General features: G+C 72.4%; 48 protein-coding genes and 1 tRNA gene (2 of these 49 cut by a window edge). 20 read left to right on the top strand and 29 right to left on the bottom strand.

Annotation, left to right across the window (positions count from 1 at the left end; all coding sequences use genetic code 11):
• The 3 genes in view from ASE15_RS15220 to ASE15_RS15230 are tightly spaced (at most 59 nt apart) and all read right to left on the bottom strand, a layout consistent with a single transcriptional unit that may run on beyond the window.
• A protein-coding gene (locus tag ASE15_RS15220) for a cystathionine beta-synthase (protein ID WP_056645807.1) crosses the window boundary here: on the bottom strand, positions 1 to 1104 show its 5' portion. The gene continues 303 nt to the left of window position 1, outside the view; the window shows 1104 of its 1407 coding nt (coding positions 1–1104); it begins with the start codon at positions 1102 to 1104; its stop codon lies off the left edge, out of view.
• 7 nt (positions 1105 to 1111) lie between these two features.
• On the bottom strand, positions 1112 to 1603 hold the full coding sequence (locus tag ASE15_RS15225; protein ID WP_157257357.1) for a hypothetical protein: 492 nt from the start codon (positions 1601 to 1603) through the stop codon (positions 1112 to 1114).
• Positions 1604 to 1662: 59 nt separating this feature from the next.
• Entirely contained in the window at positions 1663 to 2532 is an 870-nt protein-coding gene (locus ASE15_RS15230; protein WP_056645800.1) for a Bax inhibitor-1/YccA family protein, read from the bottom strand.
• Positions 2533 to 2818: 286 nt separating this feature from the next.
• Between ASE15_RS15230 and ASE15_RS15235 the strand changes: the two genes are divergently transcribed.
• The 5 genes from ASE15_RS15235 to ASE15_RS15255 all read left to right on the top strand — a co-directional run bounded on the left by ASE15_RS15235 (position 2819) and on the right by ASE15_RS15255 (position 8314).
• Positions 2819 to 3793 (top strand): ABC transporter ATP-binding protein, encoded by a 975-nt coding sequence (locus ASE15_RS15235; RefSeq protein ID WP_056645797.1) that lies wholly within the window; start codon positions 2819 to 2821, stop codon positions 3791 to 3793.
• On the top strand, positions 3790 to 4674 hold the full coding sequence (locus ASE15_RS15240; RefSeq protein WP_056645794.1) for an ABC transporter permease subunit: 885 nt from the start codon (positions 3790 to 3792) through the stop codon (positions 4672 to 4674). Before ASE15_RS15235 ends, ASE15_RS15240 begins: the two co-directional genes overlap by 4 nt.
• A 65-nt stretch (positions 4675 to 4739) precedes the next feature.
• Positions 4740 to 6182 (top strand): sensor histidine kinase, encoded by a 1443-nt coding sequence (locus ASE15_RS15245; protein WP_056764137.1) that lies wholly within the window; start codon positions 4740 to 4742, stop codon positions 6180 to 6182.
• A gap of 104 nt (positions 6183 to 6286) precedes the next feature.
• Entirely contained in the window at positions 6287 to 6931 is a 645-nt protein-coding gene (locus ASE15_RS15250; RefSeq protein ID WP_200960563.1) for a response regulator transcription factor, read from the top strand.
• Between the two features lie 105 nt (positions 6932 to 7036).
• Positions 7037 to 8314, top strand: a complete 1278-nt coding sequence (locus ASE15_RS15255) for a S9 family peptidase (RefSeq protein ID WP_056645788.1) — start codon at positions 7037 to 7039, stop codon at positions 8312 to 8314.
• A 94-nt stretch (positions 8315 to 8408) separates the two neighbouring features.
• Here the strand turns inward: ASE15_RS15255 and ASE15_RS15260 are convergent, their stop codons facing one another.
• Positions 8409 to 11612, bottom strand: coding sequence for an efflux RND transporter permease subunit (locus tag ASE15_RS15260; protein ID WP_056645785.1), 3204 nt, complete (start codon positions 11610 to 11612; stop codon positions 8409 to 8411).
• A 166-nt stretch (positions 11613 to 11778) separates the two neighbouring features.
• Here ASE15_RS15260 and ASE15_RS20925 point away from each other — a divergent pair, with 166 nt between their 5' ends.
• A complete protein-coding gene (locus tag ASE15_RS20925) occupies positions 11779 to 12279 on the top strand; it encodes a MarR family winged helix-turn-helix transcriptional regulator (protein ID WP_056645783.1) in 501 nt (166 codons plus the stop codon).
• A gap of 76 nt (positions 12280 to 12355) precedes the next feature.
• On the opposite strand, the gene ASE15_RS15270 is transcribed toward ASE15_RS20925, so the two are convergent.
• Complete coding sequence (locus tag ASE15_RS15270; protein WP_056645780.1) at positions 12356 to 13591, bottom strand: MFS transporter; 1236 nt, start codon at positions 13589 to 13591, stop codon at positions 12356 to 12358.
• A gap of 97 nt (positions 13592 to 13688) precedes the next feature.
• Here ASE15_RS15270 and ASE15_RS15275 point away from each other — a divergent pair, with 97 nt between their 5' ends.
• From ASE15_RS15275 to ASE15_RS15295, 5 genes are all read left to right on the top strand, one after another.
• On the top strand, positions 13689 to 14243 hold the full coding sequence (locus ASE15_RS15275) for a MarR family winged helix-turn-helix transcriptional regulator (protein WP_082608449.1): 555 nt from the start codon (positions 13689 to 13691) through the stop codon (positions 14241 to 14243).
• A gap of 136 nt (positions 14244 to 14379) precedes the next feature.
• On the top strand, positions 14380 to 15018 hold the full coding sequence (locus tag ASE15_RS15280; protein ID WP_056645772.1) for a transcriptional regulator: 639 nt from the start codon (positions 14380 to 14382) through the stop codon (positions 15016 to 15018).
• Positions 15015 to 15242 (top strand): hypothetical protein, encoded by a 228-nt coding sequence (locus ASE15_RS15285; protein ID WP_056645769.1) that lies wholly within the window; start codon positions 15015 to 15017, stop codon positions 15240 to 15242. Before ASE15_RS15280 ends, ASE15_RS15285 begins: the two co-directional genes overlap by 4 nt.
• 108 nt (positions 15243 to 15350) lie before the next feature.
• On the top strand, positions 15351 to 15986 hold the full coding sequence (locus ASE15_RS15290) for a ClpP family protease (RefSeq protein WP_056645766.1): 636 nt from the start codon (positions 15351 to 15353) through the stop codon (positions 15984 to 15986).
• Positions 15986 to 16591 carry an ATP-dependent Clp protease proteolytic subunit gene (locus ASE15_RS15295; protein WP_056645763.1) on the top strand — a complete coding sequence of 202 codons (606 nt, stop codon included), beginning with the start codon at positions 15986 to 15988 and terminating at the stop codon, positions 16589 to 16591. Before ASE15_RS15290 ends, ASE15_RS15295 begins: the two co-directional genes overlap by 1 nt.
• Before the next feature lie 102 nt (positions 16592 to 16693).
• Here ASE15_RS15295 and ASE15_RS15300 read toward each other — a convergent pair whose 3' ends face one another.
• The gene (locus ASE15_RS15300) at positions 16694 to 17458 is read right to left on the bottom strand and encodes a DUF6882 domain-containing protein (RefSeq protein ID WP_056645762.1); all 765 of its coding nucleotides are present in this window, start codon (positions 17456 to 17458) and stop codon (positions 16694 to 16696) included.
• A 178-nt stretch (positions 17459 to 17636) separates the two neighbouring features.
• A complete protein-coding gene (locus ASE15_RS21745; RefSeq protein ID WP_082608448.1) occupies positions 17637 to 18062 on the bottom strand; it encodes a helix-turn-helix domain-containing protein in 426 nt (141 codons plus the stop codon).
• Positions 18063 to 18218: 156 nt separating this feature from the next.
• Here ASE15_RS21745 and ASE15_RS15310 point away from each other — a divergent pair, with 156 nt between their 5' ends.
• Complete coding sequence (locus ASE15_RS15310) at positions 18219 to 18614, top strand: glyoxalase/bleomycin resistance/extradiol dioxygenase family protein (RefSeq protein WP_056645757.1); 396 nt, start codon at positions 18219 to 18221, stop codon at positions 18612 to 18614.
• Positions 18615 to 19115: 501 nt separating this feature from the next.
• Here the strand turns inward: ASE15_RS15310 and ASE15_RS15320 are convergent.
• The 16 genes from ASE15_RS15320 to ASE15_RS15395 all read right to left on the bottom strand — a co-directional run bounded on the left by ASE15_RS15320 (position 19116) and on the right by ASE15_RS15395 (position 36763).
• Positions 19116 to 19189, bottom strand: a tRNA-Leu gene (locus ASE15_RS15320).
• A 63-nt stretch (positions 19190 to 19252) separates the two neighbouring features.
• The gene (locus ASE15_RS15325) at positions 19253 to 20107 is read right to left on the bottom strand and encodes an oxygenase MpaB family protein (RefSeq protein ID WP_056764142.1); all 855 of its coding nucleotides are present in this window, start codon (positions 20105 to 20107) and stop codon (positions 19253 to 19255) included.
• Between the two features lie 173 nt (positions 20108 to 20280).
• Positions 20281 to 21825 (bottom strand): NAD(P)/FAD-dependent oxidoreductase, encoded by a 1545-nt coding sequence (locus tag ASE15_RS15330; RefSeq protein ID WP_082608447.1) that lies wholly within the window; start codon positions 21823 to 21825, stop codon positions 20281 to 20283.
• A 202-nt stretch (positions 21826 to 22027) separates the two neighbouring features.
• On the bottom strand, positions 22028 to 23434 hold the full coding sequence (locus ASE15_RS15335) for a hypothetical protein (RefSeq protein ID WP_056645749.1): 1407 nt from the start codon (positions 23432 to 23434) through the stop codon (positions 22028 to 22030).
• The gene (locus ASE15_RS15340) at positions 23434 to 23766 is read right to left on the bottom strand and encodes a PadR family transcriptional regulator (protein WP_056645746.1); all 333 of its coding nucleotides are present in this window, start codon (positions 23764 to 23766) and stop codon (positions 23434 to 23436) included. Before ASE15_RS15340 ends, ASE15_RS15335 begins: the two co-directional genes overlap by 1 nt.
• A 181-nt stretch (positions 23767 to 23947) precedes the next feature.
• A complete protein-coding gene (locus tag ASE15_RS15345) occupies positions 23948 to 24901 on the bottom strand; it encodes a Ppx/GppA phosphatase family protein (RefSeq protein ID WP_056645743.1) in 954 nt (317 codons plus the stop codon).
• 68 nt (positions 24902 to 24969) lie between these two features.
• Positions 24970 to 25488 carry a DUF501 domain-containing protein gene (locus ASE15_RS15350; RefSeq protein WP_056646653.1) on the bottom strand — a complete coding sequence of 173 codons (519 nt, stop codon included), beginning with the start codon at positions 25486 to 25488 and terminating at the stop codon, positions 24970 to 24972.
• 198 nt (positions 25489 to 25686) lie between these two features.
• Positions 25687 to 26625, bottom strand: coding sequence for a septum formation initiator family protein (locus ASE15_RS20930; RefSeq protein WP_157277240.1), 939 nt, complete (start codon positions 26623 to 26625; stop codon positions 25687 to 25689).
• Between the two features lie 234 nt (positions 26626 to 26859).
• Positions 26860 to 28140 (bottom strand): phosphopyruvate hydratase, encoded by a 1281-nt coding sequence (eno, locus tag ASE15_RS15360; RefSeq protein ID WP_056645740.1) that lies wholly within the window; start codon positions 28138 to 28140, stop codon positions 26860 to 26862.
• Positions 28141 to 28322: 182 nt separating this feature from the next.
• Positions 28323 to 29138, bottom strand: coding sequence for a MazG family protein (locus tag ASE15_RS15365; protein ID WP_056645736.1), 816 nt, complete (start codon positions 29136 to 29138; stop codon positions 28323 to 28325).
• A gap of 66 nt (positions 29139 to 29204) precedes the next feature.
• On the bottom strand, positions 29205 to 31310 hold the full coding sequence (locus ASE15_RS15370) for a carbohydrate-binding module family 20 domain-containing protein (protein ID WP_369800623.1): 2106 nt from the start codon (positions 31308 to 31310) through the stop codon (positions 29205 to 29207).
• A 370-nt stretch (positions 31311 to 31680) separates the two neighbouring features.
• On the bottom strand, positions 31681 to 32508 hold the full coding sequence (locus ASE15_RS15375) for an ABC transporter ATP-binding protein (protein WP_082618491.1): 828 nt from the start codon (positions 32506 to 32508) through the stop codon (positions 31681 to 31683).
• Positions 32505 to 33353, bottom strand: a complete 849-nt coding sequence (locus tag ASE15_RS15380) for an ABC transporter ATP-binding protein (RefSeq protein WP_056764145.1) — start codon at positions 33351 to 33353, stop codon at positions 32505 to 32507. Before ASE15_RS15380 ends, ASE15_RS15375 begins: the two co-directional genes overlap by 4 nt.
• Positions 33350 to 34285, bottom strand: a complete 936-nt coding sequence (locus ASE15_RS15385) for an ABC transporter permease (protein ID WP_082618492.1) — start codon at positions 34283 to 34285, stop codon at positions 33350 to 33352. The genes ASE15_RS15380 and ASE15_RS15385 overlap by 4 nt, the downstream gene beginning before the upstream one ends.
• Entirely contained in the window at positions 34282 to 35250 is a 969-nt protein-coding gene (locus ASE15_RS15390) for an ABC transporter permease (protein ID WP_056764147.1), read from the bottom strand. The genes ASE15_RS15385 and ASE15_RS15390 overlap by 4 nt, the downstream gene beginning before the upstream one ends.
• A 10-nt stretch (positions 35251 to 35260) precedes the next feature.
• Positions 35261 to 36763 (bottom strand): ABC transporter substrate-binding protein, encoded by a 1503-nt coding sequence (locus ASE15_RS15395; RefSeq protein WP_056764149.1) that lies wholly within the window; start codon positions 36761 to 36763, stop codon positions 35261 to 35263.
• A 516-nt stretch (positions 36764 to 37279) separates the two neighbouring features.
• Here ASE15_RS15395 and ASE15_RS15400 point away from each other — a divergent pair.
• Both ASE15_RS15400 and ASE15_RS15405 read left to right on the top strand, forming a co-directional pair.
• A complete protein-coding gene (locus tag ASE15_RS15400) occupies positions 37280 to 38011 on the top strand; it encodes a hypothetical protein (protein ID WP_056764151.1) in 732 nt (243 codons plus the stop codon).
• Between the two features lie 74 nt (positions 38012 to 38085).
• The gene (locus ASE15_RS15405; protein WP_082618493.1) at positions 38086 to 39288 is read left to right on the top strand and encodes an acyltransferase; all 1203 of its coding nucleotides are present in this window, start codon (positions 38086 to 38088) and stop codon (positions 39286 to 39288) included.
• Here ASE15_RS15405 and mfd read toward each other — a convergent pair.
• The 4 genes from mfd to ASE15_RS15425 form a co-directional block, all read right to left on the bottom strand.
• On the bottom strand, positions 39239 to 42937 hold the full coding sequence (mfd, locus tag ASE15_RS15410) for a transcription-repair coupling factor (protein ID WP_056764156.1): 3699 nt from the start codon (positions 42935 to 42937) through the stop codon (positions 39239 to 39241). The genes ASE15_RS15405 and mfd overlap by 50 nt on opposite strands.
• A 463-nt stretch (positions 42938 to 43400) precedes the next feature.
• Positions 43401 to 43943 (bottom strand): hypothetical protein, encoded by a 543-nt coding sequence (locus ASE15_RS15415; protein ID WP_056764158.1) that lies wholly within the window; start codon positions 43941 to 43943, stop codon positions 43401 to 43403.
• Between the two features lie 140 nt (positions 43944 to 44083).
• Entirely contained in the window at positions 44084 to 45241 is a 1158-nt protein-coding gene (locus tag ASE15_RS15420) for a GNAT family N-acetyltransferase (RefSeq protein WP_056764161.1), read from the bottom strand.
• A gap of 17 nt (positions 45242 to 45258) precedes the next feature.
• Positions 45259 to 46401: a GNAT family N-acetyltransferase gene (locus tag ASE15_RS15425; RefSeq protein WP_157277241.1), complete on the bottom strand. Its 1143-nt coding sequence runs from the start codon at positions 46399 to 46401 to the stop codon at positions 45259 to 45261.
• A gap of 216 nt (positions 46402 to 46617) precedes the next feature.
• Between ASE15_RS15425 and ASE15_RS15430 the strand changes: the two genes are divergently transcribed.
• Complete coding sequence (locus ASE15_RS15430) at positions 46618 to 47283, top strand: phosphatase PAP2 family protein (RefSeq protein WP_056764165.1); 666 nt, start codon at positions 46618 to 46620, stop codon at positions 47281 to 47283.
• A 32-nt stretch (positions 47284 to 47315) separates the two neighbouring features.
• Here the strand turns inward: ASE15_RS15430 and ASE15_RS15435 are convergent, their stop codons facing one another.
• Positions 47316 to 48536 (bottom strand): glycosyltransferase family 4 protein, encoded by a 1221-nt coding sequence (locus tag ASE15_RS15435; RefSeq protein ID WP_056764168.1) that lies wholly within the window; start codon positions 48534 to 48536, stop codon positions 47316 to 47318.
• 84 nt (positions 48537 to 48620) lie between these two features.
• Between ASE15_RS15435 and ASE15_RS15440 the strand changes: the two genes are divergently transcribed.
• The gene (locus ASE15_RS15440) at positions 48621 to 49724 is read left to right on the top strand and encodes a glycosyltransferase family 1 protein (protein ID WP_056764169.1); all 1104 of its coding nucleotides are present in this window, start codon (positions 48621 to 48623) and stop codon (positions 49722 to 49724) included.
• A gap of 6 nt (positions 49725 to 49730) precedes the next feature.
• On the opposite strand, the gene ASE15_RS15445 is transcribed toward ASE15_RS15440, so the two are convergent.
• Complete coding sequence (locus ASE15_RS15445; protein ID WP_162259140.1) at positions 49731 to 53108, bottom strand: hypothetical protein; 3378 nt, start codon at positions 53106 to 53108, stop codon at positions 49731 to 49733.
• Positions 53109 to 53214: 106 nt separating this feature from the next.
• Here ASE15_RS15445 and ASE15_RS15450 point away from each other — a divergent pair, with 106 nt between their 5' ends.
• The 4 genes from ASE15_RS15450 to ASE15_RS15465 form a co-directional block, all read left to right on the top strand.
• Entirely contained in the window at positions 53215 to 54345 is a 1131-nt protein-coding gene (locus ASE15_RS15450; protein ID WP_162259141.1) for a glycosyltransferase family 4 protein, read from the top strand.
• 119 nt (positions 54346 to 54464) lie between these two features.
• Positions 54465 to 55673: a polysaccharide ABC transporter ATP-binding protein gene (locus ASE15_RS15455; RefSeq protein ID WP_082618494.1), complete on the top strand. Its 1209-nt coding sequence runs from the start codon at positions 54465 to 54467 to the stop codon at positions 55671 to 55673.
• 2 nt (positions 55674 to 55675) lie between these two features.
• Positions 55676 to 56494, top strand: coding sequence for an ABC transporter permease (locus tag ASE15_RS15460; protein ID WP_056764177.1), 819 nt, complete (start codon positions 55676 to 55678; stop codon positions 56492 to 56494).
• Positions 56495 to 56514: 20 nt separating this feature from the next.
• Positions 56515 to 57525, top strand: the 5' portion of a protein-coding gene (locus tag ASE15_RS15465; RefSeq protein WP_056764179.1) for a glycosyltransferase family 4 protein. Its footprint extends 177 nt past the window's final position; only the first 1011 of its 1188 coding nucleotides appear in the window; the start codon lies at positions 56515 to 56517; the stop codon falls past the right edge of the window.

The following is a 57525-nucleotide window of genomic DNA, read 5'->3' on the forward strand; positions in this document are numbered from 1 at the left end:
GATCTCGATCGCGTCGCGCACGGTCTCACCCGGGTGGGTGTGGACCAGGTCCGGCAGCTGCCCGCTCTTGGAGCGCAGCATGTCGCCCGCGGTCACGCCCTCCTCGGCGTCGAGGAACCCGTAGGACCGCATCCAGGAGTCGTTGAAGATCTTGGACAGGTAGCCGCGCCCGCCGTCGGGCAGGATCACGACGACCACGGCGCGTGCCGCCGCCTCGGGGTCCTCGTCCTCGAGCCGCTGCGCCAGCCGCAGCGCCGCGACCACGGCCATGCCGCACGAGCCGCCCACGAGCAGGCCCTCCTCGCGCGCGAGCCGGCGCGTCATCTCGAACGAGTCGGCGTCGCTCACGGCGATGATCTCGTCGGGCACGGTCGGGTCGTACGCGGCGGGCCAGAAGTCCTCGCCCACGCCCTCGACCAGGTAGGGACGACCGTCGCCGCCCGAGTAGACGGACCCGGCGGGGTCGGCCCCGACGACGTGCACCCGGCCACCGGCCTCGGCCTCCCGCGGGGCCGACACGTCCTTGAGGTACCGACCGGTCCCCGTGATGGTCCCGCCCGTCCCGACGCCCGCCACGAGGTGCGTGACGCGGCCGTCGGTGTCGGCCCAGATCTCCGGGCCCGTGCTCTCGTAGTGGGACGCGGGGCCGTTGGGGTTGGCGTACTGGTTGGGCTTCCAGGCCCCGGGGATCTCGGCGACGAGCCTGTCCGAGACCGAGTAGTAGGAGTCGGGGTGGTCGGGAGCCACGGCCGTGGGGGTCACGACGACGCGCGCCCCGTAGGCGGCCAGCACGTCACGCTTGTCCTGGCTCACCTTGTCGGGGCAGACGAACACGCAGTCGTACCCCTTGCGCTGCGCCACGAGCGCGAGCCCGACCCCGGTGTTCCCCGAGGTCGGCTCGACGATCGTGCCGCCGGGAGCGAGCTCGCCGGAGGCCTCGGCCGCCTCGATCATCTTGAGCGCGATGCGGTCCTTCACTGAGCCGCCGGGATTGAGGTACTCGACCTTGGCGAGGATCGTCGCAGAGAGGCCGTCGGTCACCGATCCGAGCCGGACCAGGGGTGTCCCGCCGACGAGGTCGGAGATGTGGTGTGCGAACTTCATGCACCGATCATGCGCTGCCGAGGGCCATCCCGCCCAGCACGGCACACAGGGCGACCGCGACCCCGAGGACCACGACGAGCAGAGGACGGTCCGCAGCGTCACGTGCGAAGTACCGCCCGACGGCGCCGCTCAGCCCTCCCGCCACCGCCAGGTACAGCACCGAGGCCAGGGCGACGCCGCTCGTCGCGGTGCCCGGGTTCCCGGTCGCGGCGCTCAGCAGCGAGCCGAGCACCATGAAGCTCCAGATCCCGACCCCGACGAAACCGAGCACGAAGAAGAGCGTGGTCGCCTTGCGGTCGTCCCACTCGCGCGAGATGCGGTGCCCGAGCCAGGCGACGACCGCACCGGCCGTGAGCATCACGAGCAGGATGACGACCGCGGCGACCGTGATCCACGCGACGGCGTTGGGGAGGCTGCGACCCACGAGGAGCCCGTAGGGCACCTGGAGGGCGAGCAGCGTGAAGGCTGCCAGCACGAGGCCGGCGGCAAAGACCGGCACCCGCGTCGGAACGGGTTCCGAAGCGGGTGCCGGGGACTTCTTCCGGGCGTCGGCCAAGGTCAGTCGTTGCCCTGCAGGATCGCGAACAGGCGCAGGAACTCGAGGTACAGCCAGATGAGCGTGACCATGAGGCCGAACGCTGCCGACCAGGCGAACTTGGCGGGGACGCCGGCCTCGACGCCGCGCTTGATCGAGTCGAAGTCGACGATGAGCGAGGCGGCCGCGAGGCCGACCGCGACGAGACCGACGATGATGCCGAGGCCGCCCGAGCGCATGCCCCAGCCGTCGAGGACGCCCGTCATCGTCAGCAGGAGGTTGACGAGCGAGAAGGCCAGGTAGCCGACCATCGCGATGATGAGCCAGCGCGTGAACTTGGGCGTGACGCGCACCTTGCCGGACTTGAAGAGGAAGAGGGCTGCGGCGAACGTCGTGACGGTCGCGAGGACCGCCTGGACCACGACGCCGTTCCACTGCGTGTTGTAGAACGCGCTGATCCCACCGAGGAACGCGCCCTGCGCGATCGTGTACGCCACGATGAGCGCGGGGCTCGGGCTCTTCTTGAACGCGTTGACCAGACCCAGGACCAGGCCGACGATCGCGCCGCCGATCCACAGGAACGGCATGGTGTCGACGAGCTGCCAGCTCGCGGCGCCCACGACGACGAGCAGAGCGAGCAGCCCACCGGTCTTGATGATGACGTCGTCGTACGTCAGGCGCTTGGTGTCCGCGGTCGTCGCGGTCGGCGCGTTGTACATGGCGTCGAGCGTCGCGGCGTCGGCGGTCTGGGCGCCGTAGCTGCCGTACTGGGCCTGCTGCGGGGGCGTGCCGTACGCGGGGTTCTGCTGGACGGTGCCCGCAGCCCCCTGGTTGGTGCGCGCGCGCTTGGGCTCGCCGAAGATGGCGCTGTTGTTGAAGACGGGGTTGCTCATGCTTCCTCCTGGTCGCGGCGTCCAGTGCCCTCTGGCGAGGCGGGTGTCGCTGGCCGTGTTTCCATCCTATGCAACGAGCGGGTTCGCGCCGGTGTTCCCGGGGGCTTCGTCCGACTTTTCCACCCGCTCGGGGCGCAGGATCGCTCCCCTGGTCGACGACGTCATCCTTGCGGCGTACGCGACCCGGTCGTGAAGATCGACCGTGCGGGGGCATCCCTGCCGACCTCCCGGTCCCTAGGCTGGAGGACGTACGAGCCACCACACGCAACCCACCCGAGGGGCGAGCATGATCGAAGCACGAGGCCTGACCAAGCGGTACGGGCCCAAGACAGCCGTCGACGGGATCTCCTTCACCGTCCAGCCCGGCCAGGTCACGGGCTTCCTGGGCCCGAACGGCGCCGGCAAGTCGACCACGATGCGCATGATCATGGGGCTCGACCGCCCGACGGCCGGTTCCGTGACCGTCAACGGTCAGCCCTACGCCGCGCACCGTTCGCCCCTGACCGAGGTCGGGGCCCTCCTCGACGCGAAGGCCGTGCACACGGGCCGCAGCGCCTACAACCACCTCCTCGCGATGGCGGCCACGCACAACATCCCGAAGACCCGCGTGCAGGAGGTCATCGAGATGACCGGCCTGCAGTCGGTCGCGAAGAAGCGCGTCGGCGGCTTCTCGCTCGGCATGGGCCAGCGCCTGGGCATCGCGTCCGCGCTGCTGGGCGACCCCAAGACGCTCATCCTCGACGAGCCGGTCAACGGCCTCGACCCCGAGGGCGTCCTGTGGGTCCGCAACCTGGCCCGCTACCTCGCGTCCGAGGGACGGACGGTCTTCCTGTCCAGCCACCTCATGAGCGAGGTCGCGCTGACCGCGGACCACATCATCGTGATCGGCAAGGGGCGCATCATCGCGAACGCGCCCGTCAAGGACATCGTCGACGGCGGCGCCCAGCACACGGTCCGCGTCCGCACCCCGCAGGCCACGCAGCTCGCCGAGCTGCTGACCCGCGACGGCGCGACGGTCACGTCGGACGAGCCCAGCCTGCTCCAGATCACGGGCGTCGAGGCGCCCGGCATCGGCGAGCTCGCCGCGGCGTCCGGCATCGTCCTGCACGAGCTCACGCCCGTGACCTCGACCCTCGAGGAGGCGTACATGCTCCTCACGGCCGACTCGGTCGAGTACCAGACCGAGTCCGCGACCCAGCACGTGGGCCACGGCGTCGACTCTCCTGCCGACGCCCCGATCTCCGAAGGAGCCAAGCGATGACCGCCGCCACCGTCTCCGCAGCACGCCCGACGGCGCAGCGCGCCTCGTCCGCCCGCCTCACCTTCGGCGGTGTCCTCAAGTCCGAGTGGATCAAGCTCTGGACCCTGCGCTCGACCGTGTGGACGCTCGCGATCACGGTCGTGGTCATGGTCGGGATCGCACTGATGTTCGCCGCGATCATCAACATCCCCGACGTCGAGACGAGCGGGGCCGACGGCGCGTCGATGTCCGACTTCTTCCCCTCGGCGACGATCGTGACGATCGGCTACTCGGTCGGACAGCTCGCCATCGCGGTGCTCGGAGTGCTCGCGATCACCGGCGAGTACTCCACGGGCATGATCCGCTCGACGTTCTCCGCCGTCCCGCGCCGCCTGCCGGCGTTCTTCGCCAAGCTGGCCGTGCTCTTCGTGACGAGCTTCGTCGTCACGCTCCTCGGCGTCGGCCTCTCGGCTCTCGTCACGGCCCCGCTGCTGTCGAACCAGGGCATGGCCCTGGACCTCGGGTCGAGCGACAACGTGCGCATCCTCGTCGGCGCGGCGCTCTACGTGGCGACCATCTCGGCTCTCTCGCTCGGCATCGGCGCGCTGCTCCGGAGCACGGCCGGGGCGATCTTCACGGTCGTCGGCCTGCTCATGGTGGTCCCGCAGATCCTGTCGATCGTCGCGATGGCCACGGGCAACAAGGTCGTGGAGAACATCTACAAGTTCCTCCCCGGGGTGGCCGGTGAGCGACTGCTCGCTACGGGCGGGTCGATCGACCCCATGACCGGAGCCTCCGCCTCGGGCGCGCTCGAGCCGTGGGTCGGCTACGGCGTCCTCGTCGGCTGGACCGTCCTGGTCCTGGTCGTCGCCGCGGTGCTGCTCAAGCGTCGGGACGCCTGACCATCTCCCGCACCGCGCACAGCCCGGCGCCGGACCACGAGACCCGTGGTCCGGCGTCGGGCGCCGTGCATCCCGGGGCACCCGGCGTCCCCGGTGCCGGCAAGGCACCCAAGCCCTCCACCCGGCCGCGCTCGGGCAGCATCGCGGTCTTCACCGAGCTCGACGCGCGCAAGCTCGGGCCGGTCCGCCGGTACTTCGTGCGTCACCCGGTCGTCATGGACTGGTTCGTCGCGGCCTGGTTCACCGTCCCCGGCCTGCTGACGACCCTGCTGCCGCCCGAGCACGCACGCTACGGCGTCGCCGCCGCGACGCTCGCGGGCGGCGCGGTGCTGCTGTGGCGCCGCCGCAACCCGCTCCTGACCGCCGCGGTCATCGGGGTCCTCGCGGTCCTCACGATCGCCCTCAGCGGCGACTCTGCGGGCTTCGAGCTCGCGGTCGCGTTCGCGATCTACGCGGTCGCGACGACGTACCGCCCCGCCGTGGCGTGGAGCGTGCTGGGCGCGCTGGTCCTGACCGTGTGTGCCGCGGAGATGATCTGGTACGACTTCGCGGTGAGCGAGTCCGGGGCGATCGTGCGCGCCGAGGTGGGCAGCGGCGAGGTCACGGGAGCCCGGGTCGCGGCCGTCGCGATCACGCTCACGTTCGCGCTGCTGGGCATCGCGATCGGGTCGAGCGTGCGCGGGCGACGTCAGCACGTCGCGGACCTCGTGGGACGCGCCAACGCGATCGCACGCGACCGCGACCAGCAGGCCCAGCTCGCGGCCGCGGCCGAGCGCGCGAGGATCTCGCGCGAGATGCACGACGTCGTCGCGCACAGCCTGACCGTCATGGTCGCGCTCGCCGACGGTGCCAACGCCCTGGGCGCCAAGGACCCCGAGCTCGCGGGCCAGGCGCTCGACGAGCTGACCGAGACGGGCCGGGCCGCGCTCGCCGACATGCGCCGGGTCCTGGGGGTCCTGCGCGACCCCGACGGCTCGGTCGCCCCGCTCACCCCGACCGCCGACGTCCCGACCATGGAGGACATCGCCGAACGGTTCCGGCACGCGGGCCTGCCCGTGCGGCTCGTGCGGGTCGGCGTCCAGCCGGACCCCGACCCGGGCCTGCGCCAGGCCGCGCACCGGATCGTGCAGGAGTCGCTGACCAACGTGCTGCGCTACGCGCCCCTGACCCCCATGGTCGTGGTGGAGATCGCCCGGCGTGACGCGGGCGCACCCGACGGTGGAGACTGGCTCGAGATCACGGTCACCAACAAGGCGGGCCGCGCACCGGGCGGGACGGCCCGGGACGGCGCGGACGCCCGCCCGCTGCCCGCGGGCATCGCGGGCGACCAACCCATCGGCACAGGAAGAGGGATCATCGGGATGCGCGAACGTGCGGCCGTCTACGGGGGGACGGTCACGGCCGGTCCCACGGGCTCGGGCTGGGAGGTCGTGGCGCGGCTGCGCCTCGACCGCACGGGGAGCGACCAGGCGTCCCGGCCCGACGGCGGCACGGGGGTCGCGCTGTGAGCCTCCCGCCCGCGGAGCGTCCGGGTGGTGCCGAGGGCACCGTGCCGCACGACGCCGCACACCCGGTCCGGGTCCTGCTCGTCGACGACCAGTCGCTGCTGCGCATGGGCTTCCGCATGATCCTGGCCGCCGAGGAGGACATCGAGGTGGTCGGCGAGGCGAGCGACGGCGAGACCGCGTTCGCCCAGGCCACGGCCCTGCGCCCCGACGTGATCCTCATGGACGTGCGCATGCCCGGCGTCAACGGGATCGACGCGACCGAGCGGATCGTCGCCGAGCTCCCCGCGAGCCGGGTCATCATCCTCACGACGTTCGACCTCGACGAGTACGCGTTCGCGGCGCTGCGCGTGGGCGCGAGCGGGTTCCTCCTCAAGGACGCCCGGCCCGCCGAGCTGGTCGGCGCGATCCGCAACGTCGCGAGCGGCGACGCCGCCGTCTCGCCGCGGGTCACGCGCCGGATGCTCGAGATGTTCGCGGGCTACCTGCCCGAGGACGCGCACGCCCAGGGGGCTGCCGGCCCGGGGCACGGTGTCGACGACCCGCGCCTGCGGGAGCTGACCGCACGCGAGCTCGAGGTCTTCGCCGCGCTGGGCGAGGGACTGTCGAACGCCGAGATCGCGGCGCGCTTCGTGGTCTCCGAGGCCACGGTCAAGACCCACGTCGGGCGGGTGCTGGGCAAGCTCGGTCTGCGCGACCGCGTCCAGGCCGTGGTCCTGGCGTACGAGACGGGCGTGGCGCGCCCGAGCTGAGCGACGCCGTCGGGCCGGGTGGTGGGCCGGTGGGATCGGGAGGATCGTCGGAAGGAGCCCGACGCCCGTCGGCTCCGTCCCTGCACGTCGCGGAAGAGGATCGCCATGCCAGCCCACCACGACCCGTTCGACGCCGGGTTCTCCGGCGACCACGACCGCGACTACGAGATCCGGACCGTCCTCGGCGGCGCCTCGAGCGGGGCCGCCGACGTGGGCGAGGTGCTCGCTGCCGTCGCGCACGTGCGCGACAAGGACCACAGGGGATGGTTCGACGCGTGGCACGATCTCGGCGACCGGGTCGCCGGGATCGCCACGGACGCGGCGGCGGCCGGGCACGACGCGAGCGCCGCCGCCGCGTTCCTGCGGGCGTCGGCGTACTACGCGGTCGCGGTCGACGCGGTGGCCGCGCTCGAGGACGACAGCCTGCTCCTGCCCACGTTCCGCAAGCATCGCGACGCGTGGGACCGGTGGGTCGGGACGAGCGGGCTCGTCGTCGAGCGCGTCGACGTCCCGTACGAGGGCACGACGCTGCCCGGGTACTTCTTCAGCGCGTCCGACGCCGCGTCCACCGCAGCGATCGCCGCCGACCCGGGGCGGGTCCCCCCGCGCTCGCTGCTCGTCGCGGTCAACGGGTCCGACGGCTCGCTGACCTCGATGTGGACGGCGTGCGTGGCGGGCGCGCTGCGCCGCGGGTACCACGCCTTCGTGTTCGACGGACCAGGTCAGCAGTCGATGCTGTTCGAGCACCAGGTGCCGTTCCGCCACGACTTCGAGGCGGTCCTGACCCCCGTGCTCGACGCGCTCGTGGACCGCCACGACGTCGATGCCGCACGGATCGCGGTCTACGGGTCGAGCCAGGGGGGCTACTGGGTGCCGCGCGCGCTGGCGTTCGAGCACCGTCCTGCTGCGGCCGTCGTCGATCCCGGGGTCGTCCAGGTCGCGGCCTCCTGGACCCGGACGATGCCGAAGACGCTCCTCAAGCTCCTCGATGAGGGCAAGGACCACGCGTTCGACCGGGACATGGACATGGGCCTGCGCCTGTCGAAGGCCACTGCGGCCACCTGGCGGTTCCGCTCCCGCCCCTACGGGGTCGAGGGGTACGCCGCCACGCTCCGCGAGGTCCAGAAGTACGACCTGCGGGACGTCGCCGCACGCATCACCACTCCCCTGCTCGTCACGGCCCCCGAGGGCGAGCAGTTCTGGCCGGGCCAGTCCGACGAGCTCGTGCGGCTCGCGCCCGACGTCGCGACGCTCGTGCGGTTCACCGCGGCCGAGGGCGCGAACCTGCACTGTCAGCCCCTCGCACGGGCCCTGACCGAGCAGCGGGTCTTCGACTGGCTCGACGAGGCGCTCGCGCCCGTGCTCGTGGCCACCGACGACTGAGGACAGACCGAGGCCCGCCCGTCCTTCCGGACGGGCGGGCCTGGGAGTGCTGGGCCCGCGCGCGGCGGGCCCGCGGGCAGTTGCCCCGGGGGGGTCAGACCGCGGGCTCGGCCTCCGGCTTCGCCGTGCTCCTGTCGACGAGCTCCGCGGCCTCGGCCTCACGCTTCGCGGCGCGCCGGGCCGCGCGCTTCTCGCCCGCACGCTCGGCGATCGTGTAGAGCACGGGCACCACGACGAGCGTGAGCAGCGTCGACGTCAGGAGCCCGCCGATCACGACGAGCGCGAGCGGCTGCGAGATGAACGAGCCGCCGCCCGTGATGCCGATCGCCATGGGCGTGAGCGCGAAGATCGTCGCCGCGGCCGTCATGACGATGGGGCGCAGTCGCTGGCGCGAGCCCTCGAGCACGGCCTCGTCCAGCCCGCGGCCCTGCTCGCGGTACTGGTTGATGAGGTCGATGAGGACGATCGCGTTCGAGACCACGATCCCCACCAGCATGAGCATGCCGATGAGCGCGGGCACCCCGAGCGGTGTGCCCGTGGCGAGCAGCAGGAGCAGCGCACCCGTCGCGGCGAAGGGGATCGACACGAGCAGGATGAACGGCTGCAGGAGGCTGCGGAAGGTCGCGACCATGACGAGGTAGACGATCGCGATCGCGACCAGCAGCGCGAGGCCCAGGTCGGCGAACGCGTCGGCCTGCTGGGTCGCGACGCCGCCGAGCTCGACGGTCGCCCCGCCCGGCAGGTCGAGGTCCTCGATCGCGGCCGTGAGGGCCGTGGTCAGCGTGCCGAGGTCCTGGCCGGCGGGCGTGACCGCGATGGTCGCGCTGCGCTCGCCGTTGACCCGCGAGATCGAGGTGGGCACCTCGACCTCGTCGATGCTCGCGATCTGGGTGAGCGGGACGGCGCCCGCGGCCGTGGGCACCACGAGCGCCTCGAGCTCGTCGACCGTGCCAGGAGCCTGCCCGACGGCGACGCGCACCTGCACGGGCCCGTCACCGAGGTTCACGGTGCCCACGGGCGAGGGCGACATGAGGCTCGCGACGGTCCCGGCGACCTGCGTCTCGGTGAGCCCGACGGCGGCCGCGGCGTCCCGGTCGACGGTCACCTGGATCGTGGACTGGGCGCTCGCGAGGTTGTTGGTGACCTCGGAGGCCCCCTCGGTGTCCTCGGCGACCTGCTGGACCTGGTCCGCCGCGGCGGCCAGCGTCTCGGTGTCGGGGGCGCGCACCACGAGGTCGACGGTCGAGCTGCCGAACGCGGCGTCCGCACCGGCGACCGTGATGCCCTCGGAGTCCTCGCCGCCCAGGTCCGCGACCGCGTCGCGGACCTCCTGCTGCGCCTCGACGCCGTCGGCGTCGGCCGCGAGGGTCAGGGAGAACGTGGCCTGCGGCGACCCGCCGCCGCCGAAGAACGCGGCCTCGGGGCCGCCCGCGGTGCCGACCGTCGTCTGGACGGTGTCCACCGAGTCGAGGTCCATGAGCGCCTGCTCGACCTCGCGGGCCGCAGCGTCCTGGGTCTCGAGCGACGTGCCCGGGGCGAAGGACTCGGTGACCGTGAGGGTGTCCTGGCCGGAGTCGCCCAGGAAGTTCGTCTCGAGGCGCGGCACGAGCGCGACCGTGCCCGCGAGGACCGCGACCGCGACGGTCAGCGTGATGGCGGGGTGGCGCAGTGCGGCGTTGAGCGTCGGCAGGTACCCGCGCTGCCACAGCCCGCGGCGCTCCTTGAGCTCGGCCGCCTCGCGCGCCTGCTCGGCGACGACCCGGGCCTGCTCGGGGTCGGCCGGGACCGCGGGGGCCTTGATGAACCAGTAGGCCAGGACGGGGACGATCGTCAGGGCGACGAGCAGCGACGCGGTCATGGCGATCGCGACCGTCATGGCGAACGGACGGAACAGCTCGCCGACCATGCCGCCGACCAGCGCGATGGGCAGGAAGACCGCGACGGTGCAGACGGTCGAGGCCGTGATCGCGCCACCGACCTCCTTGACCGCGGTGAGGATCGCGGTGGTCTTCTTCTCGCCGTAGGACAGGTGCCTCTTGATGTTCTCGATCACGACGATCGAGTCGTCGACCACGCGCCCGATCGCGACCGTCATGGCCCCGAGGGTCAGGATGTTCAGGGTGTACCCGGTCGCGTTCATGACGATGAACGTGACGAACAGGGACAGCGGGATCGAGACGGCCGAGACCAGGGTCGAGCGCAGGGACGTGAGGAACAGCAGGATCACGACGACCGCGAACACCAGGCCGAGCAGGCCCTCGGTCGCGAGGCCCTCGATGGACTCCTCGATGAACGGGGCCTGGTCGAACACGACCTCGACGCGCACGTCGCTCGCCTCGAGGGCACCGTCCATGTCGTCGATCGCGGTCTGGATCGCGTGCGAGACCTCGACCGTGTTGCCGGCCGGGGTCTTGGTGATCGCCACGGCGAGCGCAGGCTCGCCGTCGAGGCGCGAGTAGGAGGTCGCGGGCTGGGGGCCCACCGTCACGGTCGCGACGTCGCCCAGGGTCACGGGAGCGCTCGGGCCGGCAGGCGCCGTCGGGCCTGCTGCCGAGGGAGAGACGACCAGGGGCAGGTTGATCAGGTCGTCGGCGCTCGTGATGGCCGAGCCGACCTGGACGGACAGGGTGCGGTCGCCCGCGGCGACCGTCCCGGCCGGGACGACCACGCCGTTGTCCTGGAGGATCGTGGTGACCTGGGCCGGGCTCAGGCCCGCTGCGGCGAGGGCCGCGACGTCGAGGTCGATCGTGACCTGCTGGTCGGCGACGCCGCTGACCGCGACGCTGCGCACGTCCGCGACCTCCTCGAGGGCGGGGACCACGACACCGTTGACCGTCTCCGCGAGCGCGGCCTCGTCGGCCCCGCCCGAGACGGCGAGCTGGATCACGGGGAGGTCGTCGACCGAGCCGGTCACGACGGTCGGGTCCACCTCGGCGGGCAGCTGGCTGCTCACGCGCGTGACCGCCGTCTGGAGCTGCTGGGCCGCGAGGTCCATGTCGGTGCCGTACGTGAACTGCACGGTCGTCACGGACATGCCGGTCGAGGAGCTGGACGTGACGTCCTCGACGCCGTCGACACCCCGCGCAGCGGTCTCGAGGGGAGTCGTGACCTGCTGCTCGACGATCGCGGGGGCGGACCCGGGGTACACGGCGACGACGGCGGCGGTGGGGATCTGCAGGCTCGGGATGAGCTCCTGCTTGAGCGATCCCATGCTGACGACGCCGAACACGGCTATCGCGATCGTGGCGAGCGCGACGACGGCGCGGTTCGCCAGCGACGTTCGGGCGAGACGGAACACGGGGCCTCCAGGGCACGGTGGATTGTCACGACGTCGTCGTCGCGGGGTCGTTAGCCTAACGCTAAGCAATTCCGAGAAGTTCCCGCGTCCCAGCAGCCGGGAAACCGCAGGTCACGAGGCCTCGCAGGGCCAGGACGCGCGTGGTGCCTCCGCTAGAGTCTGCCGCGTGACCCCGTCCCCCGACCCCCACCGCGCCCGGCTCGAGCACGAGCTCGTCGAGGCGCAGAGCACCCTGCAGGAGCTCGTGCTCGCACGGCGTCTCGAGCCGCTCATGCGCACGCACCTGACCGCCCAGCAGATGCGCGCGCTGGGGATCCTGCTCATCGACGGCGAGCGCAGCACGACCCACCTCGGCGAGGTCCTGGGCGTGAGCCCGGCGACGATCTCCGGGATCGTCGACCGGCTCGAGGCCGCGGGCATGGCGTCCCGGCGCCCCGACCCCGAGGACGGACGCGTCCGCCTCGTCGCCGCGACCGAGCGCGGGGCCGAGGCCGTGCGCAGCATCGTCGCCAACGACGGGCCCGCCGGGCCCGAGACCCTCGCACGGCTCACGATCGCCGAGCTCGAGGGCCTCCAGGCCGGGCTCGCCGGGCTGCTGCGCGTCGTGCGCGAGGACGGCGCGCACGAGCACGAGGCCCCCGGCTCCTCCGGCCCGGGCGAGGCGTAGGCGAGGGGCGAGCGGCGCCGTCGGGCATCGCGGACGGGAGCTCCCGCCCGGCCCGACGGCGCCGCTCGCCACCCGCTCAGATCTCGCCGAGCGCTTCCTCGGGCGTCCCCTCGACGGCCCGGGCCCGGCGGTTCCAGCGCGACCACAGGACCGACTCCCCCAGCTCGCCCGCCATCTGGTGAGCCGTCGCGAGGAACGCGACGACCCCGACGAGGAGCACGCCCGCGCCGACCCAGTACGGGACCGTGAGGCCGACCGGGTGGAGCAGGCCCGCGATCACGGGCGCCGGCGCGGCGAAGCCCCACCGGACCAGGTTGAAGGCGCCCGTGGTCACACGGCGGTCGGGGCTCCCGAGCGCGAGCGAGAGGTCGGTCAGGTTCGCGTTGGCGATGCCCATGAACACGCCCGCGACCACCAGGACGACGACCGACCAGGCCGTGCCGAGGTCGAGCGCGAGGGCCACGGTGGCCAGGAGCACGCCACCGACCGCGATCCCCATGGTCTGGACCGCGCCGACCGCGTGCGCGAGCCGATGGCCGACGACCAGGATGCCGAACGCGAGCCCGATGCCCCACGCCGTGAAGACGAGGCCGAGCGGGATGACGTCGAGCCCCAGGAACACGGGCGTGTAGCCCAGGATGATGAAGAACACGAAGTTGTAGGCCGCGGTCACGATGCACAGCGCCCGGAAGCCGGGCTTGCGGAAGAGCGCGAAGACCTGCCCCACGTGGAGAGGCGCGGGCTTCTCGGCCGGGTCCTTGAGGCGCGTGATCGACAGCGCGAGCGCGACGATCATGAACAGGCCGCACGCGAGGAACGGGATGCGCCAGCTGAACTGGCCCAGCAGCCCGCCGATGAGCGGGCCCACCGCGAAGCCCAGGCCCACGCACGTCTCGAACAGGCCCACGACCCACTCGCGGTCGTTGGCCAAGGAGACGAGCAGGACCATCGCGGTCGCGAAGAACATCGCGTTGCCCAGGCCCCACAGCCCGCGCAGCGCGGCGAGCTGGCCGATGCTCTGCGAGAGGGCCGCGAGGATCGCCGCGACCGCGACCAGGCTCACGCCCGCGCCGAGGACCTTCTTGTAGCCGAACCTGCCCGTCGCCAGGACGGCCGGGATCATGCCGATCGCCATGACGGCGATGTACGCGGTGAAGAGCAGCTCGATCTGCCAGGTGGTCGCGCCGATCTCCTGGCCGATGATCGGCAGGATCGGGTCGACCACGGCGATACCGGCGATCGCGAAGAAGGCCGTGAGGGCGGTCGCGTAGATCGCGGTCTTGTTGGGCTCGTTCCTGGTGGTTCTGGACACACGTCCCCCGGGGTCTGGTGGGTGCTGGTGCGCGGGCCGCTGGGGCTCCGCCGGGATTTACCTGCATCATGCAGATAACTACCTGTAGAATACACCCATGACAGTTGCTCGGGGTAACAGTTCTGCGGATCGCCTCGCCGACGGCAGCACCGGGGCGCCCGATCCGGCCGCGCGCGAGGTGCTCTCGACCATCGAGCTCGAGCTCGCCCAGCTCCTGCGGCGCGCCGAACGGACCACAGCCGCGGGACGGGCCAAGTCGGCACGGGCCGGCGGGCCGCCGAGCGGCACCCTGGACAGGTCGGCCTACCTCCTGCTCCACGACCTTCTCGTCGACGGAGCCCAGAACGTCAACACCCTCGCCGACCACCTGGGCCTCGACGCCTCGACCGTGACCCGGCAGGTCGTCGCGATGGAGAAGGCCGGCCTCGCCCGCCGCACGCGCGACCCCGCGGACGGGCGCGCCGTCCTGGTCGAGGCCACGCCGCAGGGCATCGACGAGCTGGCCCGGCACCGCGAGATGCGCACCGAGCTCTACGCCGCGGTCCTGGCCGACTGGTCACGCCTCGACCGGGCACTCCTGGGCGAGCTGCTCGAACGGCTCAACGACGACCTGGACGCCTACAAGCGCGGCGGACGCAGGGGTGGGGACTGAGGACCTCCTGCCTGCATGGCGTGGCACAACGCCCCGTACCCCGCGGACCACGGCGCCACGCCGCCACCACTGGTTCCAAAGAACTTGTTGCAAAGAAACTCTTGCAAAGAGATCTTTGCATCGCTACGGTGGTGTCATGCCCACGAACCACGAACCCGAGCAGGCACCCGAGCCCCGCACTCAGCGGCCCGTCGGCCCTGACGCGCTCAAGGCGCTGTCGCACCCGTTGCGGATCCAGATCCTCGATCTCCTGGGTCACCACAGCGCACTGACGGCGAGCGGTCTGGCCGAGCTGCTCGGCGAGTCGAGCGGCGCCACGAGCTACCACCTGCGCCAGCTCGAGCGTCACGGGTTCGTCCAGGAGGTCCCGGGCCGTGGCACCGCCCGCGAGCGCTGGTGGGAGCGAGCGCCCGGCGGGTTCACCATCGAGCTGCCCGACGACGAGGCCGCGGCCGGCGACGGCAACCACGGCGCCGTCGTCGCGACGCTGGCGGTCAACCGCGAGTTCGAGGCCATGCGTCAGCGCAAGATCATGGACTTCCTCGACAACGCCCGCACCCTCGACCGCGCGTGGCTCGACTCGGGCGCGACGCTCGCCACGATCAACATGTGGCTCACCAAGGAGCAGCTCGCCGAGGTGCAGGCCGAGTGGCAGCGCTTCAGCGACACGGTCCTCGACCGGTTCGCCGGTCAGCAGGACACCCCCGGGGCCCGCCCCGTCCAGGTCCACTTCAACGCGTTCCCCCTGATCAACGGCAAGGAGAACCCCTCATGAGCGCCTACGCACCGACCCACGCCGACCTCCGTTCACCGTCCCTGCGCGCGCTGCGCCCGAGCGACCGGTTCCTCGTCGTGACGGGCGCCCGGCTCACGACCTGGGGCGAGCGCCGCGCAGCCTCGCACGCGCTGCGGCTCGCCCGCCGCACCGGGCTCGACGCCGCCGCGGACGACCGGGCACAGCTCGCCGCTCGTCTGCACGAGGGCCGCTCGATGGTCTGACCGGGTCCCGCGGTGCGTCGTCGCACCGCGGATCCCGTCTGCCGTCGGCAGATCCGCCCCCGGCAGATACCCCGACCTCGCTCTCCTCCCCCGCGAGATGGTCGAGGCATGACGAACCAGCCACCGCTCCTGCGGACCGAGGCGGCCCCGCCGCCCAGCTCCCCCTTCGACGACCAGCTCGCGTCGCGCCTGCTGCACCAGCGCATCGTGGTCCTCGGCACGGCCGTCGACGACGCCGTCGCGAACCGCGTGTGCGCGCAGATCCTCCTGCTCTCGGCCGAGGACCCGCGCGCCGACATCGCGCTCTACATCAACTCGCCCGGCGGCTCGGTGAGCGCGGGGCTCGCGATCTACGACACCATCCAGCTCGTCCCCAACGACGTCAGCACGCTCGCCATGGGCTTCGCCGCGAGCATGGGCCAGTTCCTGCTGTGCACGGGCACCGCGGGCAAGCGCTACTCGCTCCCCCACGCGCGCATCATGATGCACCAGCCGTCCGCCGGGATCGGGGGGACGGCCGTGGACATCGCGATCCAGGCCGAGAACCTCGAGTACACCAAGGGACTCATGCACCGGCTCACGGCCGAGCACACGGGCCAGACCACCGAGACCGTCACGGCCGACAGCGACCGCGACCGCTGGTTCACGGCCGAGCAGGCCCTCGCCTACGGCATGGTCGACCACGTCGTCACGTCGGTCGACGACGTCCGCCCCACCGCCCACTCCCGGAAGGTCGGCCTCTGATGTCCACCTACACGATCCCGACGGTCGTCGAGCGCACCCCGCTCGGCGAGCGCGCGTTCGACGTCTTCAGCCGCCTCCTCTCGGAGCGCATCATCTTCCTCGGAACAGAGATCGACGACGGCGTCGCCAACGTCGTCATGGCCCAGCTCCTGCACCTCGAGTCGGACGCCCCCGACCAGGAGATCGGGCTCTACATCAACTCCCCCGGCGGGTCGATCACGGCGCTCATGGCCATCTACGACACCCTGCAGTTCATCCGCTCGGACGTCTCGACGATCTGCATGGGTCAGGCCGCGTCGGCCGCCGCGGTGCTGCTCGCCGCGGGGACGCCCGGCAAGCGGTTCGTGCTCGAGCACTCGCGGGTCCTGCTGCACCAGCCCTCGGGCGGCGCCGAGGGCACCATCTCCGACCTGACGCTCCAGGCCCAGGAGATCCTGCGCCTGCGCGCGGAGACCGAGCTCGTCCTGGCGCGGCACACGGGCCAGACCGTCGAGCGGCTGCGGGCCGACACCGACCGTGACCGCATCTTCACGGCCCACCAGGCCGTGGAGTACGGGCTCGCCGACGCCGTGGTGACCTCGCGCAAGCTGCCGGTCGCGGCCTAGGTGCGTGGCGCCGTCGGGCACGGTGGTCCCCCTGCCCGACGGCGTCGCTCACCTCCCGCGCCCGGGTCGCCCGCGCGGTGAGCCGGGCGGGCGGAGGGAAGGCTACTTCTTGCGGCCGAACCAACCGCGGCGCTCGGGCCGCTCGGGCGGCGGCGCCAGCGCGGGCTCCGGCGCCGGGGGGGCCGTGAGCGTCGCGGACAGGTTCGTCAGGCGACCGTGACCGTCGAACGCGACCGTCACCTCGCCGTCGGACGCCCCGACGACGGCCGTCTGCTCGTCGAGCCACCGGATGTCGAGGCCGCGCAGGACCGCGTACGCGCGCACTGCGCGGCGGTGGTCGGCGACCGTCGTGCTGCCGATCCCCTCCGGGATCACGCGCAGGACCCGCGGGACCGAGGCCGGTGGGAGCTCGAACCGCGGGTGGGTCAGCAGGAACCATGCGCACGTCCCGCCGCCCGTGGGGGCCGCGAAGTGCGTGAAGTGGCCCGTGACGGCCTTGGCCGCGAGCGCGAGCCGGTACGGGACCGCGTCGGTCAGGAGGATCTCGGCCGTGCTCAGCTCGAAGATCCCTCCCGAGACCCCGCGCTGGTGGACGTGCTCGGCCGCGGCCACGACGCCCTCGGGGAAGTTGTTGACGTTGTGCCAGCCCCACAACCAGCTCTGCGTCCCCGGGGCCGCGGTGCCCAGGAAGTGCGCCCCGCACACCAGCGGGATCTCGCTGTGGAACGTGAGCGTGCCCGCCTGGAGGTCGGCGTCCCACGCCGACTCGCCACCCAGCTCGGCGAAGTGCGCCTGGTGCTCGGTCGAGAGGATCACGGCTCGGTCGACGAGGTCCTGGAGGGTCGGGGCCGGGTTCGTCTGCGACATCCGTTCAGCACACCACCGACCGGACGCGGGCGCGCGGCGAAACGGACAGATCGCCGCGCGGGAGGGGGCGATTCACCCTCGGCGGAATCGGTGGCTCGCCGGAGCGCGCGGCCCGCGGGCGAGGGGACGAGGCGGACCCGGCCGGGGACGGCGCGGTGGACGGGGTGAGCCGGGGCGATCAGGCCGCGAGCAGGAGGACCGTCGTCGTGGACACGCTCTGGCGTGACGACGCCGTCCTGGCGGGAGCCGGACCCAGCGCGTGGAGGTCGCGCGCGGCACGCGGCCGCGAGGTGAGGCTGCGGCGCTCGACACCCGCGCGGCGGTTCGCCTCGGCGTCGAACTCGTCCTGGCTGCGCGCCAGCAGGTCGACCACGCGCAGGCCGAGCGCGCGGCAGATCGCGGCGAGCACCTCCGAGGACGCCTCCTTGCGGCCGCGCTCGACCTCCGAGAGGTACGCGGTCGAGACCTGCGCCGCGAGGGCGACGTCGAGCAGCGTGCGCGCCTGCTCGGTGCGCTCGGCCCGCAGGATCCCGCCCACGACGTGGCGCAGCAACGGTTCGGCGGTCCGGCGCTCGAAGAGCACCACCTGGCCTGCGGCTGCCATCGCGTGCTCCTTCGTCGCGGGACGTGCGGCGCTGTTGCGCCGCTTCCCTCAACCTAGCGCCGCCCCTCGGCCCGGACGCCCGCAGGAGAGGCTCGTCTGCTGCTGGCGTAACGTGGGAACGACTCCGAGGAGACCTTCGCGAGAGGCGGCCCACCGATGTTCCGCACGCTCTTCCCCATCCTCACCACGACCGACCTCGACCGGGCGCTCGTCTTCTACCGCGACCTCCTGCGCGGCACCGTGACGTACCAGTTCCCCGCCGACGGCCCACCCGTCTACGTCTCGGTCGCCGTGGGCGACGCGTCGCTGGGGATCGGGGTCGACCGTGAGAGCGCCGACGTCGGGCACGCTCACCTGTGGGTCACGGTCGACGACTGCGACCAGGCCGTGTCGCACCTGGCCGCGGCCGGCGTCGTCGTGGTCTCGCCGCCCGAGGACCAGCCGTGGGGCGAACGCGTCGCCCGGGTGCTGGACCCTGACGGCAACCAGGTGTCGCTCGGCCAGGAGGCCGCCGAGGACCCGGAGCCGGACGGGCCGACGGGGTTGTCGTAGGCCCTCGCCCGTGGGGCCGTGGGGCCGTGGCACCGTCATCGCTCGACCCGCCACCGGCGGTCGGGCGGCACGGTCCACCATCCGCGCGCAGGCGGCTCGACGACGAAGGCGCCGCTTGCCAGGATCCTGGCATCGAGGGACGCGAGCAAGAGCCGGAGCTCGCGGGCAGGGCCTCGTGGCATGGCATGGGCGGCGCGCTCGAGGTCGATGCGTCCTTGGTAGACGTCGGGGCTGCATGCGCAACAGACCGACGGCCACCTCCCCTGGCGCGCGACCGTCTCCAGGAGGGTGAGGTCGGCGTACAACGCCTTGGGCCAGAAACGGCGAGGGTCCAGCCGTGCGATGGCTGAGTGGACCGAGCCGGACAAGCGGCCGTCCTTCTTCAGGCGAGCGGATCGCCGAGGCATGGTTCGATGCGCTCGAACCTGCGATGGGGGCCTACGCGGCACAGCCCTTCGGGGGGATGTTCATGGGGAGGATCCTGCCATACGAACTCCGAAGTGCCCCCACTGGGACTCGAACCCAGACTGCGCCGATTTTAAGTCGGATGCCTCTGCCGATTGGGCTATGGGGGCCCGGGTGAGGATATCCCGGCGACGGCCAGGGGCGCCGCACGGCCCCTCCGGCGCGCCCCTGCGCTACGACCCCGCGAGCGCCCAGCGGATCGCCTTCGTGACCGTCCGGCCACCGGCGCGGACGAGCACCGACTCGCCCCGCATCGGCCACCGCACCGGGATCATGCGTCGTGACCACGGGGGCAACGACGCGACCGAGGCCGCTCCCAGCGCCGCATACGGGCCCCGGGCGAGGAACGGGAGAGGCGGCTCGGACAGCAGGAAGCGAGCGACGTCGTCGGACTCGGTGGTCCTGGCGAGCTGTGGGCGGAACTCCTCGAAGGCCCGCGCCAGCTCGGCGCGCGAGCGCGGCGGGTCCACGGCCCCGAGCCGGTCCGCGATCGTCGCGGCCTGGGCCAGGTACTCGTCGCAGCCCGCGGCGTCGAGGGGACGCTCTCCGTAGCGCTGGTGCGCGGCGAGGAAGCTGTCGGCCTCGGCCACGTGGACCCAACGCAGCAGCCAGGGGTCGTCGGCCGCGTACGGGCGCCCGTCAGAAGCTGTGCCGCGCACGCGGACGTGCACCGAGCGGACCACGTCGATCGCCTGCTGCGCGTGCTCGACCGTCCCGAAGGTCGTGACCGCGAGGAAGGTGCTCGTGCGGGCCAGGCGCCCCCACGGGTCGCCCCGGTACCCCGAGTGCGCCGCGACAGCGGCCATCGCGAGCGGGTGCAACGACTGGAGCAGCAGGGCCCGCAGCCCGCCCACGAACATCGACGCGTCGCCGTGGACGCGCGCGATCGCGGAGTCCGGTCCGAACCAGCGCGGGCCCGGGGTGTCGTGGATCCGGGACCGTTCGGCCGGGCCGTCCGGCCCCGCGACACGCTCGAACAGGGCACGGCCCGCCCGGGACCGCAGGTCGTCGACCACGCGAGTGCTCACCCGTCCATTGTGCGCGCCGCCGCGCACGGCAGGGGATCCCGCGGCCACAGGTACACGGGTGGGGCACGCGCCCCGGCCGAGGCCGCCCCGGGAATCAGCCGGTCCAGCCCGGGAACGCCGAGAGGGCGGCCCCTTCCGGGACCGCCCTCTGGACGTACTGACGTACGGGTGGCTCAGGCCTTGGTCGCGGCCTTCTTGGTCGCCTTCTTGGCGGGACCGTGGTCCGCCTCGGTGGGAGCAGCCGCGGAGGACTTCGCCTCGCCGCCGCCCGACTCGGCCTCGGCGGCCGACGACACGGCCTCCTGCTTGACGGGCTCGCCCGCAGCCTTGGGCGGCACGGACGCCTGGCGGAACTCCGCGCGCGGGTCGTGCAGCGAACCGAGCGAGACGAGCTCGCGGCCCATGAGGAACTGGCCCATCCAGCCGATCGCGATGCGGATCTTGCGGTTGCCCGTGGGCATCGCCATCACGTGGTAGCTGCGGTGCATGGCCCAGGCCAGGAAGCCCTTGAGCTTGAAGATGCCGAACAGCTCCGCGACACCCTTGTACAGGCCGAGCGAGGCGACCGTACCGACGCTCTTGTGCTTGTACTCGACGGGCTCGTCGCTGTGCAGCACCGCGACCAGGTTGTCAGCGAGGCGCGTGGCCTCACGGATCGCGTGCTGAGCGTTCGGCGGGCAGAACTTGCCGGGGTTCAGCAGGTCCGGGACGGCGGCGCAGTCGCCCGCGGCCCAGGCGTCGGGGATGACGTTGCCGTCCTCGTCCGCGACCTGGAGCGTCGGGAGCACGATCACGCGGCCGAGCTTGTCGACCGGCAGGTCCGAGCTCTCCTTGAGGACCGGGTTCGCCTTGACGCCCGCGGTCCACACGATCGTGTCGGTGTCGAACTCGACGCCCGTCGAGGTGACGACGTGACCGTCGACGCACGACGACAGGAACGTGTTGAGGTGGAACTCGATGCCACGCTTCTTGAGCTCTTCGAGCGCGTAGAGGCCCATGGGCTCGGAGACCTCGGGCAGGATGCGTCCCGAGCCCTCGATCATCACGAAGCGCAGGTCCTCGGGGTTGATCGTCGGGTAGTTGCGGGTCGCGTAGCGCGCCATGTCCTCGATCTCGGCGATCGCCTCCATGCCGGCGAAGCCGCCGCCGATGAAGGCGAACGTGAGCATGCGCTTGCGCATGTCCTGGTCCCAGGTGGACGACGCGACGTCCATCCGGTTGATGACGTGGTTGCGGACCGCGATGGCCTCTTCGACGTTCTTGAAGCCGATCGCGTTCTCCGCGAGGCCCGGGATGGGCAGCGTGCGCGAGACCGAGCCGAGGCCGACGATCAGGTGGTCGTAGGAGACCGAGTAGTCGTCGCCCTCCTCCGGGTGGATCGTGATGTTGCGCCCGGCGTGGTCGATCTCGACGACCTTGCCCTGGAGCACGTCGACGCCCTTGAGCGCACGGCGGTGGGGCGCGACGACGTCGCGCGCGTCGATCGACCCGGCGGCGGCCTCCGGCAGGAAGGGCGCGTACGTCATGTACGGGCGCGGGTCGACGACGACGATGGCCGCCTCGCGCTTGCCGAGCTTCTTGCGGAGGCGGCGGGCCGAGTACAGACCGACAGAGCCGCCACCCAGGACGATGATGCGAGGGACCTTGCGGGGACGCGGCGACGCAGCGCTGTCCGCGTTCTGGGCAGGGGTGACCGAGGTCAGGTCATTCTGAGGCATGAAACCAGAGTATTACCGTCTTCAACTTCTTGGTGAACTTCTGTCCGATCCGTGGGCGTGACAACCTTCACAAGCGGCCGGGTTGCGCGTCGTTTGGGGGCGGTACGGCCGTTTTGGCGAGGGTTGCGAGGTGGTGAAGATCGAGGTTCGCCAGGCGACCGACGGGGGTCACCCGACGAACCTCAGGTCGAGGACCGTGGGATCAGCCGCCCGACGACGCAGCTCCCGTCGAGGCCTCGAGCACCGGGCGGGCGGTGGCCGGGGAGGGCGCGCCCTGACCCCGTCCCGACGGCGTCGTGGTCCCCTCGACCGACTGGTCGGCCGGGGTCTCGCCGCCGGCCGGAGCCTCCGGCGAGGCCGGGGCGTCGGGGGCCGACGGGTCGGGCGCAGCGTCAGGCGACGCGCCAGGGGTGGTCGCCTGTCCGCTGCCGCCCGTCGACGGCACCAGGAGCGGCTGCGCCTGCAGGAAGGGCGACGGCATGGACCGCGGCTGCTCGCCCTCGAGCGGCACCGGCCGCTCGGAGCCGTCCCACTCGACCGCGTCATCCGGCAGCCCGCGCAACGGGTACACGTTCCAGCGCTCGCGACCGTCGGTCGAGAACGACGGCTGGAAGTACCACCCCTGCTCGAAGTCGGGAAGGGTCCAGGCCTGCGTGGTGCCCTCGCCCGTGATGGTCCGCACGGGGCGCCCCTGGTCGTCGAAGATCTGCACGTCGTGGAGGGCCTGTCCGCTCGCGTCGTAGACGAACAGGTTGCTGACCTGCGAGCCGTCGACGAACACGCCGCCGTTCCCGCTCCCTGTGCGGACCTGGCTCATCCCCTCGCGCTGAGCCGCCTCGTAGCCGATCTCGTAGCCGTAGGAGTACGACCCGTCATCGTCAGAACCGCCCCGGCCGGTGAGCACGTTGCTCGCGCCGAAGGCCGCGCCCAGGAGGAGGGGCACAGCCACCACGACCGCGACGACGTTCACGACCTTGCGCAGGGTGTGCACCGCGCGCCAGCGCAGCCACCGGCCCCTCCCCCACTGCACGCTCACGACGATCGCCGCCAGCAGGAGCAGGCGCCAGAAGGGCACACGCGGCACCAGGCCGAAGCCGGTCGAGAAGCCGAACCAGGCATGGAGCACGAGAACGACGACCCACGCCCGCAGCACCCACCACACGGGCCGGAGCACCACAGCGAACTCCCTGAACGCGGCCCACTGCGAGGTGGACGTCACCGGAGCCCACAGGGACTTCCAGCCGGACTCGAAGATCCCTCCGAGCACGAGCAGGCGTCCGCGCACCCCGATCCGCGGGCGGGGCCCCGGTGCTGCGGGATCCAGGCCGGCCGCCGACCGGAGCTCGGCCGCGTACTCGGCGGCCGGACCGAAGCGTGCGGTGACGTCGAGGAACGAGGTCGCTCCGCCGTCGGGCACCTCGCTCCCCGCAGGGACGGGCCGCAGCGCACCCGGCATGTCGGCGAGCGCCTCCGCGAGGTCCGCCTCGAGGCCGTCGGTGAGGTCGTCGACCTGCTCGGGCGACAGGTCCACGAGGTGCGCGCGGACGTCTGCGGCGTAGCGGTGGACCTGGTCGAGGATCACGGCCTCAGGGCTCATGGTCGTGGACATCACGCGGCTCCTTCCGAGGTCCCGAGGAGGCCGGTCAGCGTGCCGGAGAACTCCTGCCACTCCTTGCGCTGGGTGTCGAGCATGGCCCGCCCCTGCGCGTTGATGCCGTAGTACTTGCGGTGCGGGCCCTCGTCGGACGGGACCACGTAGCTCGTGAGCATCCCGCCCGAGTACAGGCGGCGCAGCGTGCCGTAGACCGAGGCGTCGCCCACCTCGACGAGCCCCGCGGCCCGCAGGCGACGCACGACGTCGTACCCGTACCCGTCCTCGTCCGCGACGACGGCGAGGACCGCCGCGTCGAGGACGCCCTTCAACAGCTGTGTGGTGTCCACCCTGACTCCCTGCTCGACCGACTCCTGTGCGGCAGACACTACTACGCGAACCGCACTACCTGGCAGAGTGAACTACCGCGTGTCGCGCTCCTCATTGCACGCGCTCGCCAAGAAGTAGATGCCCCTGGATCACGCGATCCAGGGGCATCTGCTCACTTCTCGGCGGGAGACTCCGCGAACCTCACGCGATCGACAGCGCGATCCCGTCCAGGATGTCGTGCTCGCTCGTCACGACCGACGTGAGCTCGCCGCCCGCGGCCGCGACGTCGTCACGGACCCGGCGCACGACCTCTGCCCACACCAGCGCCCCCGCCCCGATCACGTCGATGCGACCCGGGTGCATGAAGCCCAGCGCCTCGCGCTCGGCGCGCGTGCGACCCAGCAGGTCCTCGCACGCGGTCAGCGTCTGCTCGACCGTCAGCACCGCGCCGTCGATCCGGTCGCGGTCGTAGCGCTCGAGGCCCAGCGCGTGCGCGGTCACGGTCGTCACCGAGCCCGCGAGCCCCACGAGCGTCGCGGCCTTGCCCAGCGGGACGGTCTGCGTCGCGACGTCGAGCGCGGCGCGCACGTCGGCCCGCGCCGCCGCGATCTCCTCGGCCGTCGGCGGGTCCGAGCGCAGGTGGCGCTCGGTCAGGCGCACGCACCCGACGTCCATGGACCACGCGGCCTCGGGCGCGTCGGTGCCGAGCACGATCTCGGTCGACCCTCCTCCGAGGTCCACGACCACGAACGGCCCCTCGTGGTGCGCCGCGACCACGCCGGTCGCCCCGCGGAACGACAGCTCGGCCTCCTCGTTCCCGGACACGACCTCGGGCTCGACGCCCAGGCGCGCGAGCACGCCCTCGACGAACTCGCCGCGGTTCTCCGCGTCGCGCGTGGCCGACGTCGCCACGAAGCGCGTGCGCGTCGCCCCGAGCTCATCGATCACGGCCGCGTACTCGGCCGCCTGGTCGAGCGTGCGGGCCAGCGCCTCGGGAGCCAGGCGTCCCGTGCGGTCGACGCCCTGACCGAGCCGCACGACCTCCATGCGGCGGTCGAGCTCGGTCAGGACGCCCGTCGTGGAGTCGACGTCGGCGACGAGGAGGCGGATCGAGTTGGTGCCGCAGTCGATCGCGGCGACACGAGAAGAAGTCATGGCATCAAGGGTGCCATCCCTCGCGCTACCGACGGGCGCTCGGCCCGCCCGTGGACCGGCTCAGGAGGTCAGCAGGTGCAGCGGTCCGCGCGCCACGAGCCGGAGATCATGACGAGCGCCTCGTCGCCGAGCGGGTTCACCCCGGGGCCGGCAGCGAGCGCGTGGCCCACGAGCACGTGCAGGCACTTGACGCGCACGGGCATGCCACCTGCGGAGATGCCCGCGATCTCCTCGACGTGGCCGAGCGACTCGCGCGCCGCGAGGTAGTGCTCGTGCGCGCGGGCGTAGGCCGCCGCGAGCTCCTCGTCGGCCGTGAGGCGCTCCGACATCTCCTTCATCACACTGTTCGCCTCGAGCGTCGAGGCTCCTGCGACCGCTCCCGGGCTCGTCAGGTAGTACGTCGTGGGGAAGGGCGTGCCGTCGGGCAGTCGCGGGGCGGTGTGCACCACGAGCGGGCGGCCGCACACGCAGCGCGCCGCGATGCCGACGACGCCGCGCGCCGGGCGCCCGAGCTGCTCCTGCAGGACCTCGAGGTCCTCCGGGGTCACCTCGGGGCGGGACCGGTCGGCCTGGGGGACGACGGGCACGGCGTCGGTGCCGTCGGTAGCGGCCGTGGACTTGCCCGAGGGGTTCCCCGGGACCGGGACGTCGCCCAGGTCGGAGGCTGCGGGGTACGAGTCGTTCACGAGAGGTTCCGTTCTGCGGCGTGCGGTGCTGGTCCGGCGCCGGGTACCGGCGCCCTCCCATTGTCCCCGCTCCCCCGGGTGGTTCTGCAATCCGTCGGGTCAGCCCGTGGGCGTCGCGGGATCGGTCGGGGTGTCGGTCGCGGGCGGCGGGGGCTGCACGCTGCCCGCGGGGTCGACCGTCGCAGGCTCCGGTTGCTCTCCCGCGAGCTGGACCGAGCGCCACAGCGAGGTGTACCAGGGCGCCCCGGCGTGCCCCGCGACGTCGACCGGTCCGTCGGTCACGACCTGCCCCGTCTCCGGGTCCAGGTCGTCGACGACCGTGTCCGGGTCGATGACCCGCCACGCCCGCTCGCCCGGCATGACGTAGCTGAGCCGGTCGCGCGCCTGCGCGATCACGTAGGCCTGGTCGTCCCACCGGCCGAGCTCGACCTCGAGCTCGTCGCGCGTCGCCTGCGCCTCGGCCACGTCGGCCCGCAGCGCGCGCAGCTCGCCCGTCTGGTTGACGTAGGCGCGCACGGTGGGCAGCAGGAGGATCACGGCCAGGAGCACGACGACGGACATCACCAGGGCGCGGACCGTCACGACCTCGGGGAGCAGCAGGCCGTACCTGCTCCGGCGACGGTCGGCGAGCGCGGGGGCGCGGCCCCCGGCTGCACCGCGAGCACGAGGGGTCCGGGTGGTGGAGGCCTTCGCCGCCCCGGACCGGCCGGCCGCCCCGCCCGGGGCCGGGGGCTTCTTCGTGGAGCTCTTCGCCGAGCCCTTGGCCGCTGCGGACGCCGAGCCGGCCGGCTTCGTGCCCGGGGACTTCGCGGACTTCCCCGGCGACGCGGCCTTCGTCGGCTTCGCGGTGCCCGCTGCCCCCGGCTTGCCCGACGCCGGGCCGGACGTCCCCGCGTCGGCGCGCGACGTCGTCGGGCTGGAGCCTGTGCTGCGGGCGCGGCCCGACGACGAACGTCCGTCCCCGCGTGATCCCCCCGCGCCACGGCCGCCCGGGCGCGCCGAGGCGCCAGGGGTGGACGGGCGGCGGTTCGAGGGCATGGTGCCGATTGTGCCGTCCCGCGGTCCCCGCCCGCCGCAGGGTCCGCGGCGTGCCGGGCAACGTGGTCGGATCCACACCAAGCGTTCACAACCCGCGCCGCCCCGACACGTCGCGGCAGGCTCTCGTGGGGGCGTGCAGGGCCCCGGACGCACGGACGCCCGGCGGTTCCGAGGAACCACCGGGCGTCCGGTTGCCGACCGCGATCAGACCGCGGCTAGCAGGTGAGCGTCAGCTCACGCCTTCCAGCGCGGGAACGCCGAGGCGCCGGCGTAGCGTGCCGCGTCGTCCAGGGCCTCCTCGATGCGCAGGAGCTGGTTGTACTTGTTGATGCGCTCGCCACGGGCGGGGGCACCGGTCTTGATCTGGCCGGCGTTGGTCGCGACGGACAGGTCGGCGATCGTCGTGTCCTCGGTCTCGCCCGAACGGTGCGAGACCATCGCGGTGAAGCCGTTGCGCTGAGCGAGCTCGACGGCGTCGAGGGTCTCCGAGAGCGTGCCGATCTGGTTGAGCTTGACGAGCAGCGAGTTCGCCGACTTGAGCTCGATGCCCTTGGCGAGGCGCTCCGGGTTGGTGACGAACAGGTCGTCGCCGACGATCTGGACCTTGTCGCCGACCTCGGACACGAGCTGCGACCAGGCGCTCCACTCGTCCTCGGACAGCGGGTCCTCGATCGAGACCAGCGGGTAGTCCGCCACGAGCTGCTTGTAGTACGCGATGATCTCGTCCGAGCTCGTCGCCTTGCCCTCGAACTGGTACGCGCCGTCCTTGAAGAACTCGGTCGCGGCGACGTCGAGCGCGAGGCCCACGTCGACGCCCGGCTTGAAGCCGGCCTGCTCGATCGCGACGAGGATCAGGTCCAGCGCGTCGCGGTTGCTCGGCAGGTTGGGGGCGAAGCCGCCCTCGTCGCCGAGGCCCGTCGCGAGGCCCTTGCTCTTGAGCACGGACTTCAGGGAGTGGTAGACCTCTGCACCGGTGCGCAGCGCCTCACGGAAGGACGTGGCGCCGATCGGGGCGACCATGAACTCCTGGATGTCGACGTTGGAGTCGGCGTGCGACCCACCGTTGAGGATGTTCATCATGGGGACGGGCAGGACGTGGGCGTTGGGGCCACCGACGTAGCGGTAGAGGTCCAGGCCCGAGCTCTTGGCTGCGGCCTTCGCGACGGCCAGCGAGACGCCGAGGATGGCGTTCGCGCCGAGCTTGCCCTTGTTCGGGGTGCCGTCGAGGTCGATCAGCGCCTGGTCGATGAGGCGCTGGTCCTCTGCCTCGTAGCCGATCAGCTCGGGGGCGATCTCGTCGATGACCGCGTTGACCGCGTTCTCGACGCCCTTGCCCAGGTAGCGGGACTTGTCGCCGTCACGGCGCTCGACGGCCTCGAAGGCGCCGGTCGAGGCACCCGAGGGGACGCCTGCGCGCGCAAAGGTACCGTCGTCGAGAACGACCTCGACCTCGACGGTGGGGTTTCCGCGCGAGTCGAGAATCTCGCGTGCTCCAACGGCTTCGATGCTTGCCACGGTTGCTCCTTCAGGCTGCTTCCAGGTCCGGAGCGCAGGGCAGGCGACGATGGCGGTCGGGCGCGTCCGGGGTTGTCGCAACCCAGCCTAGTGGTCGGGAACACATAGTGCTCCCGCCGTCGGCACGTGGACACGATCGCCCGCATGTCGACCGTCCACGCCCGCCGGAGCGCCGGCGTGCGTCACCCACGGGGCGCGCTCGCGCTCGTCTCGGTCGCGACGATCGCCCGCTCGACCTCGCGCAGGGCGCCCCGCAGCGCCGTCTCGGCGTCCACGCCGTCGGCCTGCGCGCGGCGCACCACGTCGAGCAGCTCGCGCCCGTACGCCCGCTCGGTCGCGTCGACAGGTGCGGTGCGGTTCTCGTCCTGGTCGCCCGCGGCTGCGCCGCCCACCGTGCCCGACGACGCCGATCCCCTCCCAGGCCGCGCCTCGCCCGGGGCGAGGGTCGGGACCGACGGGGGCTCCGTCGTCGGGCCGGAACCCGAGGTCACCGCCCCGACCCCGGCGCGCTCCGCGCGGGACAGGACCTTCTGCGCGCGGGCCAGCGCACCCTGCGCGAGCGGGATCCCCTCCAGGACCGACTCGCGCTGCTTCTCCTGCTGCTTGATCTGGTCCCACTGGGCGTACAGAGCCGCGTGGCCGTCGCCCGTCGCGACCGCGGTGTCCGCGAACACGTGCGGGTGCCGCCTGACGAGCTTGGCGACCAGGTCGGCCGCGACGTCGTCGACCGTGAACGGGTCGACCGGGTCCTCGCTCGCGATGCGCGCGTGGAACAGGACCTGGAGCAGCAGGTCGCCCAGCTCCTCGCGCATGCCCGCGCGGTCGCCCGTCTCGATGGCCTCGGCGAGCTCGTGCGCCTCCTCGAGGAGGTAGCGGACCAGGGTCTCGTGGGTCTGCTCGCGGTCCCACGGACACCCGCCGGGCGAGTACAGGCGGTCCATGACGGCGACGGACTCGCGCAGGGGGTCGACGGGGCTGGAGGGCTCGCTCGTGGTCATGCGCCCATCGTAGGGACGACGGACCGGAGGGCCCCGGACGGGGACCCTCCGGACTGCCTGCTGCGGCTACTTCCAGGTGTCGTTCAAGGTCACGGCCCCGTTCGCCCCGACCGTCGCGGTGCGGTTGGCACCGCTCTCCCAGACCACGTTGCCCGCGCCGTCCTTCTTGACGTACTTGTACTCGAAGGTCGTCCCGGCGGGCAGGTCGAGCGTGAGCTTCCAGACGGGGTAGCTCGCGGCCGAGAGCGGCTTGGCCGAGGCGGGTGCCCACGATCCGAGGGCCGTGATGCTGCCCACGACGTAGACGCTCTGCCCCAGGACCGTGGTGGCGTTGACCGAGAAGCTCGCGTCGCCCTCGCTCTCACCGGTCCCGCCGCCCCCGGTCCCTGCGCACGGGTCGCCCGCGGTCACGACGCCGCCCGAGACCTGGACGTGCCGGCCCGTGAGGCTGAAGTCCTTGCCGCCGTTGTTGTCCCACGTGCCCGAGCCGTTGGTGAACGCGGCCGTGACGGTGGCCCCGTTCGCGGGGATCTCGCGCGAGACCCAGCCCGTGCAGGCTGCGGTCATGTCGACGCCGGGAGCCGTGGTCCAGGCGCCCGCACCGATCTTGTAGTGGACCTTGTACGCGCTCCACCCCTTCGAGGTCGAGTAGTAGACGGTGGTGGCGGAGGTGGTCGGGCAGTCGACCGTGCACGGCGTGCCGCCGGTCTTCCCGACGTGCAGCGCGAGAGCCCCGTACGCGGGCACCGTCGCGGTGAACGTCCCCGAGGAGCTCACGGTGTACGTCGTGGAGCAGTCCTTGCTCGCCACGACGTCGCAGTAGGTGTTCGCGGGCAGCGACGACTGGTAGGTGCGCGTCACGGCCGAACCGGTGTTGTTGATCGCCACGTACCCCTTGTCACCGCGGCCGTAGGCGATGTTGTTGTTGCCGTCGTCCCACCAGTTCGTCACGGACGTGCCCTCGACCGTGTTGTGGAAGCCGACCATGCCGGCGATCTCGGTCCAGCGCTGCGTGCAGGTCCAGGCGCTGTTGGAGCAGCTCGCGTCGGGGACCGAGCTGTTGGTGGCACCGGGCGCGCCCGCGTCCTTGTCGTTCCACGTGTAGCCCGTGTAGACCGAGGGTGAGCCGTAGGGCCACGAGAGCATGAACGCGTTGGCGAGCTTGTACTTGGCGCCCCACTTGTAGTTCATGGTCTCGCCGTTGCGCTCGGTGTCGTGGTTGTCGACGAAGACCCCCGCACGATCGGAAGCGAGCTTGTTGTCGGCGATGTAGCGCAGGTCCTTGATGCTCCCGTCGAACCTGCTCTTGAGGTCCCGCGCGTAGTTGAACTCGTGCGAGTCCCCGCTGCCCAGGTACTCGGACGGCTGGATGGGCTCGCCCGCGGCCCCGATGACCTCGTGGACCCAGTAGACGTTCGGGTTGGTGAGCTTGGCCTTGATGGCCTCGAGGTCTGCGGCCGGGATGTGCTTGGCCGCGTCGATGCGGAAGCCCGCGACGCCCAGGCCGAGCAGGTCGTTCATGTAGCCCGCGATCTTGCCGCGCACGTAGTCGGAGCTGGTGCGCAGGTCCTGGAGCGAGACGAGGCGACAGTTCTGGACGTTGTACCGGTCGCCGTAGTTGGTGATGTTGGCGCGGCAGTCGTTGAAGTCGTTCGCGCCGTACGGGACCCCGGGGAAGTTGTCGACCGAGTAGCTGGTCCCTCCCGTGCCCGTGCCGGACCCGGTGTCGGCGCCCGCCGTGTGGTTGACGACCGCGTCCACCACGATGCCCACGCCTGCGGTCCTGCAGGTGTTGACCATGTTCTGGAACTCGGCGCGGTTGCCGAGCTTGGACTCGATCTTGTAGCTCACGGGCTGGTAGGAGGTCCACCACGCGGTGCCCTGGATGTGCTCCTGGGGCGGCGAGACCTGGACGTAGCCGAAGCCGGCCGGTCCGATCGTGCTGGTGCACTCGGCGGCGACCGCGTCCCACGTCCACTGGAACATGTTGAGGACGACGTTCCCTCGACCGTTCTCCGACGCGACCACGGGCGAGGGCGTCGGGGCCTTGGCCGAGGCGGGTACCGCCCCGGCGACGAGGCCCGAGGTGAGCACGGCGAGCGCCGTGAGCCCGGCGAGGAGTCTGTGCCGTGGGTTCCCGCGGACCGGTCTGGTTGTTCGGCTGAGCATCATTGCTGCGTTCTCCGTTCGGTGCTGCGCACAGCCCCGCGTCGGTGCGTGGCTGCCCGTCCGCGCCCCGGCGTCGGTGCCGGGGCGTTACCGCTCCCCCTGTCCCCCTGGACCGGCCTGACCGCCGGCCGAACCCGCGCCTGTCACCATTACAGAGAATTGCGGGTTCTTGCTGAAAGATTACACAGACCCGAGGGACGTGTCTCCCTTTCCGGACATGCAAGAAGGTTGCGGGTTGTCGGGCAGCGCAGTTCAGGCGCCACGAGAGAGAGGGTTCTCGTCGAGACAGAGGTCCGCAGGCCTCTGTCTCGACAAGAACCCTCTCCGTCGACGGGATCCCGCTGCGGCGCCGTGCCCGACGGCGGCACGCCCCTCAGGGCAGCGTCGGCACCGCCGCGAGCAGCTCACGCGTGTACGCAGCGGTCGGCCGGGTCAGCACCTCGCGCGTGGGGCCGGCCTCGACGACCTCTCCCCCGCGCAGCACCACGGTCTCCTCGCACAGCTGCCCGACGATCGCCATGTCGTGGCTGACCAGGACGAGCGTGAGCCCCAGCTCGCTCTGGAGCCGGCGCAGCAGGTCCATGACCTGCTCGCGGACCGACACGTCGAGCGCGCTCACGGGCTCGTCGCCCACCAGGACCGACGGCGAGGGCGCGAGGGCCCGGGCGATCGCGATGCGCTGGCGCTGGCCACCCGAGAACTGGGCCGGGTACTTGGTCCGGGCGTCGGGGTCGAGGCCCACCCACCCCAGCACCTCGTCGACGCGCGCCGACACGTCGCCACCGATCCGGAGCGAGCGCAGCGGCTCGGCGACGATCCGGGCGACCGTCATGCGCGGGTCGAGCGACGTGCGCGGGTCCTGGAGGACGACCTGGACCTCGCGCCGGTACCGCCGCATGAGCGCACGGTCCCGGCGGTCCAGGGGCGCGCCACGGTAGGAGATCGTGCCGCTCGTGGGGCTGTCGAGCCCCAGCAGCAGCCGAAGGAGGGTCGACTTCCCGGCGCCCGACTCACCCACGATCCCCACGCTGCGCCCCGCACGGACCGCGAGGTCGACGCCCGCGAGCGCCGTCGTCGGGGGTGTGCGGCGCGAGCCGCCGAACTCGCGCCGCACGCGGTCGAGCGCGACGAGAGGCGCGGCGTCACCTGCCGGCCGGTCCCCGGGGACCGGCCGGTCGCCGCTCGTGGGCTGGTCGCTCATCGGTCCTCCAGGGTGGGCAGGTGGGTCACGGCGCGCGCCGCGGTGAGCAGCGAGCGCGTGTAGGGGTCCTCGGGCGCCTCGAGGGCGCGCGCGACGCTCGTGGCCTCGACGACCTTCCCGTGCCGCATGACCACGAGGTCGCGCGTGACGCGGGCGACCACGGGCAGGTCGTGCGACACGAAGACCAGGGCCGTCCCGGTGCGCTCGATCAGGTCGTCGAGCAGGGCGAGGATCTCGGCCTGCACGGTCACGTCGAGGGCCGTGGTGGGCTCGTCGGCGATCAGGACGTCGGGCTCGCACGCGAGGGCCATGGCGAGGCAGGCGCGCTGGCGCTGCCCGCCCGAGAGCTGCCAGGGGTAGGAACCGAGGATGCGCGCGGTGTCGTCGAGGCGCACCAGGCGGCACAGCTCGGCGGCGAGCTCGGCGGCCCGCGCACGCGAGACCTTGCGGTGCAGACGCAGCGGCCCGGCGATCTGCCGCCCGATCGTCATGAGCGGGTCGAGCGCCGTGAGGGGCTCCTGGAAGACCATCGCGATGCGGGCCCCGCGCACGCGGCGCATGGCCTTCTCACCGAGGGGCAGCAGGTCGGTCCCGTCGAGCAGGACCTGCCCGGTCGCGGTCATGCCGTCGGGCAGCAGCCCGAGGATCGCGGCCGCGGTGAGGGACTTGCCCGAGCCGGACTCGCCGATCACGCCCAGGCGCTCGCCGGGCGCGACGCGCCAGCTCACGCGGTCGAGCAGCACCCGGCCCGACGACGTCGCCACCGTCAGGTCCCGCACCTCGAGCCCGGTGTGACTCGTCGTGGGGCCGGCGGTGCTCGGCGTGGGAGCGGTCGTGCGCGTCATCGGTCGCCTCGCAGGCTCGGGTCGGTCCGTTCACGGATGCCGTCGCCCAGGAGGTTCAGGCCGAGCACGGTCCACGCGATGAGCAGCCCGGGCAGGATCGCCCCGAGCGGCTGGACCGCGACGGACTTCTGGGCGGCGCTGAGCAGCCGCCCCCAGGACAGGGCCGACGGCGAGCCGAGCCCCAGGTAGGAGAGCGACGCCTCGGCGAGGATCGCCCCGCCCGCGAGCAGCATGAGCTGGACCAGCAGGGTGGGGGCCACGTTGGGCAGGACGTGGCGCAGGATGGTCCCCCACCAGCCCGTGCCCGACGCCGTCGCGGCCGTCACGTAGTCCTCGCGCAGCACCCGCGCGGCGTTGACCCGCGTGACGCGCGCGATCACCGCGGCCCCCGAGATGCCGATCGCGACGATCGCCGAGGTCAGGGACGCACCCCGGACCGTCACGATGAGCATGGCCAGCAGCAGGGTCGGGAAGGCGATCATCAGGTCGATCACGTTGAGCAGCGCGACGTCGGCCCACCGCGTGGTCGCCGCCGCGACCACGCCGATCGTGATGCCCAGCACGCCCGCGATGACGACCGAGGCGATCGCCACGGTCATCGCGACCGTCGCCCCGCCCATGAGCTGGCTCAGCAGGTCGCGTCCCAGCCGGTCGGTGCCCGCCCAGAACTGCGCGCTCGGCCCCTCGAGGCGCCCGCCCGTGCCGGCCGCGCCCGCGCCCACGTCGTAGGGCGTCCAGAAGATCGCGACGACACCGACGAGCGCGACCAGCCCGACCATGACGAGACCCGCGACGAACGACGGGCTGACGCTCCGCCGTCGGGCGCGCGGGGCGCCCCCCGCACCGCCCGAGACGTGCGGCGCGAACGACTCCTCGACCTCGATGCGGCCGGCAGCGGCCCCGGGGATCTCCCCGCCCAGGTTGATGCTCATCGTGCGCCTCCGAGGGCCGAGCCGGCGCGCAGCCGGGGGTCGATGCCGCGCTGGGCGAGATCGACCAGGAAGTTCGTGACGAGGACCAGAGCCGTCAGCCCCAGGACGAGCGCCTGCACGACCGGCAGGTCACGGCCCTCGACCGACGAGACCAGCAGCGTGCCGAGGCCCGGGAGCGCGAAGACGTTCTCCACGACCACGGCCCCCAGCAACGACGTCGCGAGCTCGATCCCGAGGATCGCGACGACCGGGACCGCGCCGTTGCGCAGCCCGTGCCGTGCGAGGGCGTGCCACCGGCCGTAGCCGAGCGAGCGAGCCGTGCGGACGTAGTCCTGGTCCAGCACGTCGAGCGTCGCCGAGCGCACGTACCGGACCATGACCGACGACATGGCGATGGCCACGGTCGCCACGGGCAGGACCAGCGACCTGACGGCCGCCGCGGGGTCCTCCCAGCCCTGGCGGGGGAACCCGCCGGGCGGCAGGACCCCCGCCTCGAGCGCGAAGACCCACACCAGGATCACGCCGACCCAGAAGACCGGCACCGCGACGCCCAGCTGCGACACGGCCGAGACCGTGACCCCCACGACGCCGCGACGACGGACCGCCGCGACGACCCCGAGCGGCACCGACACGAGCACCGAGACCACGAAGGCCGCGAGGCTCAGGGGCAGCGTGATCGGCAGCTTGCTCGCGATCAGCTCGCCCACCGGGAGGCGCGAGACGAACGACGTGCCCGCGCTCCCCGAGAACAGTCCCGCGACCCACTGCCCGTACTGCGTCCACAGGGGCTGGTCGGTGCCGAGGTCGGCACGCAGCTGCTCGAGCTGGTCGCTCGTCGTGCCCACGCCGAGCGACGTGCCCGCGCTGTCCCCCGGCAGGAACCGGAGGACGGCGAAGACCACGACGCTCGCGAGGACCAGCGACAGCAGCAGCGTGCCGACGCGCGTCAGGAGGTAGCGGGACATGGGTGCTCGGTCAGCCTTCCCGCACGATGTCGGCGACGTAGAAGCTCTCCGTCACCTGGTTCACCGGGAAGCCCGTGATCTCGGCGCGAGCGACCCGGATCTGCGGGTCGAGGTACAGCCAGGCGCTCGCCGCCTCCTGCCCGATCGTCTCGTTGACCTGGGTCAGCAGGGCCGTCTGCTCCTCGGTCGTGGCCGCCTGGTCGGCGTACGCGACCCACTGCTGGACGTCCTTGTTGTCGTAGCCCCAGTAGAAGTCCGGGTTGGCGTACCAGACGACGTCGCGCGGGTTCACGTGGCCCATGAGCGTGGTCTGGAAGTCGTGGTCCGTGTAGATCTTCTGGTACCAGGTCGCGTCGTCGATCGGGTTGAGCGTGAGCGTGACGCCCACGGCCTGGAGGTCGGCCTGGAGGAGCTGGGCGATCGTCTCGGACGGGTCGCCCGCGACGTAGTCGACCGCGATCGTCAGGTCGCTCACGCTGGCCTGCGCGAGCAGGTCCTTCGCGGCCTGCGGGTCGTACGCGTGCACGTCGGCCTGGTCGACGAACCACGGGTCCGTCGGGGGGACCATCGAGCCGATGACCTGGCCGTAGCCGTCCCACACGGCGTCGAGCACCTTCTCGCGGTCGATCGCCTTGTACAGCGCCTGGCGGACGCGGACGTCGTCGAACGGCGCGACGCGGTCGTTGAAGGCCCAGATCTGCTTGGTCGTCGACGTGCCCTCGGTGATCGTGAACGCGTCGTTCCCCTCGAACTGCACGAGCTGGTCCGGGGAGTCCTCCGCGATGACCAGGTCGAGGTCGCCGGTCAGGAGCGCGTTGTTGAGCGCGGTCGTGTCCTTGAAGAAGCGGAACGTGACGCCCGAGTTCTTCGCGGGCTCGCCCCAGTAGTCGTCGTTGCGCTCGATCGTCAGGTGGTCGCCCTGCGTCCACTCGACGAACCGGTACGGGCCCGTGCCGTTCTCGCTCGTGAGCTCGGTGTCGCCGTCCTGCACGACCGTCACGGACGCGAGGTAGAACGGCAGCGACTGGCTGCGGCGCGACAGGTCGAGCTGGACCGTGGCGTCGTCGGGCGCCGTGATCGACGAGATGACCGACAGGTCGTTCTTGCGCGCGCTCTTGGACTCGGGCGCGATGGTCTGCGAGATGCTCCAGACGACGTCCTGCGCCGTGAGGTCCGACCCGTCGTGGAAGTGCACGTCGGGCTGCAGGTGGAACGTGTAGACCAGGCCGTCCTCGGACACGTCCCAGTCCTTCGCGAGGGTCGGGACCACCTGGCCGTCGACGTCGACCGAGGTCAGACCCTCGAAGACGTTGCGCGTCATGGTCTGCGAGACGCCCGAGCTGCCGCCGACGTTGCGGACCAGTCCGGTGGGCTCGTTGGTCGAGCCGATGACGATCTCGGCATCCGTGCCCGCCGCGGCGCTGCTGCTCGCACCGCCGGACCCGCCCGAGCCGCACGCGGCGAGCAGGAGGGTCGTCGCCAGGACCGCGGCGGCTGCCTTGAGGGTTCTCATGGGGGTTCTTCCGTTCCAGGAGGTGCAGCGAGGCTGCACGGGGACCACCCCGGACGCGACCGGTAGGCCGACGGACGGTGTGGCGAGGGGGATCGTGGAGCGTCGGCAGTCCGACGGCGTGGACGAAGCCATGAGGCCGGGGGCCGAGGGGGCCGTCGGACGTCGCCGCAGCGTGCCGCGCGAGGGCGCGGCGGGCAGGGGGAGGCGACTGCCGGAAGGCGGGGAAGGATCAGACCTGTGCGAGAGGGGCCGTCACGTCGGGGTGGTCCCGCGACGGACGCCGCCTGTCAGCGGCTGCTCAGAGACAGCGACAACAGCGGGCGGCGCTCGTCGAGCCGTGCCGTCCGGTGCTGGGGGTGCGCGTGGGAGCGCTCAGGTCGAGAAACATGATGCGACAACTATCTCACCGACCGGGCGGTATGGATACGCGCGACGGGTGTGGTGGTGGTCACGTCCGGTCGCTGCTAGTGTCTCCGAGCCGAGCCTGAGCTCGCCTGGGTCGTCGATGGAGCACTCATGCTGCGTGTCACCGTGCCTGTCAGAGTTCTCGTCCGCCGCCTCGCGCTGGCGATCGCCGTGCTGGCGGTCCTGCACCTCCTCGCGAACTTCCTCGAGAAGGGAGCCGGGCTGCACGGCGGCGCGATCGAGCCGCTCGTCCACTACTTCAGCATGGATGAGGAGGTGAACGTCCCCACCTGGTTCACGGTGATCCTGCTGGCCTCGACCGGCCTCGTGACCGGCGACCTGCTGCACGCCGAGCCGGACCGGGGACGCCGGTGGGCGTGGGGACTCATCGCGTTCGTGCTCCTCTACCTGTCGATCGACGAGATGACGAGCTTCCACGAGCACCTCGGGACGTCGCTCGAGGAGCACTTCCGGAGCATCGCCGACCTGCCCTTCAACGGCTGGATCGCGTTCTACGGTCCCCTCGCCCTCGTCGTGGCGGCGATCGTGGTCCCGCTCCTGTGGCGGCTCCCCCGGCAGTTCCTGCGTCCCATGGCCCTGGCCGGGGTCCTCTACGTGGCCGGCGCCGTCGGTTTCGAGGCGATCGCGGGACTGCTCGAGGACCAAGGCTTCGACCGGGCGACGTTCGTCGGACAGCTCGCGGTCCTCGGAGAGGAGACCCTCGAGATGATCGCGGTGCTCGTCTTCCTGGTGGCGGTGGTGCGATACCGCGACGTCCTCGACGTAGAGCTCCGTCCTGGCAGGGCAGGCCCGGCCGACGAGGTGACCACACTTCATCCTTGACCCCTTCCCCTCGCCGCGCCCACGATGCAAGAGCGGCCCTCCACAGGGCCGCGCACCAGCGGCAGGGGACATCGATGGCGACTCCGGCAGGACCCGCCGTCGTCCGGCGCCATCTTCCGTCGCTCACGGCAGTGCGTGCGATCGCTGCTGCGGCGGTCCTCGTCTTCCACCTCGACTACTGGCAGGTCCTCGACATCCCCGGGGCGTACTACGGCAGCACCGGCGTCGCGCTCTTCTTCGTCCTCTCAGGATTCATCCTGACGTGGACGGCCAACGCGGCGCTCCCGCGGAGCGGCTTCTACCTCCGGCGGATCGCGCGGATCTACCCCGACCACCTCGTGACGCTGGTCGCGGCCCTGGTCATCGCTCTGGTCGTCGGGAGCCCACCCGTCACGGGCCGCATCATCGGGGCCAACGTCCTGCTGCTCCAGGCCTGGTCGCTGGACCCCACGGTCGTGTACGGGCTCAACGGCGTCGCGTGGTCGCTCTCGTGCGAGCTCGCGTTCTACCTCGCCTTCCCGTTCCTCCTGCCGCTGCTGCGGCGCTGGTCGGGCCGGACCCGGCTCGTCGTGACCCTCGTGGCGCTCGCGATCCCGCTCGTCGCGACGGTCGTGGCCCCCACCACCTACCAGGTCCTCTACCACTTCCCCCTCGCCCGGTTCCCCGAGTTCGTCCTGGGCGTCGTCGCGGGTCTCGCGTTCGTCGAGGGCCACCGGTCGCGGATCCCATGGGTCGGGGTGCTCGGGATCTTCGCCGCGGTGCTCGTCGCGGCCGAGCTCACGCACGCGACCGAGGCCGTGGCCCGCGTCGCGCTCGTCCTGCCGTTCGCACTGTTCCTCATGCTCTGCGCCGAGCGCGACCTGCGTGGCCGGCGAGGGGTGCTGACGCACCGCGTCCTGATCGTCGCGGGCTCGGCCTCGTACGCGTTCTACCTGGTGCACGAGCTCGTGATCCGCCGCGTGCTGGCCACGCCGCTGACGGGGGTGCTCGCCGCGGCCGTCATCACGGTGGCCGCCGCGGCGCTGGCCTACGCGCTCTACCGGTTCGTCGAGGAGCCCGCACGCCACCTGGTCGTGAACCGCTGGGGGCGGGGGCGGCGCGCGTCGGCGGGCGCGCCCACGGGCGCGGCGCAGGCCTCCCCCGGCCCGACGGCGCCGCTCGCCGACGCGGGCGCGTCGCCCACCGCGGACCCCACCCCGGCCCCCACCGCCGCCGCGACAGAGACGGCTACCGCTTCGCCGTCCCCACCGACGCGGCCGCACTCACGTCGCCCGTGATGACCGCGTCGATGAGCTGGCGCGCCCAGGCGAGCACCTCCATGCCCCGCAACGGGCGACCGCCGATGCGCGCCGTCGTCGGGAAGGGCACGAGGAACGCGCGGATCGCGGGCTTGAGCATGGCGCCCGGGTAGAGGCGCTTGAGGCGCAGCTCCGCGGACTCCGGGAGGTCGACGGGCGCGAAGCGCACGAACTTGCCCTGCGCCGTGACGTCCGCGAGCCCCGCGCGGCGCGCGTGGTTGCGGAAGTCGGCGACCGCGAACAGCGCCTCGACGACCTCCGGGAGCGCGCCGTAGCGGTCGACCAGCTCGGCCCGCACCTCGGCGAGCGCCGGCTCGTCCTGGGCCGCCGCGATCTTGCGGTACGCCTCGAGGCGCAGGCGCTCGTGCGCGATGTAGTCGTGCGGGATGTGCGCGTCCACGGGCAGCTCGATCGAGACCTCGGGGGCTTCTTCCTCGACCTCGCCCTTGAACGACGCCACGGCTTCGCCGACCATGCGCACGTACAGGTCGAACCCGACGCCCGCGATGTGCCCCGACTGCTCGCCGCCCAGCAGGTTGCCCGCGCCGCGGATCTCGAGGTCCTTCATGGCGATCTGCATGCCCGCGCCGAGGTCCGTGTTGGCGGCCATGGTCGCGAGGCGGTCGTGCGCGGTGTCGGTCAGCGGGCGCTCGGGCGGGTACAGGAAGTACGCGTACGCGCGCTCGCGCCCACGACCCACGCGGCCACGGAGCTGGTGGAGCTGGGAAAGGCCCAGCATGTCGGCGCGCTCCAGGATGAGCGTGTTGGCGTTGGAGATGTCGAGGCCGGTCTCGATGATCGTGGTGCAGACCAGGACGTCGAGCTCCTTCTCCCAGAACGCCGTGATCGTCTGGTCGAGCTGGGACTCGCTCATCTTGCCGTGCGCGACGCCGATGCGGGCCTCGGGGACCAGCTCGCGCAGGCGCTGGGCCGTGCGGTCGATCGTCTCGACCTTGTTGTGCACGTAGAACACCTGGCCCTCGCGCAGCAGCTCGCGACGGATCGACGCCGAGATCTGCTTCTCCTCGTACGCGCCCACGTACGTGAGCACGGGGTGCCGCTCCTCGGGCGGGGTCGCGAGGGTCGACATCTCGCGGATGCCCGTGACGGCCATCTCGAGCGTGCGCGGGATGGGGGTCGCGCTCATCGCGAGCACGTCGACGTTGGTCCGGAGCTGCTTGAGCGTCTCCTTGTGCTCGACGCCGAACCGCTGCTCCTCGTCGATGATGACCAGGCCCAGGTCCTTGAACTTGATGGACCCCGAGATGATCCGGTGCGTGCCGATCACGACGTCGACCGAGCCGTCCTTGAGCCCCTCGACCGTCTCCTTGGACTCGGCCTCGGTCTGGAAGCGCGAGAGCGCCTTGACCGTCACGGGGAACGCCGAGTAGCGCTCGGCGAACGTCTGGAAGTGCTGCTGGACCAGGAGCGTCGTGGGAACGAGGACCGCGACCTGCTTGCCGTCCTGCACGGCTTTGAACGCCGCCCGGACCGCGATCTCGGTCTTGCCGTACCCGACGTCGCCGCACACGAGCCGGTCCATGGGGACGGGCTTCTCCATGTCGGCCTTGACCTCGTCGATCGTGACGAGCTGGTCGGGCGTCTCGACATACGCGAACGCGTCCTCGAGCTCGCGCTGCCACGGGGTGTCGGGCCCGAACGCGTGCCCCTGGGTGGCCATGCGCGCGCTGTAGAGGCGGATGAGCTCGCCCGCGATCTCCTTGACGTGCTTGCGCGCCTGGCTCTTGGTCTTGGCCCAGTCCGAGCCGCCCATCTTGTTCAGGCTGGGCGACTCGCCGCCCGTGTACTTGGTGACCTGGTCGAGCTGGTCGGACGGCACGAACAGGCGGTCGCCCGGCTGGCCGCGCTTGCTGCTCGCGTACTCGATGACGAGGTACTCGCGCGTCGCGGCGTTGCCGCCCGTGCCGAGCGTGCGCTGCACGAGCTCGACGAACTTCCCCACGCCGTGCTGCTCGTGCACCACGTAGTCGCCCGCGCGCAGCGCGAGGGGGTCGACGACGTTGCGCCGCCGCGAGGGCATCTTGCGCATGTCGCGCGTGCTCGACCCCTGGCGTCCCGTGAGGTCCGACTCGCTGAACACCGCGAGCTTGAGCTCTGGCGCGACGAACCCCGGCCCCACGGGGGCGGGCGTCACGAGCACGACGCCGCCCTCGGGCTCGGTGTCGATCGACGCGACGAGGCGCGCGGCCGTGTCGACCGCGGAGAGCTGCTCGGTCATGCGACGTGCGGGGCCGTGGCCCTCGGTCGTCAGGACCAGGCGCCAGCCCGCGTGCTGGAGCGAGCGCAGGTCGTCGAGCGCGCGCTCGACGTCCCCGCGGTAGGACTCGACGTTGCGCGCGGGCACGGTGAAGGTGGTCACGCCGTCCGTGCCCATGCCCGACGTCGGGCCCTCGCCTCCGGGGAGCTCGTCGCCCGGGTGGGCCTCGCCGTCGGGGGTGGCGCCCTCGTCGAGACCGAACGGGCTGAGCGTCCACCACCCGAGGCCGCGACGCTCGGCGACGTCGTGGACGTCCGCGAACGTCTCGAACGACGCGGCCGAGAGGTTGATCGGGGTCGAGCCGCCTGCGGCGGCGCCGGTCCAGGCGGCGGCGAGGAACTCCTCGGTCGTCGCGACGAGGTCGTGCGCGCGGCGGCGCACGCGCTCGGGGTCGTTGATGATCAGCAGGGCGTCGTCAGGGACGAGGTCCAGGACGGGCAGCATGCGGTCCACGAGGACCGGGGCGAGGGACTCCATGCCCTCCACGGCGATGCCGGCGGCGAGCTTGTCGAGCATGTCGGTCGCGCCGGGGAGCGTCTCGATCAGCTCCGCCGCGCGGGCGCGCACCGCGTCGGTCAGGAGGATCTCGCGGCACGGCGGCGCCCACACGCCGTGGTCCGCGATCTCGAGGCTGCGCTGGTCCGCGACCGCGAACCAGCGGATCTCGGTGACCTCGTCGCCCCAGAACTCGACGCGCAGCGGGTGGTCCTCGGTCGGCGGGAAGACGTCGAGGATGCCGCCGCGCACCGCGAACTCGCCGCGCCGCTCGACCATGTCCACGCGCTGGTAGGCGGCCGCGCTCAGGCGCTCGGCGACGTCCGTGAGGTCGACCGTCTCGCCCGTGCTGAGCTCGACCGGCTCCAGGTCCCCCAGGCCCTCGACGACCGGCTGCAGCAGCGCACGGACCGGCATGACGAGGACGCGCACCGGGCCCGACTGGCTGATCTCGCTGGTCGGGTGCGCGAGGCGGCGGAACACCGCGAGGCGCTTGGCGACCGTGTCGCTGCGCGGCGACAGCCGCTCGTGCGGCAGCGTCTCCCACGCGGGCAGGACCGCGACCAGGTCACCCAGCTCGTCGGGCAGGTAGGCGCGCACGCTCGCGGCGAGCTCGTCGGCCTCACGACCCGTCGCGGTCACCACGACGAGGGGCCGGGAGCCCTGGGCGGGGGCGCCCTTCTCTGCCCCGGCGGCTTCCCCGGTCGCGGTCGCCCCCGCCATCGCGGCGAGCAACGGCGGGCGCACGCCCACCGGTCCGACGACGTCGACCGCGCCCCGCAGGCGCACGTGCTCGACGACCGCGCGCGCGGTCGGGTCGGCCAGGAGGGCGGGCAGGATTCCGGTGAGGTTCATGAGTTCCTTCGAGCAGGGTCACCGACGGCGGTCGTCCACAGGCAGGGCACGGGTCGACGCGCCCCGCAGCGAGAGGCGGGGCACGCCGGGACAGCACGAGCGGCCCGGACCGAGGTCGAGGCGGCGGTCCGGGCTGAGGGTGCGAGAACCAGGTTACGCCGAGGGGGTGACAGGGGGCGCGGTGGTTTCGCGGAGCGCGCACGCCCTGCCTACCCGGAGCACAACGCACCTAGGTCTCGCCCAACGGGATCGTCGAGCGTCGGGAGCAGGCCCGCGTGCGAGCAGCGAGTCCTCGGCGAGTGCGCTCTCCACGATCTGCCTTGGCGAAACGCAACCAGCACCTCGCAAGCTGACGAGCCGCGGCAACCAACCCGAGCGACGCAAATCCCTACCATCGATGACGACACCCCAGCTGCGACTCGCGAAGTGGGCAATCCCCCGCACGTTCTCGAGCCGTGCAGTGCTAGAGCCTAGAGATCTGCTCCCGAGCAATGTCGAGCAACCCGGGCGCGGCCATCTCGCACCACTGATCCACGTAGTCCAGGTCAGGAAGCGGAAAGAAGGCATCACGGTTCGTCAGTCGCCACTCCAGGTACCTGGAATCATCTAGATACGGATCCTCTGAACGGTTCGCCAGCGGCAAGACAAACCGAGCCGCACTCTCCCGCAGCAGCTCGCGGTCAAGCGCGGAGAGAACATCGTGCAGCATCGTCGTCTTATAGACGGTTGTCGCGATGTTGTACATCTCCCACCCCACCGGCCCATAGCCCCCCTCGGCACCGACGCAGGTCGCCTTTCTCGTTTCACCACCATCGATCAACGAGAACATCCGACCAACGGTCTCGAATCGCAGCCACACGGCGGCACCCCTGCCCTGATCGTTCGACCTCACCCAACCCGAAGGCGTGCCGCTCAGCCTCTTCATCCCCAGCGCCTTGAACTGACCGTCGAGTCGACGCATCACCGCAGTTCTCGCCGCCGCGCGACTGAGCAGCTGTGACGTCATCAATACCTCACCAACACCCTCTGCATGCCATCTCCGCTCTGAGGAACCACTACCAGCAGTGGTTCATCCTGCGTGATCCCGTTGCAGTTCGGCACGAGTTGGCTGCACCAGGACGCGCGACCCGCCGCGTTCCGTTGCCTTCAGCCCCGCCGCTCCCGCACCCACCTACGGACCCTCCCCGACGCCACGATCGCCGACAGCAGCGCCCGCGACGGCCAGCTCCCCACGGCGCACGTGACCGAGACGAGGTCCACACGGTCGGGGTAGAGCAGCGTCTCGTCGGGGTACCGGCGCGGGTCGATGCAGCTGTCGACCAGCACCGTCCCGGGCATCTCGGCGAGCAGGCGCATCCCGAGCAGCCGCCCCCACGCCCCGGGTGAGTGCGCCGACCAGGCCGGGTCGTAGGCGTCGGAGATCGAGAAGACCACGCCGTCGCGCCGGACGCGCACCGCGAGGTACACCGGCGCCCCGGCCGGACCGACCCGCAGCACGTGCGCCTCACCCCGCTCGCGGTAGGTCTCCACCAGTCCCGCGAACCACTCCGCGGCGCCGGGCACCACGCGCCGGGCCTCCCCTCCCTGGGCCCGGTCGCCCTTCCAGCCCGCGGCCTCCAGGTCGAGAAAGTGCTCGACGACGTCGGGCTCGTCCGTCGCGTCGACGATCCGCAGCTCCTGCCCGAGCTCCTCGACGAGGTGTCGCCGCCCGCGCCGGAGGTTCTTGCGCCGCGAGGCGGACAGCTGCGGACCAAGCTCCTCACGAGCACCCCGCCCCGGCACGAGCGCCCCGCGCGAGATCCGGTCCCACTCGCGCACCGGCATGCCCGCACGGGCGAAGGCGTCCAGCAGCAACGTCGTCGTCTCCCCCGACGCCCTCAGCAACGGGAGGTCGACCGCCTGGCCGAGCGCTCGCCGTCGGGCATGGAGCGCCGCGACCAGCGCCGCGACCGCCAGCCGCGGGCGGGCCGCGTCCACGAGCGGCGCGCGCAGCGCCGCGAAACGCTCGACGAACGGCCCGTCGAGGCTCGCGTGCCGCGCAGGCCACAGCCGGTTGCGAGCCACGGTCTCGAACGGGAGGAACGCGAGCCAGCCCGACCCGTCCGCCACGACGAGCGCCCTGACCGCGCGCCCTCCCCCCATCCCGCGGGCGGCCGCCCCCAGGACGGCGGGCTCGAAGTAGAGGTTGGGCTCGAGCGAGGAGTCCGCGAGGCGCTGCCAGGCCGCGAGGTCCTCGGCGCCCAGATCGGCCACGCGCACGACCCGGCTCGCGACCTCAGCGCCTGCCGCGGCGGCGCTGCCCACCGGCGCACCGTGAAGCCTCACCGGAAGCGCCGCACCACACGCGCGGCGGCCCGCATGACCCGCATGGTCAGGCGCGCGAAGACGCCCCCCGTCACGACGGTCGACGAGACCATCGTCAGCCGGTCCGGGAAGAGGGCGGTCGCGTCCTTGTAGAGCGAGGGGTTCATCGAGCTGTCGAACACCTCGACGTCGGTGTTCTCGTCGAGCCAGGACAGCGCCATCATGCGCCCGATCGCCCCGGGTCCGTACCTCGCCCACTCCTCGCTGTAGACGTCGAAGTACCCGAACGCCGTGGAGCCGGTGCAGACGATCACCGCCATGTGCAGCAGGACCCCTCCCGCCACCAGCGCGAAGACGTGGGCTCGCCCGCTCGTCGAGAAGCCGGCGAGCATCTCGCTGAACCACTCCTGACCACCCCGCCGGTTCCTGAAGCCCAGTCCCCCGCGCGCGGCGTCGCCCTTCCACCCCTGCTGCTCGAAGTCGAGGAACGCCTTCGCGATCTCCGGGTCGTCCGCACGATCCTCCAGGACGAGCGTCTGGCCCACCGCACGCTCGAGCCGTCGGCGGCCCCGGGCGAGCGACTTGCCCCGGGGCATGCGCTCGGCCCAGCTCCCGGGCTCCCCCTCGTCGAACCGGACAGCGCCCCGCGGGTCACCGCCCCACGCGTGCACCGGCAGGCCGCGCTCCCGGCACGCCTCGTCGAGGCGTCGGTTGACCTGCCCGTCCCGCGAGAGCAGGTGCAGGTCGATCGCCTGCCCGAGCTCACGGCGCCGCTCGTGGAACGCGTCGACCAGCGCCTCGACGGCCTCGTCGACGCGCGAGCCGTCGACGAGCGGCGTCCCGAGCGGGCAGTAGAGCGCGAGGAAGTCCGACCCGGTCGAGGCGTGCCGCCACGGCCAGTGCTTGTCGCCCGGGACCATCTCGAACGGGAGCGCGGCCCACCAGCCGCCGGGCTCGGCCCCCCGCGGGTCCCCGCCCGGGACCTCGTCGACGACGAGGAGCCGCAGCCCGGACCCGCCGCTGAGCTCCCGCACCGCGGGCACCAGCATCTCGGGCTCGAAGTACGGGTTGGGCTCGGCGGCGCGGGCGGCGAGCGCCCGCCACGACTCGATCTCCTGATCCGTCAGGTCGATGATGCTCAGCACACGACTCCGTGCCATGAAGGACCCTCTGTCGTCCGGCGATCGCTTTCCCTGGACCTCGCGAGATCGGTGCCCGGGGCATCTGCAGTACGACGGTAGACACCGAACGACGCCGGGGCCACAGTGGGAGCACTGATTTCACCCGGCCGGATTCCCCATGCCGCGCCGTCGTCGTCCACTCGTCCGCCCAGGTGCACCCAGGTGCCGCCCGACGCACTCCCAGGAAGGCCTGCCGTGACCACGGACGAGCTGCACGACGTCGACGCCCGCCCAGGGCGGTCGGCCCGCGTCCCGCTCCTGCTCGCAGCAGCCGTGGCGCTCGGGGCCGTGTTCGCCGCGACGTACGTCGTGACCGTCCGCACGCTCTCAGGGCAGCAGATCGACAACGGCGCGTTCGTCTCGTGGCAGCAGCTCAACCCGTTCCTCGGGTCGTTCGCGCAGGTCCTGCGACCGGCCCTGCCCGTCGCGCTCGGGGTCGTGTGCGCGGTCCTCGGGGTCCTCGCGCTGCGGGCCCGTCGGTGGAAGGACGTGGTGCGTGCCGTGGCCGTCGTGGCCGTCACGGTCCCGCTCGCTCGCTGGCTCCGCGACGTGGTACTCGACCGGCCGGACCTCGCCGACCTGGCCTATCCCCAGAACACGCTGCCCTCGGGGCACGTCGCGGTGACGGCCGCGCTGTGCGTCGCGGTCGTGTTCCTCTGGCCGCGCCGCTCGGGGGCTCTCGTGGCGTGGGCCGTGGTCGTGAGCCTCGTGGCGTGCGTCGCCTCGTTGCTCGAGCACGCGCACCGCCCGAGCGACGTCGTCGCGTCTCTCGTGCTCGTGGGGGCGGTCACGTGCCTGGTGCTCGCGCTCACGCAGCGCCGGCGCGTGGCTCGCGAGGTAGAACCTCCTGCGTCGAGGTAGTACCCGCTGAGTTCTACCTCGCGCAGGAGGTTCTACCTCGGCGCACGGGATCGCCGGGCGGACCGGGATCTCAGGACACGCGCGTAGACGTCGTCGTACCGGTCGACGACGGCCTCCCAGGTGTAGCCCTCGACCTCACGGCGGCCCGCGGCCCCGAGCGCGGCCGCGAGGTCGGGCGCGTCGAGCAGCGACCCGATCGCGCCCGCGAGCGCCGCGGCGTCCCGGGGGTCGACGAGCAGGCCGTCGACGCCGTCGGTGAGGAGCGTGCGGGGGCCTCCGAGCACCGTGCCCACCACAGGGCGTCCGGCCCGCCAGGCCTCGAGGACCACGATCGACGCGGCCTCCTTGCGGCTCGGCACCACCACGACCGTGGCCGCCGCGAGCGCCTCGGCGACGGCGTCCGGTCCCAGCATCCCGGGGAAGGACACGCGGTCCTCGACCCCGAGAGTCCGCGCGCGACGCCGCAGCTCCGCGAGCTCCGACCCGTCGCCCACGATCGTGAGCCGGGCCCGCTCGGCGAGTCCCGACGACGCGAACGCCTCGAGCAGCAGGTCGAAGCCCTTGACGTGCTCGACGCGGCCGACCGCGAGCAGCACGGGTTCCGCCGCGTCGCCGGCGACCGGCCCGGTGTCGGCCGGGGCCGCGGGACCCGCGCCACCGGCCTGGGCTGCCGCTGCCGCCGGCCCCCCACCGAGCTCCACGCCGTTCGGCACGACGACGGCTCCCGCGTACCCGAACCGCTCGGCCAGGTCCTCGGTGACGATCGTCGAGCAGCCCGTCACGGCGTCCGCGCGGGCGAGGGCCGCGCCGAACCAGGTGCGCATCCACCACGACGTGCCGAGCGCGTCGTGGTCGTCGGCGAAGGTCTCGCCGTGCGAGCTGACGACGAGCGGCGTGCGGGTGACACGCCCAAGGGCCGTGGCGTAGACGCCGTTGGGACCGAAGCACTGCACGTGCAGGACGTCGGGGCGCAGCGAGCGGTACGCGCCGAACCATCGCCACGCGGCCGCGGGCCAGCGGACCGCGAAGGACAGCACGCCGCGAGCGCCGCGCGAGGGCTGGGGGGTCGGCAGGTAGCGGACCGTGACGCCGTCGAGCACGCGGGTCCCGAGGTGCTCACCCTGGTCGACGGCCCACACCTCGACCGTCTCGCCGCGCGCGGCGAGGACGCGCGCGACGTGCTGGACGTGGGTCTCGACCCCACCCGTGCGGGGCGCGTAGGAGCTCGTGACGAGCGCGGTCCGGGGACTCATTTCGCCCTCTCAGGGCCGGGGCCCGGCGGCCGCGCAGGGCTAGAGTGGGCCACTTCCCGACCTGCGAGAGAACGGACTCCCCGCATGCCGCAGCTGGTGATCGCGACCGTCGCGGTTGAGGTGCCCATGGGCGCGCAAGTTTATCAGGAGGAGGTCGCCACCCGGGCGGCCCGAGCCCTCTCCGCACCCCCCGGGGACACGGTTTCACCCACCGCGTCGCAGGCTCCCGAGGTGGCCGGGAACTGGACCGTGAAGCGCACCGTCGCCCGCTCCCTGCGCTCGCCCCTGCCGGGCACGCTCCGCCTCCCGCTCTCCCGCCTCGGCACCGCCTCGCCCGCGCTCCGCAGGGCCGCAGGCCGGGTCGTGTACCCGCGCGGCGCCGTCGTGCACCGCGTCGGGCTCGAGCTGCCCCCGCACCCGACGCGCGACGTCGTGACCATCCAGGACGTGGTGTCCTGGCGGTTCGACGACGAGTCCCGGCCTGTGCGTGCGGCCGCCGAGGAGGCCCGGCGCGCGGCGGCCGTCGTCACCGTCTCCGAGTTCAGCGCCGACGAGATCGCCGAGCTGCTCGGCGTCGAGCGCCCGCACGTCGCCTACAACGGGGTCGACGAGCGCTACTTCCGTACCCCGCCGCTCGACGCGGCGGCGCTCGAGGCCCTGGGCATCACCGGTCCGTACGTGCTGCACGCGGGGGGCGCCTCGCGGCGCAAGAACCTCGAGAGCCTCGCCGCGGCATGGCCACTGATCCACATCGCGCGCCCGGACCTGACGCTCGTCATGAGCGGTCCGCGCAACGCGCGGCGCGACGCGCTCTTCGGTGCGCTGGCGGGCACACGCCTCGTGGGTCGCCTGCCCGACGACGTCATGCCGGGTCTGGTCGCGGGCGCCGCCGTCGTGGTGGTCCCCTCGCACTACGAGGGCTTCGGCCTGCCTGCGCTCGAGGGCATGGCCGCGGGGGTGCCCGTGGTCGCGGCGCGCACGAGCTCGCTGCCCGAGGTCGTGGGCGACGGGGGCCTGCTCGTGGACCCGACGCCCGACGAGATCGCCCAGGCGACCCTGTTCGTGCTCTCGGACGACCCTGAGGTCGCGGCCATGGTCGAGCGCGGCCGGGTCCGCTCGGCCGACTTCACGTGGGAGCGCAGCGCGGCGCAGCACGCGGCCGTGTGGCGGAGCGTGGCCGCGCGCTGACGCGGTTCAGGCTCCCCCGGGCCCCCAGGCCTGGAGCGCGCTCACGGTCGCGACGTACGCACTCTCGGTGGCGAGCGGCAGGAACGACGGGTGCAGCCCGCCCACCACGCCCGAGTAGTTCGCCGCGAGCACGGGCACGCCCCGCTCGGTCGTCATGGGTACCGAGACGCGCACCGCGGTGACCTCGACCGGGTCGATCTCGAACACCGCGACCCGGTCGGAGAACTGGTCCTTCTGCTCGACGACGTCCTGCCACGTGCCGTCGGGCAGCTGGACCGAGACGGTGTAGTCCCGCAGCCCCATGCTGCAGCACCGGATCCCTGCCGTGGCGACGCCGATCCGGTCGATCGTCTGCGGCCCGTCGGTCGTCACGGTCACCGAGGGGTTCTCGTCGACGACGTCGTCCGCGAGGCGCCCGGATCTCCACGGGTCACGGACGTCGAACGTCCCCGAGGTCACGACCTGGGCGTCGGCCTCCTCGTGGGTCGAGGTGGCCGTCACGGGCTGGCCGGCCAGGAGGTCCGGGCCGAACGGCTGGGTGGCCTCGACCGCGAGTGCCTGGCCCGGCGCACCGACGAGGAAGACGGGCGCTCCCGTGACCGGGAGGTCGGCACCGTCCGGGCCGACCTCGATGCTCGTCTCGGCCCCGTACTGGTCGACCATCCGCAGCGTGCCCGGGCCGCCGTCGGCCGTGACGCGCAGCATGGTCGACAGGTCGTCGCCCCAGACCGCGAGCAGCTGCTCGCCCGTCGGTCCCACGGCCGAGGCCGCGAACGTGCCGGGCGCGCCCGTCTCGACGAACGTGGGCGACCCGTAGGGGGCGAGCAGCGCCGAGGTCGCGGCGAACGCCGCCCCGGACGGCTTGACGTAGCTGCCGTACTGGACGAGCGACCACGAGTTGCCCGACTCCCCGAAGCCCCCCTCGGAGAAGAAGTACGTCCACTCGTCGATCCCCTCGGACCCGTACCAGAGCAGCTTGCGCGCGACGTCCGAGCCGCCCGCCCAGAAGTTCGCGACGCCGTCGGACCACCAGCCGGACTCGGTGTCCCAGACGGGCAGGTCCCCGCACGGGGCCACGGCCTCGCGCAGCGCGTCCAGGTCGTCGCCCGGCTGCGAGAAGCCCTGCTCCTCCCACGAGCGGTTGAGGCCCGTGTAGGGGTGGATCCCGACGACGTCCATCGAGGCGCACCCGCCGGCCTCGACGAGCGCGGCCCACCAGTCGGGCACGATGCCCAGGGTGTTCCCGCCGACGATCCGGACCCCCGGGAACGCCGCGCGCGCCCCGGCCGCGAAAGGCGCACCGATCTTCTCCTCGTACTGCGCGCCGTCGTCGAAGCCCGTGTTGTTGGGCTCGTTCCACGGCTGCCAGGCCACGATCCCCGGTGCTTCCTGCGTGATCGCCGCGACGATCTCGCGCGACCAGCCCTCCCAGGTGCCCGCGTCGACCGCCGCCCGCTCGGCCTCGCCGCCGGACCCGAGCTGCAGCGTCAGCGTGACGCCGCTGGCCTCCGCGAGCGCCGCGGCAGCCGCGAGCTCGGCGAACGGGTCGGCCTCGGCCCCTTCCTCGGGCTCGGGCACGCCTGCGCTCGGGAGCGAGTCCCAGACGAGCCCGTCGGCGCTCGGGGTGCCGGTCGGGTCGGGCACGATCGCGCCGAAGTCGAGCTGCCAGCGGAAGCTGCCCACACCGAGCTGGTCGGCGAGCTGCACCCCGCGCAGGACGGAAGCCCCGCCCCAGTCGGCGCCGTCGGCCAGCCCGGCGAGGTCGAGCGGGGCGCCGGGGGCCCCGACCGTGTAGCGCAGGCACGTCCCCGAGACCGCGTCGCCGCTCTCGCGGTCGACCAGCGCCGCGTCGACCTCGTAGACCCCGGGCCGCGTGGCGGGCAGCGTCACGGGCACGTCCCCGCCGTCGGTCGGGATGTCGACGACCTGCTCGTCGCCCACGACCGGGTCGAACACCCGCGGGTCTCCCCGTACCTGGAAGCGCAGCTCGTACGTGTCGCTCCAGCGCCCCCACGAGTCGTCGAGGCTCAGGCGGACCGCGGGCTCCTCGCCCGGCGGGAAGTAGTTGTAGACCTCGTCGGTCACGAGCCCGGCCCCCGCGCCCATGACCGAGAGGAACCCGTCGTTGATCGCGTTGTACTTCACGGGCGCACCGAGCTGGTAGGCCATGCGGTCGGCCGTGACGGCGGTGAGCGCGACGGCCCCCTCGCTCGTGGTGAAGGCGTAGTACGTGCCGTCGTCGAGCACGAGGGGTGAGCCGTCGAGAAGCGTGAAGTCCGCGTCGAGGTCAGCGCGTGCGTCGGGCCACACACCGCGGCGGACGCCGTCCGCGCCCACGTGCTCGAACCCGAGGCCGTCCTCGATCACCACGAGACCGTCGCCGTCGGGGGCCGGTGCGACGCCGACCACGGCGTCGAACCAGTGCTGCGAGGGCTTGGCGAACGCCCACTTGCCGTTCGCGGTCGCCCCGAGATGCAGCTCCTCGGCCCCGTCCTGGTCGAGGACCGTCAGGTCGTCCGTGGCCCCCGCGTCCGACTTCCCCGACGACTCGAGCACCAGCCCGCCGTCCGGGAGCTGCCCCAGCACCTGGCCCGGGAAGTCGTCCCGGGTGCCGACGATCTTCCCGTCGGTCCCCACGAGGTGCAGGGTCTGCTCGGTCTCGTGCACGCCGATCACGGGCCGGCCGTCGAGGTCGTCCCACATCGCCATGCCGTACAGGTCGAGGACCCCACCCTCGGTCTGGTCGCCCTCGGGCAGGTGCGTGGTCCAGGAGCGGGTGCCGTCGGGCTCGAAGCGGACCAGGTCGCGGCGCTGCATGAGCGTGTCGAGGAAGTAGATCCCGCCGTCGGCGTCGACCTCGAACTGCTCGGGGCTGAACGCCTCGTTGCCCTCGTCGAGCTGCAGCTCGAAGTCCGTCGTGCCCACGGTCTCGCCCGTCGTCACGTCGTAGCGGGTCACGCGGTAGGCGCTCGACCGGTCCCACTCCAGGACATAGGCGAGCCCGTCGCGGACCCGCATCGAGAGGACGGTGCCGTCCGTCAGGGTCGCGACGTCGTCGACGACGTCCCGGCGCCCACCGAGCTCGGCCGGGTCGACCCCGTCGTGCGTGATCTTGTCGACCGCCGGGAACCCGCACACCGGGGCCGCCCCCGGCTCGCTCGCGCTGACGACCGTGGGCATGGGCGGACCGGACGTCCCGGGGTCCGCGGCCGCTCCGTCGCCGACCGCGCGGACGACCAGCACGGCCGCCGTGGCGACCACGACCGTGCCCGCGACGCCGACCACCCAGGTCCGGCGTCGTCGGTACCAGGGGGTGGGGCGCTCGCTCGGCGCTGGCGGGTCGGTCACGTCGGTGCTCCCGTCGGGCCCGGAAAGGTGGGCCAAGGGTCGATCGTACGTCGGGTCCCCGTCGCTCCAGAGGCCCCGGGAGGCACAATTCACCCCCTCGTGCGCACGGTCGACCGTCCGGACCATCCCCTACGCTGACCGCATGGACAAGGACCTGCCCGACGTCGCCCGTGCGCCCGCAGGCGGATCGGTCCTGTGGCTGAGCAACGAGACCCCCGACCGCGACGGTCAGGGCGGCCAACGACGCCAGTACTTCCAGATCCGTGCCCTGGTCCGCGCGGGATGGTCGGTCCACGTCCTGACCCTCGCCGGGGACCAGGACGACACGACCCTGCGGGAGATCGCGACCGTCGAGCGCTTCGCGCCGTTCCTCCACAAGCGCCTCCCCCACCCGACCCGCTACTTCCTGGCGCGCCGTCGTGCGCGCTCGGGCCGGTACGACCACGTGATCGTGGCCCACCTCGAGTCCTGGGCGCTGCTGCGCGGGGCCGGGCGTCGGCTCGGCGTCCCCATCCTCGTCGACGTCCACAACGTCATGAGCCCCTGGCTGTCCCGGTACGGCAGGACGCGTGAGGCCGCCACGTTCCGCCGGATCGAGGACCGCGTCCTGCGTGATGCGTCGGCCGTCTCGGTGTGCTCCCCCGCCGAGCTCGACCGCCTGCCGGACGGTGGGACCGCGCGGCGGATCGTCGCGCCGCACGGGATCGACGAGTCCGAGTGGCCGCCACCCCCCGCCGCCGTGCCGGGACCCGTCGTCGGGATGTTCGGCAACTGGTCCTGGACCCCGAACACCGCCGGGATCGCGTGGTTCGCCAAGGACGTGTGGCCCCGCGTCCGCGAGGCCGTGCCCGACGCCGAGTGGCACGTCGCGGGGAGCGGCACCCCCGCGCGGTTCGCCGAGATCGAGGGCTTCCGCGGGCTCGGTCGCGTCCCCGCGCTGACCGACCTCACGGCGGTCTCGCGCGTGGTCGGGGTCCCCGTGCGCGCGGGGGTCGGCGCCCCGGTCAAGTTCGGCGAGGCCCTCGCGACAGGGCGCCCCGTGATCGCCACGACCGACGGTGCGAGCGCGCACCCGGGCTCCCCGGCGCGCGTCACGAACGACACCGACGAGTGGGTCGCCTGGCTCGTCGAGCGGCTGGGTCCGGACCCCGCGCTCGCCGACGACGAGGGTCGGCGGACCTACCGCTGGGCGATGGACCAGCTGCCGTGGGAACGCACGACCGCGCCGATCGTCGCCTGGCTGTCCGAGAATTCCACCCGCTCCAGGGCCTGATCCGGCGTCCGCCCGCTGATAGTGTGCCCGTGTCGTAGAAGGCCCGGTTCTCACCGGTCGAGACTCCTCCGACCACCACACGATCCGCATCGCGCGGACACCATGCCGAAGGGGACACCGTGGCGGATCCCGCTGTTGCCGTGAAGGGCCTGGGCAAGTCCTACCGCATCGCGAAGAGCGGCTTCCGGCCGACGACCGCTGCCGAGGCTGTCATCAACCGGGTCAAGCACCCGCTGCACAAGCCCGAGTTCGAGGACTTCGAGGCGCTCAAGGACGTCAGCTTCGAGGTTCCGTGGGGCGAGGCCCTGGGCATCATCGGGCGCAACGGTGCGGGCAAGAGCACGCTCCTCAAGCTCCTGACCCGGATCACCGCACCGTCGGCGGGCCGCATCGAGCTGGGCGGCCGGGTGGGCAGCCTGCTCGAGGTCGGCACGGGCTTCCACCCCGAGCTCACGGGACGGGAGAACGTCTACCTCAACGGCACGCTGCTCGGCATGCGGCGCAAGGAGATCCAGCGCCGGTTCGACGAGATCGTGGACTTCTCGGGGGTCGAGAAGTTCCTCGAGACCCCGGTCAAGCGCTACTCGTCGGGCATGTACGTGCGCCTCGCGTTCGCGGTCGCCGCGCACCTCGAGACCGAGATCCTCGCGATCGACGAGGTCCTCGCGGTCGGCGACGCCGAGTTCCAGGCCAAGTCGCTCGCCAAGATGCGCGACGTCGCGCGCGACGGTCGCACGGTGCTGTACGTGAGCCACCAGGCGCAGACGGTCTCCGCGTTGTGCACCCGGGCGATCTACCTCGACCAGGGCAAGCTCACCTACGCGGGCAACGTCGAGGACGCCCTCGCGGAGTACCGCAACAGCTTCACGAGCTTCCACGTCGCCCAGCAGGACGCGTCCCGACGTGCCGGCACCGGCGAGCTCCGCTTCACCGAGGCGTCGATCGCCGAGGAGACCATGGAGCCCACCGAGGACAAGGTCATCGAGTTCGCGGTGAACGCCAACCCGGACCTCGTCGGCAGCTACTTCGTCTCGTGCCACGTCAACGACATGAACGGCAACATCGTCGTCCAGTGCGACTCGCGCCTCGTCGGCCTGTGGCTCGACCCGACCGTCCCGCAGCGCGGCGCACTGACCATCAAGGACCTGTGGCTCAAGCCGGGCAAGTACACGTACGACCTGTACGTGTGCAAGACCGGCATCCTCGACGCCTGGGAGGGCGCGGGGGCCTTCGAGGTCCTGCCCAACCCGCCGTACCCCGAGGTCACGTCCGACGAGGCGCTGACCCACGGCATGGTCCTGGCCGACTTCCAGTACGAGAGGTGGTGACGATGAGCAAGACCGTGATCACCCCGCCCGGGCGGTGGGACCTGCCGTCGGTCAAGGAGCTGTGGGAGGCCCGCGAGGTCCTCATCAGCTTCGGTCGGCGCGACGTCCTGCTGCGCTACCGGCAGACCGTGATCGGCGTCGCCTGGGTCATCCTGCAGCCGCTCGCCGCGGCCGGGATCTTCGCGATCGTGTTCGGTCAGGTCGCGGACCTGCCGAGCAACGGCGTCCCGTACTTCATCTTCGCCTTCGCGGGCCAGCTCGCGTGGAACGTGTTCAGCGGCGTCGCGAGCCGCTCGTCGTCCTCGCTCGTGGCGAACCAGTCGCTCGTGTCGAAGGTCTTCTTCCCGCGCATGCTCGTGCCGCTCTCGACGATCCTCGCGGTCCTCGTGGACTACGCCGTCGCGTTCGGGCTGTTCGTGATCCTGCTGTTCGTCTACGGGATCAACCCCGGCTGGCCCATCCTGCTCCTGCCGTTCTGGACGCTGCTGGCCGTGCTGCTGGGCGCCGCGATCGGGGTCGCGAGCTCGGCCGTCATGGTCAAGTACCGCGACGTCGGGTACGCCCTGCCCTGGGTCGTCCAGATCCTCATGTACGCGACCCCCGTCGCGTACTCGTTGGAGGCCGTCCCGGCGAACCTGCTGTGGATCTTCAACATCAACCCGCTCACGTGGCTGCTCGAGGGCTTCCGCTGGTCGCTGCTCGGGCAGGCGGCCCCCGAGGCGTGGCAGGTCGTCGCCCTGGTCGTGGTGTCGGGGCTCGCCTTCACGGGCGGCGCGCTGATCTTCCAGAAGCTCGAGCGTGGCTTCGCCGACGTGATCTGAGCCCGCCAGGAGGGATCTCGATGCAGCGATCCACGGACGCGGTCGACCGGCCGTACGTCCACGTCATCACGCCGGGCGACCACTACTCCCCGAGGACCGGCAGCGCTGTACCCACCGTCGTGGACGGCCTGGTCCGCGGCGCGTCCGCAGGGTCCGCGCCGTCGTCGGTCGTCGTGGCCCGTGGGACGTACCCGGACCGCTATCCCGGCGTGGACGTCGTCGAGTACCCCCAGGTCTCGGCGCGGCGCGCGGACCGCTACCTGGACGCCGCGTCGTCGCGCGTGGGCCTCCCCCGGTTCGGCGCCCGCCGCGCGTTCGCGGCCACCGTCCAGGACCAGGCGTCCTGGGCTCCGTCGTTCGTCCTGGCGCACAACGCCCCCCAGCTCGTCCCGCTCGTCGACGCGTCGCGGCACGTCCCGGTCCTGTACGCGCACAACCAGCTCCTGCGCTCCTACGGGCACCGCGAGCTGGCACGCGCGCTCGGCCAGGTCTACCGCATCGTCTGCGTCAGCGAGTTCCTGGCCGACGAGACGACGTCGTTGCTCCCACTCTCGCTCCAGGACCGTGTCGTCGTCGTGCACAACGGGGTCGACGCCCCCGCTCCCCCTCCGGTCCGCCCCCGGCCTCGGGGCGAGCGCCTGCACGTGGTCTTCGTCGGCCGCACGATCCCCGACAAGGGTGCCGACGTCCTCGTGGACGCGGTCCGTGCCCTCGCGCGCGACGACGTGCGGCTCACGGTCGTCGGCTCCGCGGGCTTCGACGCCGCAGCCCCCCTGACACCCCACGAGAAGGACCTGCGACGCCGTGCGTCCGGCGCGGTCGGCCCCGTGACGTTCACGGGCTTCCTCCCGCGCGCCGAGGCCCGCGAGGTCCTGCAGACCGCCGACGTCGTCGTCGTCCCGTCGCGCTGGGCAGAGCCCTTCGCGCTCACCGCGCTCGAGGGGATGGCCGCGGGTGCTGCGGTCGTCGCCTCGGACATCGGAGGCATCCCCGAGGCCGTCGGACCAGCGGGCATCCTCGTCGCGCCCGAC

Source organism: Oerskovia sp. Root22 (assembly GCF_001429135.1).
GTDB classification, from domain to species: domain Bacteria; phylum Actinomycetota; class Actinomycetes; order Actinomycetales; family Cellulomonadaceae; genus Oerskovia; species Oerskovia enterophila.

What these genes read in the sequence shown, in the direction of transcription:
- ASE15_RS15310 (WP_056645757.1), top strand. Translation starts at nt 18,219, where the DNA reads ATGTTCCGCACGCTCTTCCCCATCCTCACCACGACCGACCTCGACCGG.
- ASE15_RS15335 (WP_056645749.1), bottom strand. Translation starts at nt 23,434, where the DNA reads ATGTCCACGACCATGAGCCCTGAGGCCGTGATCCTCGACCAGGTCCAC.
- ASE15_RS15405 (WP_082618493.1), top strand. Translation starts at nt 38,086, where the DNA reads ATGGCGACTCCGGCAGGACCCGCCGTCGTCCGGCGCCATCTTCCGTCG.
- ASE15_RS15240 (WP_056645794.1), top strand. Translation starts at nt 3,790, where the DNA reads ATGACCGCCGCCACCGTCTCCGCAGCACGCCCGACGGCGCAGCGCGCC.
- ASE15_RS15235 (WP_056645797.1), top strand. Translation starts at nt 2,819, where the DNA reads ATGATCGAAGCACGAGGCCTGACCAAGCGGTACGGGCCCAAGACAGCC.
- ASE15_RS15380 (WP_056764145.1), bottom strand. Translation starts at nt 33,353, where the DNA reads ATGACGCGCACGACCGCTCCCACGCCGAGCACCGCCGGCCCCACGACG.
- ASE15_RS20930 (WP_157277240.1), bottom strand. Translation starts at nt 26,625, where the DNA reads ATGCCCTCGAACCGCCGCCCGTCCACCCCTGGCGCCTCGGCGCGCCCG.
- ASE15_RS15250 (WP_200960563.1), top strand. Translation starts at nt 6,287, where the DNA reads ATGGGCTTCCGCATGATCCTGGCCGCCGAGGAGGACATCGAGGTGGTC.
- ASE15_RS15450 (WP_162259141.1), top strand. Translation starts at nt 53,215, where the DNA reads ATGGACAAGGACCTGCCCGACGTCGCCCGTGCGCCCGCAGGCGGATCG.
- ASE15_RS21745 (WP_082608448.1), bottom strand. Translation starts at nt 18,062, where the DNA reads ATGGCAGCCGCAGGCCAGGTGGTGCTCTTCGAGCGCCGGACCGCCGAA.
- ASE15_RS15375 (WP_082618491.1), bottom strand. Translation starts at nt 32,508, where the DNA reads ATGAGCGACCAGCCCACGAGCGGCGACCGGCCGGTCCCCGGGGACCGG.
- ASE15_RS15435 (WP_056764168.1), bottom strand. Translation starts at nt 48,536, where the DNA reads ATGAGTCCCCGGACCGCGCTCGTCACGAGCTCCTACGCGCCCCGCACG.
- ASE15_RS15395 (WP_056764149.1), bottom strand. Translation starts at nt 36,763, where the DNA reads ATGAGAACCCTCAAGGCAGCCGCCGCGGTCCTGGCGACGACCCTCCTG.
- ASE15_RS15280 (WP_056645772.1), top strand. Translation starts at nt 14,380, where the DNA reads ATGCCCACGAACCACGAACCCGAGCAGGCACCCGAGCCCCGCACTCAG.
- ASE15_RS15230 (WP_056645800.1), bottom strand. Translation starts at nt 2,532, where the DNA reads ATGAGCAACCCCGTCTTCAACAACAGCGCCATCTTCGGCGAGCCCAAG.
- ASE15_RS15460 (WP_056764177.1), top strand. Translation starts at nt 55,676, where the DNA reads ATGAGCAAGACCGTGATCACCCCGCCCGGGCGGTGGGACCTGCCGTCG.
- mfd (WP_056764156.1), bottom strand. Translation starts at nt 42,937, where the DNA reads ATGAACCTCACCGGAATCCTGCCCGCCCTCCTGGCCGACCCGACCGCG.
- ASE15_RS15385 (WP_082618492.1), bottom strand. Translation starts at nt 34,285, where the DNA reads ATGAGCATCAACCTGGGCGGGGAGATCCCCGGGGCCGCTGCCGGCCGC.
- ASE15_RS15440 (WP_056764169.1), top strand. Translation starts at nt 48,621, where the DNA reads ATGCCGCAGCTGGTGATCGCGACCGTCGCGGTTGAGGTGCCCATGGGC.
- ASE15_RS15295 (WP_056645763.1), top strand. Translation starts at nt 15,986, where the DNA reads ATGTCCACCTACACGATCCCGACGGTCGTCGAGCGCACCCCGCTCGGC.
- ASE15_RS15400 (WP_056764151.1), top strand. Translation starts at nt 37,280, where the DNA reads ATGCTGCGTGTCACCGTGCCTGTCAGAGTTCTCGTCCGCCGCCTCGCG.
- ASE15_RS15330 (WP_082608447.1), bottom strand. Translation starts at nt 21,825, where the DNA reads ATGCCTCAGAATGACCTGACCTCGGTCACCCCTGCCCAGAACGCGGAC.
- ASE15_RS15300 (WP_056645762.1), bottom strand. Translation starts at nt 17,458, where the DNA reads ATGTCGCAGACGAACCCGGCCCCGACCCTCCAGGACCTCGTCGACCGA.
- ASE15_RS15425 (WP_157277241.1), bottom strand. Translation starts at nt 46,401, where the DNA reads ATGGCACGGAGTCGTGTGCTGAGCATCATCGACCTGACGGATCAGGAG.
- ASE15_RS15275 (WP_082608449.1), top strand. Translation starts at nt 13,689, where the DNA reads ATGACAGTTGCTCGGGGTAACAGTTCTGCGGATCGCCTCGCCGACGGC.
- ASE15_RS15255 (WP_056645788.1), top strand. Translation starts at nt 7,037, where the DNA reads ATGCCAGCCCACCACGACCCGTTCGACGCCGGGTTCTCCGGCGACCAC.
- ASE15_RS15415 (WP_056764158.1), bottom strand. Translation starts at nt 43,943, where the DNA reads ATGACGTCACAGCTGCTCAGTCGCGCGGCGGCGAGAACTGCGGTGATG.
- ASE15_RS15290 (WP_056645766.1), top strand. Translation starts at nt 15,351, where the DNA reads ATGACGAACCAGCCACCGCTCCTGCGGACCGAGGCGGCCCCGCCGCCC.
- ASE15_RS15365 (WP_056645736.1), bottom strand. Translation starts at nt 29,138, where the DNA reads ATGACCACGAGCGAGCCCTCCAGCCCCGTCGACCCCCTGCGCGAGTCC.
- ASE15_RS15345 (WP_056645743.1), bottom strand. Translation starts at nt 24,901, where the DNA reads ATGACTTCTTCTCGTGTCGCCGCGATCGACTGCGGCACCAACTCGATC.
- ASE15_RS15285 (WP_056645769.1), top strand. Translation starts at nt 15,015, where the DNA reads ATGAGCGCCTACGCACCGACCCACGCCGACCTCCGTTCACCGTCCCTG.
- ASE15_RS15390 (WP_056764147.1), bottom strand. Translation starts at nt 35,250, where the DNA reads ATGTCCCGCTACCTCCTGACGCGCGTCGGCACGCTGCTGCTGTCGCTG.
- ASE15_RS15370 (WP_369800623.1), bottom strand. Translation starts at nt 31,310, where the DNA reads ATGATGCTCAGCCGAACAACCAGACCGGTCCGCGGGAACCCACGGCAC.